The 48,980-nt window shown below is 57.4% G+C and carries 42 protein-coding genes, 4 tRNA genes and 1 pseudogene; 25 read left to right on the top strand and 22 right to left on the bottom strand.

Annotated elements, in window-relative coordinates:
* The 6 genes from H6B51_RS06480 to H6B51_RS06455 all read right to left on the bottom strand — a co-directional run.
* Positions 1-672: hypothetical protein (locus tag H6B51_RS06480; RefSeq protein WP_204882908.1), on the bottom strand; the 672-nt coding region annotated here is incomplete at its 3' end.
* Positions 673-676: 4 nt separating this feature from the next.
* Positions 677-1,414, bottom strand: a complete 738-nt coding sequence (locus H6B51_RS06475) for an ATP-binding cassette domain-containing protein (protein ID WP_204882907.1) — start codon at positions 1,412-1,414, stop codon at positions 677-679.
* Positions 1,408-1,911 carry a hypothetical protein gene (locus tag H6B51_RS06470; RefSeq protein ID WP_204882906.1) on the bottom strand — a complete coding sequence of 168 codons (504 nt, stop codon included), beginning with the start codon at positions 1,909-1,911 and terminating at the stop codon, positions 1,408-1,410. Before H6B51_RS06470 ends, H6B51_RS06475 begins: the two co-directional genes overlap by 7 nt.
* Positions 1,901-2,629 carry a hypothetical protein gene (locus H6B51_RS06465; protein WP_204882905.1) on the bottom strand — a complete coding sequence of 243 codons (729 nt, stop codon included), beginning with the start codon at positions 2,627-2,629 and terminating at the stop codon, positions 1,901-1,903. Before H6B51_RS06465 ends, H6B51_RS06470 begins: the two co-directional genes overlap by 11 nt.
* A complete protein-coding gene (locus tag H6B51_RS06460) occupies positions 2,626-3,018 on the bottom strand; it encodes a GntR family transcriptional regulator (RefSeq protein WP_204882904.1) in 393 nt (130 codons plus the stop codon). The genes H6B51_RS06465 and H6B51_RS06460 overlap by 4 nt, the downstream gene beginning before the upstream one ends.
* A 168-nt stretch (positions 3,019-3,186) precedes the next feature.
* A complete protein-coding gene (locus H6B51_RS06455) occupies positions 3,187-4,092 on the bottom strand; it encodes a LysR family transcriptional regulator (RefSeq protein ID WP_204882903.1) in 906 nt (301 codons plus the stop codon).
* Between the two features lie 150 nt (positions 4,093-4,242).
* Between H6B51_RS06455 and H6B51_RS06450 the strand changes: the two genes are divergently transcribed.
* The 6 genes from H6B51_RS06450 (at position 4,243) to H6B51_RS06425 (ending at position 12,198) form a co-directional block, all read left to right on the top strand.
* Entirely contained in the window at positions 4,243-5,187 is a 945-nt protein-coding gene (locus tag H6B51_RS06450; RefSeq protein WP_204882902.1) for a flavodoxin family protein, read from the top strand.
* 32 nt (positions 5,188-5,219) lie between these two features.
* Complete coding sequence (locus H6B51_RS06445; protein ID WP_204882901.1) at positions 5,220-7,211, top strand: oxidoreductase; 1,992 nt, start codon at positions 5,220-5,222, stop codon at positions 7,209-7,211.
* 96 nt (positions 7,212-7,307) lie between these two features.
* Complete coding sequence (locus H6B51_RS06440; protein WP_204882900.1) at positions 7,308-8,111, top strand: DAPG hydrolase family protein; 804 nt, start codon at positions 7,308-7,310, stop codon at positions 8,109-8,111.
* A 124-nt stretch (positions 8,112-8,235) separates the two neighbouring features.
* Entirely contained in the window at positions 8,236-10,017 is a 1,782-nt protein-coding gene (locus H6B51_RS06435; protein WP_204882899.1) for an ABC-F family ATP-binding cassette domain-containing protein, read from the top strand.
* A 31-nt stretch (positions 10,018-10,048) separates the two neighbouring features.
* Complete coding sequence (locus H6B51_RS06430) at positions 10,049-11,893, top strand: family 10 glycosylhydrolase (protein ID WP_204882898.1); 1,845 nt, start codon at positions 10,049-10,051, stop codon at positions 11,891-11,893.
* Positions 11,894-12,003: 110 nt separating this feature from the next.
* The gene (locus H6B51_RS06425; RefSeq protein WP_204882897.1) at positions 12,004-12,198 is read left to right on the top strand and encodes a hypothetical protein; all 195 of its coding nucleotides are present in this window, start codon (positions 12,004-12,006) and stop codon (positions 12,196-12,198) included.
* A 75-nt stretch (positions 12,199-12,273) separates the two neighbouring features.
* On the opposite strand, the gene clpB is transcribed toward H6B51_RS06425, so the two are convergent.
* Together clpB and H6B51_RS06415 are read right to left on the bottom strand one after the other, a co-directional pair.
* Positions 12,274-14,904, bottom strand: coding sequence for an ATP-dependent chaperone ClpB (gene clpB / locus H6B51_RS06420; protein ID WP_204882896.1), 2,631 nt, complete (start codon positions 14,902-14,904; stop codon positions 12,274-12,276).
* Between the two features lie 108 nt (positions 14,905-15,012).
* Positions 15,013-15,441, bottom strand: coding sequence for an Hsp20/alpha crystallin family protein (locus H6B51_RS06415; protein WP_204882895.1), 429 nt, complete (start codon positions 15,439-15,441; stop codon positions 15,013-15,015).
* A 297-nt stretch (positions 15,442-15,738) separates the two neighbouring features.
* Between H6B51_RS06415 and H6B51_RS06410 the strand changes: the two genes are divergently transcribed.
* From H6B51_RS06410 to H6B51_RS06385, 6 genes are all read left to right on the top strand, one after another.
* Complete coding sequence (locus tag H6B51_RS06410) at positions 15,739-17,100, top strand: MATE family efflux transporter (RefSeq protein ID WP_204882894.1); 1,362 nt, start codon at positions 15,739-15,741, stop codon at positions 17,098-17,100.
* A 104-nt stretch (positions 17,101-17,204) separates the two neighbouring features.
* Positions 17,205-17,292, top strand: a tRNA-Ser gene (locus H6B51_RS06405).
* Positions 17,293-17,324: 32 nt separating this feature from the next.
* Positions 17,325-17,415: transfer RNA gene (locus H6B51_RS06400), tRNA-Ser, on the top strand.
* Positions 17,416-17,721: 306 nt separating this feature from the next.
* The gene (locus H6B51_RS06395) at positions 17,722-18,147 is read left to right on the top strand and encodes a MarR family winged helix-turn-helix transcriptional regulator (RefSeq protein ID WP_204882893.1); all 426 of its coding nucleotides are present in this window, start codon (positions 17,722-17,724) and stop codon (positions 18,145-18,147) included.
* A gap of 172 nt (positions 18,148-18,319) precedes the next feature.
* Entirely contained in the window at positions 18,320-19,645 is a 1,326-nt protein-coding gene (locus H6B51_RS06390) for an MATE family efflux transporter (RefSeq protein ID WP_204882892.1), read from the top strand.
* 165 nt (positions 19,646-19,810) lie between these two features.
* Positions 19,811-20,842 (top strand): S1C family serine protease, encoded by a 1,032-nt coding sequence (locus H6B51_RS06385; RefSeq protein WP_204882891.1) that lies wholly within the window; start codon positions 19,811-19,813, stop codon positions 20,840-20,842.
* Between the two features lie 399 nt (positions 20,843-21,241).
* On the opposite strand, the gene H6B51_RS06380 is transcribed toward H6B51_RS06385, so the two are convergent.
* The gene (locus H6B51_RS06380) at positions 21,242-21,481 is read right to left on the bottom strand and encodes a hypothetical protein (RefSeq protein ID WP_204882890.1); all 240 of its coding nucleotides are present in this window, start codon (positions 21,479-21,481) and stop codon (positions 21,242-21,244) included.
* 512 nt (positions 21,482-21,993) lie between these two features.
* Here H6B51_RS06380 and H6B51_RS06375 point away from each other — a divergent pair.
* From H6B51_RS06375 to H6B51_RS06365, 3 genes are all read left to right on the top strand, one after another.
* A complete protein-coding gene (locus H6B51_RS06375) occupies positions 21,994-23,010 on the top strand; it encodes a hypothetical protein (RefSeq protein ID WP_204882889.1) in 1,017 nt (338 codons plus the stop codon).
* A gap of 257 nt (positions 23,011-23,267) precedes the next feature.
* Positions 23,268-23,498: a helix-turn-helix domain-containing protein gene (locus H6B51_RS06370; protein ID WP_204882888.1), complete on the top strand. Its 231-nt coding sequence runs from the start codon at positions 23,268-23,270 to the stop codon at positions 23,496-23,498.
* Between the two features lie 131 nt (positions 23,499-23,629).
* Positions 23,630-24,673 (top strand): tyrosine-type recombinase/integrase, encoded by a 1,044-nt coding sequence (locus tag H6B51_RS06365; RefSeq protein ID WP_204882887.1) that lies wholly within the window; start codon positions 23,630-23,632, stop codon positions 24,671-24,673.
* A gap of 494 nt (positions 24,674-25,167) precedes the next feature.
* On the opposite strand, the gene H6B51_RS06360 is transcribed toward H6B51_RS06365, so the two are convergent.
* The 4 genes from H6B51_RS06360 to H6B51_RS06345 are packed head-to-tail and all read right to left on the bottom strand — an operon-like array spanning position 25,168 to position 28,772.
* Entirely contained in the window at positions 25,168-26,061 is an 894-nt protein-coding gene (locus tag H6B51_RS06360) for a PhzF family phenazine biosynthesis protein (protein ID WP_204882886.1), read from the bottom strand.
* 1 nt (position 26,062) lies between these two features.
* Positions 26,063-27,061 (bottom strand): ornithine cyclodeaminase family protein, encoded by a 999-nt coding sequence (locus H6B51_RS06355; RefSeq protein ID WP_204882885.1) that lies wholly within the window; start codon positions 27,059-27,061, stop codon positions 26,063-26,065.
* A 17-nt stretch (positions 27,062-27,078) separates the two neighbouring features.
* Complete coding sequence (locus H6B51_RS06350; RefSeq protein ID WP_204882884.1) at positions 27,079-27,627, bottom strand: flavodoxin family protein; 549 nt, start codon at positions 27,625-27,627, stop codon at positions 27,079-27,081.
* A gap of 17 nt (positions 27,628-27,644) precedes the next feature.
* Positions 27,645-28,772 (bottom strand): aminotransferase class I/II-fold pyridoxal phosphate-dependent enzyme, encoded by a 1,128-nt coding sequence (locus H6B51_RS06345; protein WP_204882883.1) that lies wholly within the window; start codon positions 28,770-28,772, stop codon positions 27,645-27,647.
* A 275-nt stretch (positions 28,773-29,047) separates the two neighbouring features.
* On the opposite strand from H6B51_RS06345, the gene H6B51_RS06340 reads away from it, so the two are divergent.
* Positions 29,048-30,517, top strand: a complete 1,470-nt coding sequence (locus H6B51_RS06340; RefSeq protein ID WP_204882909.1) for an aminotransferase-like domain-containing protein — start codon at positions 29,048-29,050, stop codon at positions 30,515-30,517.
* Between the two features lie 726 nt (positions 30,518-31,243).
* Here H6B51_RS06340 and H6B51_RS06335 read toward each other — a convergent pair.
* The 6 genes from H6B51_RS06335 to H6B51_RS06310 form a co-directional block, all read right to left on the bottom strand.
* Positions 31,244-31,621: a hypothetical protein gene (locus tag H6B51_RS06335; RefSeq protein ID WP_204882882.1), complete on the bottom strand. Its 378-nt coding sequence runs from the start codon at positions 31,619-31,621 to the stop codon at positions 31,244-31,246.
* A complete protein-coding gene (locus H6B51_RS06330; RefSeq protein ID WP_204882881.1) occupies positions 31,618-32,229 on the bottom strand; it encodes a hypothetical protein in 612 nt (203 codons plus the stop codon). The genes H6B51_RS06335 and H6B51_RS06330 overlap by 4 nt, the downstream gene beginning before the upstream one ends.
* 15 nt (positions 32,230-32,244) lie before the next feature.
* Positions 32,245-32,841 carry a hypothetical protein gene (locus H6B51_RS06325; protein WP_204882880.1) on the bottom strand — a complete coding sequence of 199 codons (597 nt, stop codon included), beginning with the start codon at positions 32,839-32,841 and terminating at the stop codon, positions 32,245-32,247.
* Between the two features lie 241 nt (positions 32,842-33,082).
* Positions 33,083-35,320, bottom strand: coding sequence for a phage/plasmid primase, P4 family (locus H6B51_RS06320; protein WP_204882879.1), 2,238 nt, complete (start codon positions 35,318-35,320; stop codon positions 33,083-33,085).
* A gap of 130 nt (positions 35,321-35,450) precedes the next feature.
* Positions 35,451-35,852, bottom strand: a complete 402-nt coding sequence (locus H6B51_RS06315; RefSeq protein WP_204882878.1) for a hypothetical protein — start codon at positions 35,850-35,852, stop codon at positions 35,451-35,453.
* Entirely contained in the window at positions 35,845-36,048 is a 204-nt protein-coding gene (locus H6B51_RS06310) for a hypothetical protein (protein WP_204882877.1), read from the bottom strand. The genes H6B51_RS06315 and H6B51_RS06310 overlap by 8 nt, the downstream gene beginning before the upstream one ends.
* Before the next feature lie 124 nt (positions 36,049-36,172).
* On the opposite strand from H6B51_RS06310, the gene H6B51_RS06305 reads away from it, so the two are divergent.
* On the top strand, positions 36,173-36,922 hold the full coding sequence (locus tag H6B51_RS06305) for a helix-turn-helix transcriptional regulator (RefSeq protein ID WP_204882876.1): 750 nt from the start codon (positions 36,173-36,175) through the stop codon (positions 36,920-36,922).
* Complete coding sequence (locus H6B51_RS06300; RefSeq protein ID WP_204882875.1) at positions 36,922-38,109, top strand: tyrosine-type recombinase/integrase; 1,188 nt, start codon at positions 36,922-36,924, stop codon at positions 38,107-38,109. The genes H6B51_RS06305 and H6B51_RS06300 overlap by 1 nt, the downstream gene beginning before the upstream one ends.
* Positions 38,110-38,220: 111 nt before the next feature.
* On the opposite strand, the gene H6B51_RS06295 is transcribed toward H6B51_RS06300, so the two are convergent.
* Positions 38,221-38,297 (bottom strand) — tRNA-Met (locus tag H6B51_RS06295).
* A gap of 3 nt (positions 38,298-38,300) precedes the next feature.
* Positions 38,301-38,387, bottom strand: a tRNA-Leu gene (locus H6B51_RS06290).
* A gap of 215 nt (positions 38,388-38,602) precedes the next feature.
* Here H6B51_RS06290 and H6B51_RS06285 point away from each other — a divergent pair.
* Positions 38,603-40,948, top strand: a complete 2,346-nt coding sequence (locus tag H6B51_RS06285; protein WP_204882874.1) for a SpoIIE family protein phosphatase — start codon at positions 38,603-38,605, stop codon at positions 40,946-40,948.
* Between the two features lie 89 nt (positions 40,949-41,037).
* On the opposite strand, the gene H6B51_RS06280 is transcribed toward H6B51_RS06285, so the two are convergent.
* On the bottom strand, positions 41,038-42,099 hold the full coding sequence (locus H6B51_RS06280; protein WP_204882873.1) for a GntR family transcriptional regulator: 1,062 nt from the start codon (positions 42,097-42,099) through the stop codon (positions 41,038-41,040).
* 605 nt (positions 42,100-42,704) lie between these two features.
* Between H6B51_RS06280 and chvE the strand changes: the two genes are divergently transcribed.
* The 6 genes and pseudogenes from chvE to H6B51_RS06250 form a co-directional block, all read left to right on the top strand.
* Positions 42,705-43,856: a multiple monosaccharide ABC transporter substrate-binding protein gene (gene chvE / locus H6B51_RS06275; RefSeq protein ID WP_204882872.1), complete on the top strand. Its 1,152-nt coding sequence runs from the start codon at positions 42,705-42,707 to the stop codon at positions 43,854-43,856.
* Between the two features lie 171 nt (positions 43,857-44,027).
* The gene (gene mmsA / locus H6B51_RS06270) at positions 44,028-45,578 is read left to right on the top strand and encodes a multiple monosaccharide ABC transporter ATP-binding protein (protein WP_204882871.1); all 1,551 of its coding nucleotides are present in this window, start codon (positions 44,028-44,030) and stop codon (positions 45,576-45,578) included.
* Positions 45,578-46,777 carry an ABC transporter permease subunit gene (locus tag H6B51_RS06265; protein WP_204882870.1) on the top strand — a complete coding sequence of 400 codons (1,200 nt, stop codon included), beginning with the start codon at positions 45,578-45,580 and terminating at the stop codon, positions 46,775-46,777. Before mmsA ends, H6B51_RS06265 begins: the two co-directional genes overlap by 1 nt.
* Positions 46,778-46,805: 28 nt before the next feature.
* Positions 46,806-47,096 (top strand): hypothetical protein, encoded by a 291-nt coding sequence (locus tag H6B51_RS06260; RefSeq protein ID WP_204882869.1) that lies wholly within the window; start codon positions 46,806-46,808, stop codon positions 47,094-47,096.
* 2 nt (positions 47,097-47,098) lie between these two features.
* Positions 47,099-48,694 (top strand): xylulokinase, encoded by a 1,596-nt coding sequence (locus H6B51_RS06255; protein ID WP_243421166.1) that lies wholly within the window; start codon positions 47,099-47,101, stop codon positions 48,692-48,694.
* Between the two features lie 36 nt (positions 48,695-48,730).
* Positions 48,731-48,980: pseudogene (locus H6B51_RS06250) on the top strand (L-arabinose isomerase); the annotation flags it as partial.

The following is a 48,980-nucleotide window of genomic DNA, read 5'->3' as shown; positions in this document are numbered from 1 at the left end:
GATCAGGTGGTCGCCGGCGTCATAGGACAGGGCGCTCAGATTGATGATGTAGCGGGAGTCGTCCTCCAGGGAAAACTCGGTCACCATGCCGTTTTCGTCCTTGCCCGCTGTGACGGTAATGGTGTAGTCCTGGGGAATGGGGATGGGGAAATAGTCCACGGGACTCTGGTCCGGGGGGGTATACTGCCTGGTTCCATACATCTCAATGGGGAAATATTGGTACAGCTGGGCGGGACGGATCTGGAAGGTGCCGGACTGGCCCGGCTGGAGCTGATTGAAGGCGTACTCAATGGCCTCGCCCCAGGGGAACCGTTCCGACACCGCCGAGGATGCCCCGGCGCCGGAGTAGGACACCGAGCCGCTGTTCAGCTGGACGGTCAGGGGGGGATCGTCGTACAGATAGGAGGCCCATCGGGGCTCCAGGGCAAAGATAAAGGAGACGGTGCGGTCTTCCGGCCGGGGGGCGGGGAAGGAGATGTCCCACAGCAGCTGGCTGTTATAATCGGCGGGGAGGGAGACCTCCAGCCCCTCGGCGGCGGCGGGGTCCCCCGCCAGGGTCTCCGCCTGGACGGTGACCTGGTCACCCTGGCGGTGGATGACCACGTTGGCTCCGACCATCAGCCCTGCGGACAGCACGCCCAACGTGAGAATGAGGGCAACGGCAGCTTTCATGGGCTCACTCCTCCTCCTGGGTCAGCTGGTCCAGGGCCCGGCTCACCCGGTCGGCCTGGTAGCGGTAGGTCTCCTTCACATACTCCATCAAGGTGCGGCCCTCGTCCTCCAGCTGGGAGGTGGTGACGTCTCCCACCACCTTTCCCTTGTGGAGGAGCACCGCCCGGCCGATGAAGTGCTGCACCTCCTCCACCAGGTGGGTGGACAGCAAAATGGTCTCATGAGGCTCCAGGATGCCCAGCAGCACCTTGTAAAAGTCCTCCCGGTTGAAGATGTCGTTGCCAGCAAAGGGCTCGTCCATCAGGATATAGTCCGCTCCCTGGCTCAGGGCCAGGATCACCTCGAACTGGTTCTTCTGGCCGGTGGAGAAGCCCCGGATGGCCTTGCGCGTAGGCAGCTCAAAGAACTCCATCAGGGCGGCGAACCGCTTTTCCCGGAAGTTTGGGAACATGCTCCGGTAAAAGTCCCGGTGGGCGGCGGCGGAGAGGGCGGGGAAGTAGGAGTGCTCGCAGGTGGCGAAGGAGAGACGGGCGATGTTCTTGGGGGTGATGGGTTCCTCGTCCAGGGTGATGACGCCCGAGTACCGCAGCAGGCCCAGCACGCACTTCATCAGGGTGGTCTTGCCCGCCCCGTTCTCCCCGAACAGCCCCACGATCTCCCCGGGGCCAATGGACAGGTCCAGGGTATCCAGGGCCCGACTGCCGCCCAGGTAGGTCTTTTTCACTTGATACAGGCTCAGCATAGCAAACCTCCAATTCCGGCCCACACGTCCTCCGGCAGGTGGCCTGCCGGGGTGAAGAGCCAATACCACAAAAAGCAGAGCAGGAGCATCGCCAGGGCGCACAGAGCGGTGCACACCAGCTCCAGAGCGGGGCCCGCCAGGCACCGCCGCCCCAGCTCCCACCGCCGGGGCAGGCGGCGCATCAGGTAGATGCTGCGGCTGCCCTGGTAATGCCACCGGTAGTGGAAGATGGGCAGCAGGATGAGGCAGAGGGCCACCAGCACAAAGCCGGCGGCAGCGCCCTGGTAGAGGGTGGGGAAGGGGGGCACCACTGCGCCGGGTATGAGCACCCGCTTCTGGCCTTGGAGCTGGTAGAGCTGGTTGATGGCCTTCTGCATGGGAAAGACGAAGCGGAAAAAGGCGTACAGGGCGGCAAAGCCCAGAGCCAGGCCGGTGTACCGCAGCTCCCGCTGCCAGGGCCAGCCCAGGGGGTAGAGCCGGGAGAGATCAGGTTTCATCCACGTGCCACCTCCAGATACCGTAGAGTATGAGAAGCAGGGCGGCCAGCACGATGGCCAGCTGGAGCAGGGTGGGGATCAGGCTGTCCAGCGGTACCGGAAAGGCCAGGGCGGACGCCAGGGCCAGGGGCAGGGCGGAGAAGGCCTTCCGGCCGTGCCGCCAGTGGAGGGGGACAGCGGCGGCGGACATGCCCAGCATGGCGCACCCCAGCACATTGCGCACCAGCACCGGCCAGTCCGCCATGGGCAGCAGGCTATGAAGGAATTCGGTCTGGTAGCAGGCCAGCACCAGGGTTTGCCTGGTGACGGTGTCCGCCGGGGCGCTCTGGAGATACCAGCCCGCCAGGGCCAGGAACACGGCGATCTGGCTGGCCCAGTAGAACAGCAGCACCAGGGTGTTCTGCACTCCCCACAGGGTGGTGAGCACCCGTTCCTCCACCGGCAGGCGGCGGAGGGTGTAGCCGGTTTTGGCGCCCCGCTCGGTGCCGGGCAGGGCCAGCACCCCGCACAGCGCCACCAGCCCCGCGCCGAAGATCTGGTGAAAACCGGCGGTCTGTACCAGTTCTCTCAATCCGGAGCCGTCTCCCGCCTCGATCAGCTGGGGAAACGCCGCGGTAAAGCGCCAGGCGGACAGTCCGGCGACCGCCAGGGCGATGGCCAGGGCCTTCCACACCGTCAACCGGGCGGCGGGGGTGAGCGCGGTCAGATATGGTTTCATAGGGTTCCCTCCTCACTTTCCGTCCACAGCCGCCCAAAGAGGGCCAGGGCGGCCTCCTTGTCCAGCCCGGACTGCCGCAGGTTTTGCACCAGCACGGCCATCTCCTGTTCCAGCAGCTGGGCCCGGATGGCCTCCACCCCGCCGGGGGGGATGGACACCTCGCTCTTGGCCCCCGAGCGGGAGGTGATGAGCCCCTCCTCCTCCAGCAGCCGGTAGGCCTTCTGCACCGTGTTGGGGTTGACTCCCAGTTGGGCGGACAGTACCCGGCGGGAGGGGAGCTCGTCCCCCGCCGCTACCGTGCCGGCGGCGATGCCCCGCTTGATGTGTCGAATGATCTGTAAGTAGATGGGCAGCCCCTCCTGGGGGGAGAAGGAGTCAAAGGTCAGCATGGAGCACCTCCCTCCGAAGTGTATTACTTGACTAATACGGTTTTCTTAACTGTATTATATAAGTAATACGGTTATCTGTCAAGTATCTGTCAAGAGGAATCGTGACGGGAACAGCAAGGGTCTTTGGCGGAGATGCCGCCAAAGACCCTTGGAATTGACGCGCCAGATTCAAAACAGATCGGGCTGCTCCACCAGGTAGTGGTTGATCAGCTCCACCAGCCAGGTCAGGGCCGGGTTGCCTGACTCCCGGCGCCACACCATGCCCAGGTCAATTACTGGGTTATCCCCGTCCAAAGGGAGAAAGGCCAGATCGGTATGCATATACTCCCGGATATGATATGGGAGGATCGTTAGAGCTTGTCCGCACTCCACGGCGAAGATCACGTCCTCCATGGCGGCGTATTCCGCCAGAACCCGTGGGGTAAATCCCAGGTTTTTGCAAATCTGCCGGAACTGCTTGTACATAAAGCTTCCCGCTCTGGAGGACAGGCAGACAAAGGGCTCGGTGGCCAGCCGGTCATAGCGTACGACCATGTTTTCCAGACAGTGGTGGTCCTTGGGGCAAACCAGGCAGTAGAAATCTGAGCCCAGCTTGCGGCAGTGATATTGGCTCAGGTCCTGCAAATCAGTGAGCACCGAAAAGGCGGCGTCAAAGGCGGACTCCTCGCAGTCCCGCCGCAGACTGTCGGCGTCTCGGCGGAACAGCTCCACTCGTACCTGGGGATAGCGGGCCCGGTAGTCCAGCATGATCCTGGGCAGGAAATGGCGGCTGGGGCTGTTGAGGTAGCCCACTGCCAGAGTGAGATTGTCGTTGCGTTCCGCCTGAAGCAGCCGATCTCTGGCTCGCTCCTCCAGGTCCAGCATCCGCTTGGCGTCTTCTAAAAAGAGCTCTCCCGCCCGGGTCAGACTCACGCTGCGGGTGGTGCGGATGAGGAGCTTTGTGCCCAGATCCCGCTCCAGAGCGGAGATCTGGTGGGTGATGGCGGGCTGGGTCATATAGAATTCCTTGGCTGCCTCAGTAAAGCTCCGATGTACGGCCACCGACAGAAAATAACGCAGCTGTTCCATATTCATGGTTGTCCCTCCTCTTGGCAGACAGCTTGTCCTTATCATAATATATCGATAAAATAGTTTAATCAATACCTGAAAAAAGGCGAATTTCTCTTTTTCGCCCAAAGGTGCTACCATATATCTGAAAAAACTTGTGAAAAGGAACCAGAGCATATGGGTTTTCACGTGATGGGCGTCACTGCCGGTCGGAAAGACAGCAACTGCGAGATCCTGCTGAAGGAGGCCCTGTTGGCTTGCCGGGAGCAGGGTGCCGAAGTCCGGATGATTAATCTGAAGGATTACGAACTGCTGGACTGTGACGGCTGCACCCCCTGTACCATTGGTATGTCCATGGGGAAAAATGTGGGCTGTCCCCTGGACAAAAGAGACGACAAGAAAAAGATCATGAACGTGATGCTGGAGCAGGACGCCGTCATCTTCTCCGCCCCCACTTACGACCTCATGCCTTCCTCCCTCTTCCTGAAGTTCATGCACCGCAATCTGGCCTATGAGTCGGCCTTTCTTACCAAGATCGGGGCTATCGCGCCCCGGGACCGGGTGGGCGGACTGATTGCCGTGGGCGGCTCCACCCGCTCCTGGCAATCCATGGCCCTGGAGTGCATGCAGGCCACCACCTTCACCAACAGCTTTAAAATCGTGGACATGTACCTGGCCACCCAGGTGCCCGCCCCCGCTCAGGTGCTGCTCTATGAAGAGAAGCTGGCCCGGGCACGGGAGATGGGCGAAAACATCATGAAGGCCCTGAATACTCCTGCCTCTGAGCGCAAGTGGCTGGGGGACCCGGATTACGGCTGGTGTCCCAACTGCCACTCCAACGCCCTCTGCCTGGGGGAACCTCAGTGGAAGGGGCTGCACTATCCTATCGAGTGTGTGGTGTGTGGGGCCGACGGCACCCTGGAGCAGACGGAGGACGGTCGGTGGAAGTTTGTTATCGCCGAAAACGGTCTGGAGCGGGATCGCACTACTGAGGAGGGCCGGGGCGTCCACTGTGATGAGATTGCTGAGACCCAGGGCGGCTTCTTTATGGACCCAGCCAAGCGCCAGATCGTGGCCGAGCGGCTGCCCAAATATAAAAACATCCAGTTTCCTGGCATTTAAGTGCCAGCAATTCAGAAAGGAGCACACAGTAAATGAAATTTCCCCATCTATTTTCTCCCATGCAGGTCGGTAAGGTGACCTACCGCAATCGTGTTGTAAGCTCCCCTATGGCTTTCGGCCTCATCGTGCAGAATCCCGCCGCCCGGGATTTTACTTACCGCAAGCTGGAGAGCAGCGCCAAGGGCGGCAACGGCTGCGTTATTGTGGGCGAGACCGACATCAACTTTACCGATGCCGTACGCATCCCCGGCTTCCGTCCCTTCGACTTCGCCAAGCCCGAGGAGGACCCGGAGACTTTTGACGCTGTAGGCGAGTACGCCCGCCGCATCAAGCGCCACGGCGCTGTAGCCCTGGCTGAGCTGGTCCACTGCGGTAAGGAGAAGGTGCCCTTTGGCCCCGGTCAGGAGGCCATCGGTCCTATCGAGACCACCAACCTGGCTGGCATCAAGGTCCGTCCCATGAACGAGGACGATATGGTCCGGGTTGCCAAGGAGTTTGCCGTTGCTGCCACCTATATGCAGAAGGCCGGCTTTGACGGGGTGCTCATTCACGGCGGCCACGGCTTTATCTTCACTCAGTTCCTTTCCCCCCTAATGAACACCCGTACTGACAGCTACGGCGGCTCCCTGGAGAACCGGGCCCGTTTTCCCCTGATGATCCTGAAGGCCATCCGGGAAGCCGTGGGCCCTGACTTCCTGGTGGAGCTGCGCATTGACGGCACTGACCACCAGCCTGGCGGCATCACCCCTGAGGAGACCGGCGAGTTTATCGCCATGGCCGAGCCCTACATCACCTCCGTCCACGTGACCTGCGGTATCTATGAGGCCTCCGTCACCTCCGGCACCGAGAGCTCCATGTTCCACCCCCACGGTCTGAACATTGACAACGCTGCAATCATCAAGAAGTATACCAAGTTGCCTGTGGGCGCCGTGGGCGGTATCAACTCCCCCGAGATGTGCGACCAGGCCATTGCCGAGGGTAAGATCGACTTCGCCATTCTGGGACGCCAGATGCTGGCCGATCCCGAGTTCGCCAACAAGGCCCGAGAGGGCCGTGAGGACCAGATCCGCCGCTGCCTGCGCTGCTACAAGTGCTTCCCCGGTTCCCCCGAAGAGGGCTACGACGATTTGCCCTTCACCAGCGAGGAGCTGGCCCTCTACGTGGGCCACTGCACCATCAACCCCATGGCCCACCTTCCCTTCGACCCCGACACCCTGGCTCCCGCTTCCAAGTGTGAGACCGTCCTCATCGTGGGCGGCGGTGCCGCCGGCCTCCAGGCGGCCATCACCGCCGCCGACCGGGGCCAGAAGGTCATCCTGGCCGAGCGGGAGGGCTACCTGGGCGGCCTGCTGCGGTTTACCGATGTGGACACCGACAAACCCGACCTGATGAATTTCAAAAACCTGCTGGTACGGGAGGTAGAGCGCCGGGATGTGGACGTGCGGCTGAATACCACCGTCACCCCGGAGAACATCGGCTCCTTTGGCGCCGACGGCGTCATCTTCGCTACCGGATCCCTGCCCACCTGTCCTCCTGTGCCCGGCATCGAGCATGCCCATCAGGCTATGGATATGTATGACGGCAAGGTGAAGCCCGGCCACAAGATCGTCATGGTGGGTGGCGGCCTGGTTGGCTGTGAGGCGGGCCTCTTCCTTCAGAAGACCGGTCATGAGGTCACTGTGGTGGAGATGCTGGACCGGCTGGCCAACGAGGCCTTCGGTATGTACCGTGAGGCCCTCATTCTGGAGATGGAGAAGTGCGGCATGGGCATGATGCCCAAGACACGCTGCCTGGAGATCACTCCCACCAGCGTGAAGGTGGAGAACGCCGACGGCGTCCAGACCCTGGAGGCCGACACCGTTCTCTTTGCCCTGGGCATGAAGAGCGTGGACATTACCGCTCTGAAGGAGGCAGCCGAAGCCAAGGGCCTGAAGACCTGGGTCATCGGCGACGCCATCAAGCCCGGCAAGGTGGACCAGGCCACTCGCAGCGCCTACCTGGCTGCTATCGAGATCGGAAAGTAAGTCTGGAATGTGTCCGTTTTCCCTTGGAAGGCTTGGCTTCCAAGGGAAAACGTTTTATACTACAGTATATAAGAGAACAGAAAGGAAGGGATCATCATGCCTGAACGCGCCCCGCTGACCGCCGAGGAGCGGGCACTGCCCTATGCCAAATTTTACGATCTGCCCATCACCCCCATCCCCGAGGAGAAACTGGCTGTGCTGGCCGGCGGGCCTATGGACCCTGCCTTGGCCATGAAGATCGAGGACCGAAACGATCTGTTCCTTCCCGGTGATCTGCCCTGCGAGCTGGGCTACTGCGTCATGCCCAACGGTACCGGCTACCTGGCCAATCGCACCTTTATGCCCGGTGTGACCCCAGAGATGTTTGAGTGGTGGTTTGCCTGGCACAGCCTGGAGGATCTGCGCTATCGGATATGGGACCCGGAGGATCACTACTATGCCCGCCAGCAGAACCGGGGAAAGACCCTGGATCAGTCCCTGCCCATGCGGGAGCGGACCTGGGGCACCAGCCATGTGGTGCTGGAGGATGTGGGCGGTGGCGCCGACGATCTGATCCTGGAGTTTCGCTATCCCCACGAGCTGGGCTATGACGAGTCCAAGGTGGGCACTGAGGCCTGCGCCACCATGATGTGCGCCAACGGCCACGGTCCCATCCCCGGCCAGGGTGTGGCGGCTGTCATGACTCACTTTGTCCGGGAGGTGGAGGGAGGCATTGTGCTTCGCTCCCGATTCTGGATCGGCTACGGTCTGATTGACGGCCAACTGGTGAAGCTGGTGCCAGACGGGATTTCCGTGCCCCTGGAGGTTGTCCAGGGCCTGTTTGCCCACAACTTGAAGGAGTTCGGTCATCTGGCTGCTATTCTGCCCCAGGTCTACGCCGAAAACAAAGACAATTGGTAAAGCGAAACAACGCAAAACGGGCCCGCCGAGGCGGGCCCGTTTTGCGTTGTCCGGCGGAGCCCCCTTCCTTTTTCCCGCTAAGTCCGGTATACTATACTGGATATCGACAAAGCGAGGGAACGATATGCTGCTATCGGCGGAACAACTGACCAAGACCTATGGGACCCGGGCGCTGCTGGACGGGGTATCTTTTTACGTGGACCGGGGGGATAAGGTGGGGGTGATCGGCCTCAACGGTGCCGGCAAGTCCACTCTGCTCCGGATACTGGCGGGGACAGAGGAGCCCGACGGCGGCGCCGTCCGGCTGGACCCCAACGTGCGCCTGGAGTACCTGCCCCAGAACCCGGTATTTCCCGGGGAACACACCGTGTTGGAGCAGGTGCTGGCGGGGCTCAATGATAACGACCGGGCTCTGGCGGAGTACGAGGCAAGGACCATCCTCAACAAGCTGGGAGTGCCCCGGTTTGACCAGAAGGTGGGAGCGCTGTCCGGCGGGGAGCGCCGCCGGGTGGCTCTGGCGGCGGTGCTGGCCCGACCCAGCGACGTGCTCATTCTGGACGAGCCCACCAACCACCTGGACAACGACATGGTGAACTGGCTGGAGGAGGCTTTGAAAGCCTGGAAGGGGGCTTTGGTGATGGTGACCCACGACCGGTACTTTCTGGAGCGGATCGTCACTTCTATGGTGGAGGTTGAGGAGGGAAAGCTGTACGCCTACCCGGGTAATTACGACAAATACCTGGAGCGGAAGTCGGCCCGGCTGGAGAGTGAAAAAGCCAGCGAGCGCAAGCGCCAGGCCATTCTCCGCCGGGAGTATCAGTGGGTAATGCAGGGCCCCACCGCCCGGGGTACCAAGAGCCGGGAGCGGCTGGAGCGGTACGAGGCCCTGAAGGCCCAGACCGGCATGGAGGAAAAAAGTACCTTGGAACTGAACGCCCGGTCCAGCCGTCTAGGGAAAAAGACGGTGGAGCTGCAGGGCGTGACCAAGGCCTTTGGCGGCCGGACAGTAATCCGGGATTTCTCCTGTATGCTGTTGCGGGACGACCGCATTGGCATCGTGGGGGCAAACGGCAGCGGAAAATCCACTCTGCTCAACCTGTTTGCTGGAGACCTGGTCCCAGACGCAGGGGAGATCGAGGTGGGGGAGACCGTTCGGATGGGGTACTTCCGTCAGGAGGTGCCCAACATGGATGGAGATAACCGGGTCATCGACTACGTGAGGGAGATCGGCAACAACATCCGGACTGCTGAGGGGATGCTCACGGCCACCCAGCTGTTGGAGCAGTTTCTTTTCCCGACGGAGGTCCAGTGGAGCCCCATCAACAAGCTGTCCGGTGGGGAAAAGCGGCGGCTTTATCTGCTGGCGGTGCTGGCCGCCGCCCCCAACGTGCTGCTGCTGGACGAGCCCACCAACGATCTGGATATCCAGACCCTGTCCATTCTGGAGGATTACTTGGATTCCTTCCCCGGGGCGGTCATCGCCGTGTCCCACGACCGGTACTTCCTGGACCGGGTGGCTAAGCGCGTGTTCGCCGTGGAGTCCGATGGAGTGGTACGAGGCTATTCCGGTGGCTATACGGAATATCTCCAGGCCAGACGGCAGACGGAAAAGGCCAAGCCTCCCAAGCCGTCCCCGGTGGAGAAAAAGCCCCAGAAGCCGGCCCCCCAGAAGAAGGTAAAGTTTACCTACAAGGAGCAACGAGAGTTTGAGACCATTGACGATGACATTGCCGCTCTGGAAGGGGAGATCGCCAAGGTAAAGGCGGATCAGGCTGCCCAGGCTACCGACTATGTGGCCCTCCAGACTCTCCAGGCCAGACAGGAGGAGCTGGAGGCTGCGTTGGAGGAGAAGTTGGAACGGTGGGTCTACCTTAACGATCTGGCCGAGCGAATGGAGCGCGGCTGAGCTCCCGTCCATATCAAGCAAAAGGAGAACTATGGCAAAACTCTGGAAACCACTGGCGGCACTGGCACTGGTGTGCGTTCTGCTGCTGGCGGGTGTGATTTTATGGGCCAGGCCGGATGCCTCAGCTACCAAGCGGCCGGAGGATCAGTTCCGGGCGGTCTGGGTGTCCACCGTGTACCGGCTGGACTATCCCAGTCAGGCCAGCACCGACCCGGCGGTGCTGAAGGCGGACGCCGACGAGATCCTGTCCACCTGCGCTGAGCTGGGAATGACTGCCGTCATCCTCCAGGTGCGGCCCTGTGCCGACGCCCTCTACCCCTCGGATTACTTCCCCTGGAGCGCCGATCTCACCGGCCGACAGGGAACGGCGCCGGCAGATGGCTTTGACCCCCTGGCCTACTGGGTGGAGCAGGCCCACGCATTGGGACTGGAGCTCCACGCCTGGATCAACCCCTTCCGGGTGACCAAGAACGGGCAGAGCGAGCTGGAGGGTCTGGTGGATAGCCATCCGGCTAAGCTACACCCTGACTGGGTGGTTGAGTACGACGGCAACTATTACTTCGACCCTGGCTTGCCGGAGGTACGGCAGTACATCATCGAGAGCGCCCAGGAGCTGGCCCGGAATTATGACATTGACGGGCTCCACCTGGACGACTACTTTTATCCCGGCACCTCCTTTGCCGACGAGGATACCTATGCCCAATACGGAAAAGGTTTTTCCAATATCGGGGACTGGCGGCGGGACAACGTCAACCAGCTGGTGAAGGCCCTGGGGGAGGCAGTCCACGCCATTGATCCCGACCTGTCCTACGGCATCAGCCCCTCGGGGGTGTGGGCCGACAAGAGCAGCCAGTCTCAGGGCTCCAACACCACCGGCGGCTATGAGAGCTACTACGCCTCCTATGCTGACAGCCGCAAATGGGTGAAAGAGGGGTGGATCGACTACATCTGTCCTCAGGTCTACTGGTATATTGGCCATAAAACCATGGATTACGAGACCATTGTCCGGTGGTGGGCCGACGTGGTGAAGGGTACAGGGGTTTCACTTTACATCGGCATGGCGGACTATCAGGCGGGCAACGCCGATCCCGACAGCCCCTGGCACGGGATCACTGCGATTCAACAGATGCTGGAGCTTAACGAGTCTATTCAGGAGGTGGCGGGAGAGGTCCACTTTCGGTATCAGTTTTTAGCTCAAAACCCCAAGCTGCGGGCACTTTATGAGAAATTTTATCAAGTGGAGCCTGATGTAGCCCTGGATACCGCCAGCCACACCGCTTATTTCCAGGGCAATGGACAACGGTTCCAGCCAGAGGCCGGACTGACCCGTGCGGAGGCGGCTGCGGTGCTTGCCCGGCTGTCGGTGGACCGTGAAGGGAATAGGCTTTACACAGGAGAGGAGAGGGACAGCGGTTTCCCTGACGTGTCTCCCTCCGCGTGGTATGCGCCCTATGTGGCCTTTGCCAGGCAGTGGGGACTGGTGAACGGCTATCCCGACGGCACCTTCCGTCCAGAGGAACCGGTGGCCCGGGCGGAGCTGGTAAAGATGGTGGCTGCTTGCTTTGGGATCACCCGGGAGGTCAACCCTTTCCCTGATGTAGCCTCCAATCACTGGGCGGTGGAGTCCATCTCCTTTGCTGCCGCCAAGGGGTGGGTTGACGGCGGGGAGGATGGGACCTTTCAGCCTGAGCGGAGCGTGACCCGTGCGGAGGCCGCCAAGATTCTCAACCGAGCCACCGGGCGGATCGCCCAGGCGCGGCAGGCGGAGTTTCCCTACATCGACGTGGATGAGGGACATTGGGCCTACCATGAGATCATGGAGGCTTCGGTGTCCCACAACCATCGGTTTACTGCCGCCGGTGAGGATTGGATCTGAGATTTTACAGGAGCTTTCCCAAAACCTGATGGAAAACCCAATGGCAAACCTCGTATGATACTCCTGTGAGCCCGCCGCCCCCAGGGCGGGCCGGGAAAGGGGTTTTTGTCATGATGCCTTGTCAGAAGACCTGTGCCGATTATCAGCCGGGATGCCACAAGTCCTGCGCCCGCTGGACCGCCTTCCAGATGGAGAAGAGCCGGGAACGCCAGGCCAAAAAAGATTACTTAAAATACTACAATGAGCTGTGCGGGGCGGTGGCCCGTCAGTTTCGGGCCATTGGCGCGGTGCCGCTGATCCGATGAGCAAAAAAGCCCGTTGCGGGAGCTCCCTTCCGCAACGGGCTTTTGAGTTTATTTGGCTTTGGTATCGGCTGACACTCAGCCGTCCACGATCTCGCCGGTGAGCACGGCGTTGCTCTCCACTGACAGCTGGCCGTCCACGAGTTCTACGGTGAGGGTATCCCCGGGGGCTACCTGGTCGGCGATGATCTTCCGGCTGATGAGGGTCTCCACCCCGTGCTGTACGAAGCGGCGCAGGGGCCGGGCGCCAAAGGCAGGGTCGTAGGCACTGTCGATGATATACCGCTTGGCGTCCTCGGTGAGTACTACCCTCAACTGCTTTTCGCTGAGCCGCTGGTTGAGTTCGTTCACCAGCAGGTCGATGATGTGGGTGATGTTGTCACGGGTCAAAGGCTTGTAGAACACGATCTCGTCCAGACGGTTCAGGAACTCCGGCCGGAAGGATCGGCGGAGCAGCTCCTCCACTTGGCTTCTGGCCTCCTGGGTAATGTCGCCGCTGGCGTCAATGCCGTCCAGCAGGAACTGGGAGCCCAGATTGGAGGTGAGGATGATGATGGTGTTTTTAAAGTCCACGGTGCGGCCCTGGCTGTCGGTGATCCGGCCGTCGTCCAGCACCTGGAGCAGGATGTTGAACACGTCGGGGTGGGCCTTCTCCACCTCGTCGAAGAGGACCACCGAGTAAGGGTGGCGGCGGACAGCCTCGGTGAGCTGACCGCCCTCCTCATAGCCCACATATCCCGGAGGGGCGCCGATGAGCCGAGATACGGAGAACTTTTCCATATACTCGCTCATGTCGATGCGCACCATGTTCTTCTCGCTGTCGAACAGGGCCTCGGCCAGGGTCTTGGCCAGCTCGGTCTTGCCTACGCCGGTGGGACCCAGGAAGAGGAAGGAGCCGATGGGCCGGTCGGGATCTGCGATGCCCGCCCGACTTCTCAGGATGGCCTCAGATACCAGGCGCACAGCCTCGTCTTGGCCTACTACCCGCTGATGGAGGATGTCCTCCAGGTGGAGCAGCTTCTCCCGTTCCCCTTCCATCAGCTTGGCTACCGGGATCCCGGTCCACCGTTCAATGATACGTGCGATCTCTTCCTCGGTAACCTTGTCCCGCAGCAAGCTCCTGGCCTTGCCCTCGTTGGCGATAGCCTCCTCAGCCTCCAGTTGGCGGCGCAGCTCGGGAATGCGGCCGTACTGGAGCTCGGCGGCCTTGTTGAGATCGTATTCCCGCTGGGCCTTTTCCAGGGCGGCGTTGGCCGCCTCCAGATCCTCCCGCAGCTTCTGAACCTTGCCGATGGCGTTCTTTTCATTCTCCCACTGGGCCTTTTTGGCGTTGAACTCATCCCGCATTTCGGCCAGTTCCTTCTGGATCTCAGCCAGATGTTCTTGGGAAATGGCGTCGTCCTCCTTCTTGAGGGCGGCCTCCTCGATCTCATGCTGGATGATCTTCCGCTGGATCACATCCAACTCGGTGGGCATGGAGTCGATCTCGGTGCGGATCATAGCGCAGGCCTCGTCTACCAGGTCAATGGCTTTGTCGGGGAGGAAGCGGTCGGTGATATAGCGGTTAGACAGGGTGGCGGCGGCAATGATGGCGCCGTCCTGGATCTTCACCCCATGGAATACCTCATACCGTTCCTTTAGGCCACGGAGGATGGCGATGGTGTCCTCCACCGTGGGTTCGTTTACCATGACGGGCTGGAACCGCCGCTCCAGGGCAGCGTCCTTTTCAATATACTGCCGGTACTCGTTAAGGGTGGTGGCGCCGATACAGTGGAGCTCGCCCCGGGCCAGCATAGGTTTCAACAGGTTACCCGCGTCCATGGCGCCTTCGCTCTTGCCTGCCCCAACAATGGTGTGCAGCTCGTCAATGAAGAGGATGATGCGACCCTCAGACTTCTTCACCTCGTTGAGGACGGCCTTTAACCGTTCCTCAAACTCACCCCGGTACTTGGCGCCCGCGATGAGGGAGCCCATATCCAGGGCGAAAATGGTCTTGTCCTTCAGGGAACCGGGCACGTCTCCCTTGACAATCCGCTGGGCCAGCCCCTCGGCAATAGCTGTCTTGCCTACGCCGGGCTCGCCGATGAGCACTGGATTGTTCTTGCTTTTGCGGCTCAGAATGCGGATCACGTTCCGGATCTCGTCGTCCCGACCGATGACCGGGTCCAGCTTGTTCTGTCGGGCCCGCTCCACCAGGTCGGAGCCGTACTTCTTCAAGGCGTTGTAGGTTTCCTCCGGGTTATCAGAGGTGACCCGCTGGTTGCCCCGGACAGCGGTGAGGGCCTGGAGCACCCCCTCCTTGGTGATGTTGTAGGTGCGGAAGAGCTCCTTCAGGGCACTGTTGGCGGTATCGATAAGGGCCAGCAACAGGTGCTCCACGGAGACGTACTCGTCCTTCATGGAAGCGGCGATGGACTCGGCAGTGTTCAGACACTTGTCCACGTCCTGAGCCACATAGATCTTGCCCTGCTCCCGGCCGGAGCCGGACACCCTGGGCAGCTTTTCTACCTCCGCCCTGGTGGCGGCGGTGAAGGAGGGAACGGTGAGCCCCATGTTTCCCAGTAATTGGGGAATGAGACCGGTCTCGTCGGTCAGCAGGGCCAGTAGCAGGTGGGGCTGCTCGATCTGCTGGTTGCCGTACTCGGTTGCCAGACTCTGTGCGGACTGCACTGCCTCCAGGGATTTCTGGGTGTATTTCTGCGCGTTCATATCGCGTCACATCCTTTCTTGTGGGCACGCGGTGCGTGCCTTCATAAAACGGTGGAAAAACGGCGGGGAGCCGGTCAGCCTTGGCTGACCGGCTCCCGTGTTTCCAGGTCAATCAATGGCGATCCGACGGGTCTCGGGAACCACGGGGACGGCCTTGGGCAGATTCAGCTCCAGAATGCCGTTCTGGTAGGCGGCGGTGATGCCGCTCTCATCAATACCGGTAATATCGAAGGAACGGGTGAAGGAACCGTACCGCCGCTCCCGGCGGATGTAGGTGCCCTTCTCATCCTTCTGCTCCTGCTGCTCCTTGTGCTCAGCGGAGATGGTCAGGATGCCGTCCTTCAGGTCCAGCTTGATGTCCTCCTTGTTGAAGCCGGGCAGCTCCGCTTCTAAAATAAACTTGTCGCCGGCATCCCGGATATCAGTACGGAAGGCAGGCAGGTTGGCGTTGCTGTTCTGGAAGAAGCTGCGGGTAAAGTTATCAAAGGTGTCGAACAGGTTGTCATTATTGTGCTCAAAAGGAAGCATACCAAACATAAAGATCTCTCCTTAATCAGTCGTTATTGTGGATACATGGGTTAGCAGTCTTGTGATTTAATTGCTAAAACATCTGAGGTTCCATGGCGACCATCCTCTTTCTGCCCCGTTGATCCAGGGCTTATCTCGTTTTCTGATAGAGATTATAGAGCCGATCTGTGAACAAATATACAATAAAATGTGTCTAAATTGTAAATACTAGCACTCTACATGAGAGAGTGCTAAAATTGCGCGAGGGGTTGCCCAGGATGGAAAAACGGGGTATAATGCCCTGGGTCATGATAGAGGAGGATGTGTATGCGACGGACCAACGACCTGGGCAAGGACCCGGTATTTCCCCTGGTATGCCGCCTGGCTATCCCTACCATGCTGGCTCAGATGGTCAGCGTATTATATAGTATCGTGGACCGCATGTATATCGGGAATATTCCTGAGATCGGGGACCTGGCCCTGGCGGGAGTAGGTGTGTGCGGACCTATCGTTACTCTGCTGGGTTCTTTTGCCACCCTGGTGGGCCTGGGAGGCTCCCCCATCCTGGCCATGCGTATGGGGGAGGGAAACGAAAAAGAAGCCCGTAGGGTGCTGTCCAACAGCTTTCTCATGCTGCTGGTACTCTCCGGAGTACTGACCACCTTGTTCCTGCTGCTGAAGGGGCAACTGCTTATGTGGTTCGGTGCCAGCCCGGCTACCTTTGATTATGCCAATACCTATCTTACGATTTACACCGCCGGAACCTTCTTTGCCCTGATGGCCACGGGCATGAACAGCTTCCTGATCGCCCAGGGCTTTTCCGGTCTGGGTATGGCCACGGTAATGCTGGGCGCCGTGCTGAATATTGTGCTGGACCCGGTGTTTATTTTTCTGCTGGACCTGGGGGTGGCCGGCGCGGCTATCGCCACGGTGATCTCCCAGATGGCCTCCTGCGCCTTTGTGTTATGCGCCCTGCTGCGGAAAAGCATGCCGGTACCCCTGCGCTGGGGTGGTTTCGAGCGGCGGATCATGCTGCGCATCGTCACCTTCGGCCTGTCGCCCTTTCTCATCATCGCCACAGACAGTATTCTGCTCATTGTCCTCAACACCGTACTCCAACGGTACGGAGGAGCGGAGCTGGGCGATACCCTGGTGACCTGCGCCACCATCGTGCAGAGCTACCTGCTGCTCATTACCATGCCAATGGGCGGCTTGACCCTGGGCACCCAGCCGGTCATCAGCTTCAACTACGGTGCGGGGAACGGGAAGCGCATCAAGACCGCGTTAAAATCCATCGTGGGGCTGTGCCTTGCCTTCTGCGCCATTATGATGGTGGTTACCCACACCCTATCTCCTCTGTTCGTCCGCTTGTTTACCCAGAATGCTGAGGTGCTGGAGCGGTCGGTGGGGTATATCAAGGTATTTACCGCCATGATCCTTCCTCTGGCGGTGCAGTACCCTCTGGTGGACGAGACTACCGCTCTGGGCCAGGTGCGGCTGGCGCTGTTTTGTTCCCTGTTCCGCAAATCGGTGTTTCTGGCCTGTCTGCTGCTGCTGCCCGCCCTGGTATCCGCGGAAGCCACCTTCCTTTCCGAGCCCATAGCCGATGTGGTCGCAGCCACGATGACTACCTGCCTGTTCCTGCGGGCCTTTCCTCGGATCATGGCCAAACGGGCCTGCCGCCCCTGAGGGCGGTGGGTCCGGTGGGGGATTTTGAGAAAATCCGAAAAAATGATTGACAAAGCGGTTGGTGTACTGTATAATCGTTTTTGCATTTGACCTGGACAGGGCGTGGAGAGATGTCCGAGTGGTTGAAGGAACCGGTCTTGAAAACCGGCGATGTGGAAGCATCCGTGGGTTCGAATCCCACTCTCTCCGCCACATTTTAACTCGATACTTTTTTGAATCGGCATGCAGAAGTACCCAAGTGGCCGAAGGGGCTCCCCTGCTAAGGGAGTAGGGCGGGAAACCGTCGCGAGGGTTCAAATCCCTCCTTCTGCGCCAAAAAGAAAACCCTGTAGTCTTAACGGCTACAGGGTTTTTCTGCTCTTGCAATGGTTTGCGGTGTGCGTTAATGTGATAAAGGTATGTTATTGATGGGCGTGCCTTATCGGATATACTGGCTCCGTAGCAAAGCGTAGCAAAAGATCCTGTAGTCTCTATGGCTGCGGGGTCTTTTTGTGTCTGAAGCTGTTTGCTTGGTATGGTATTTGTGTTATGTCGTAACAGAAAAAATTTATTGACAATAGTATGGAATCAGACTATACTGCAAAAGTACGATATCGTACCATTAAAAGGAGCGAAGAGCATATGGGTGGTGCCATTAAGAGATTGAACCATTTGTTGGGGGAGATTGAGGGCTATTATCATGACATTTCCCTTGCGTTAGGCCTGTCAGACAGCGTTTCAAAGATACTGTATACCCTTTGCATTTATGAAGATCGCTGTCCGCTGCGGTTGTTGTCCCGCAGGAACGGATTGAGCAAGCAGACGGTCCATTCCGCTGTTCGGATGTTGGAGGCCCAAGGTCTCATTCGGCTGGAGCACATGGATGGAAAGAACAAGGAGGTGTTGCTGACGGAGGCGGGAAAAGCCTATGCGCGACAAACGGCTGCCCGGATCGTGGACTTGGAAAACCACATCTTCTCGGTATGGAAGCCGGAAGAGGTGGAGCAATATTTGGATCTGACAGAGAAATTCCTGCAAGCCTTGCAAGAACAGACAAAGCAGTTGTAACAGAGCGGAATGTGCGAAAGTTTGCCGTTGGCGGGATGCCCCAGCGTGAAGGCTGGAACAGGAGAGGCGATCCGTGTGGCGGCTCTCGTGTGACCAATGCCGCAGGCGGTAAGGATAAGGCTATGATCCCGACAATGGCGGCCTGTATCAGAATTGGGTGTGGAGAAGATATATGATCCGGTTATCCGATCACTTTAACTATCGAAGACTGCTGCGGTTTACCCTGCCGTCTATTATCATGCTGGTGTTCACTTCTATTTATGGCGTAGTGGATGGATTTTTTGTCTCTAACTATGTGGGAAAGACGCCCTTCGCGGCGCTGAATTTTATAATGCCGTTTCTGATGATCCTGGGCTGCGTGGGGTTTATGTTTGGGACCGGCGGCGGCGCCCTGATTGCCAAAACCATGGGTGAGGGCCGGCGGGAACAGGCCAATCAAATATTTTCCATGCTGGTGGCCGTATCCATCCTGTTTGGTGTGCTCCTGGCCCTGCTTGGCATGGTGCTGATCCGTCCAGCTGCCCAGCTTCTGGGCGCGGAGGGCCAGTTGCTGGAGGACAGCGTTTCCTATGGCGTCATTATCCTCATTGCGCTTCCCGCCTATGTTTTGCAGTATGAATTCCAATGTCTGTTTGCCACAGCAGAAAAGCCAAAACTGGGGCTTGGGGTAACGGTGGCGGCGGGGCTTACCAACATGGCGCTGGACGCTCTGTTTGTGGCGGTTTTTTCCTGGGGACTTGAGGGCGCTGCCGCAGCCACCGCGCTGAGTCAGTGCGTTGGGGGCTTTCTTCCGCTCATCTATTTTGCGCGTCCCAATAGGAGTCTGCTACGCTTTACTAAAGCCAAGTTTGACGGAAGGGTTTTGAGGAAAGCCTGTACCAACGGTTCTTCAGAGCTGATGTCGAATATTTCCATGTCAGTTGCCAGTATGCTTTATAATTTCCAACTGCTGCGCTATGCAGGCGAGAACGGGGTCGCCGCGTATGGTGTGCTGATGTACCTGAATCTGGTATTTCAGGCGGTGTTCCTGGGGTATTCGGTGGGGACGGCGCCGGTGATCAGCTACCATTATGGGGCTGGGCATAACTACGAGCTCAAAGGATTGCTGCGGAAAAGCCTTGTTATGATTTCGGGTTTTGCGCTGACCATGTTTTTCGGAGCGGAGGCCCTTGCGAAACCTCTTTCAGGTCTGTTTGTGGGCTATGATCAGGAATTGCTGGCAATTACGCTGAGAGCTTTGCTGATCTACTCCTGTTCCTTTTTGTTTTCGGGCTTCTCTATCTTTGGGTCCTCCTTTTTTACCGCATTGAACGACGGCTTGGTGTCCGCGCTGATCTCCTTCCTGCGGACCCTGGTATTTCAGGTATTGGCGGTACTGATATTCCCTGTTATCTGGAAGCTGGACGGGATCTGGATTTCCATCGTGGCGGCGGAGATCATGTCAGTGGCGGTGACGGCGTTTTTCCTGTTTGGAAATCGGGGGAAATACCATTATTGATTCGCTTCTGAGCGGTAGACCGTGAGGCGTGGACAGATGATATGGGGAGGGCTGTGTTGGCGGGCAAGAAGTTTTGATCTGATTTTTAACTTTATTTAGGGTTGATTTCTTACTATACAGGCAGAAAGTGAAAACTGAACTGCGGCATAGAAAGGAGTTTACCATATGTATATCAACAATCGAAAGGATCTGGATACCGGACGGGAGCCTTGCCGGGAAAAATACGCACAGGCTGGGAGTTTTGGCCGGCGGGTGTGTACCCTGGTGCTGAGTGCCGTCCTGTTCGGGTCGGTATCCGCCGGAGCTTTTTACAGCGTAAATCTGCTGCTGCCCCGGGCGGAGTCCGAGAGCATTTCCCTGAGCACCGACAATGCCGACGTGGTGGTCACATCCCTGGCCAGTACATCCTATTCCTCTGTCAGATATGGCATGGACGTATCAGATATTGCCGCCGCCGCGCTGCCCAGCGTGGTTTCTATCACCAATATTTCCGTAAAGGAGGTGCAGAGCTTTTACCGGCGATTTGGGCCAAATGGCGGCCAGAGCCAGGTGTCTGAGACCACAAGCTGCGGCTCGGGCATTATTATCTCCAATGACGGGGAATACCTCTATATGGTGACCAACGAGCATGTGGTGGCTGACGCCACCACCCTTTCAGTGAGCTTTGTGGACAATACGGTATGTGAGGCCCAGCTGTGTGGCACCGACGCTGATGTGGACCTGGCGGTGCTCAAGGTGGCGTTGTCCGACCTGTCCGCCGAGACCCTGGCCCAGATCGCCGTGGCGACGGTGGGCAACTCTGACGCGCTGGAGGTAGGGGAGCAGGTGGTAGCCATCGGCAACGCGCTGGGATATGGCCAGTCGGTGACCACCGGCATTGTCAGCGCTCTGGACCGCAGCCTGACCAATGAGAGCGGCACTACCGGCACCTATATCCAGACCGATGCGGCCATCAATCCCGGCAACAGCGGCGGTGCCCTGCTCAATCTGGACGGAGAGCTCATTGGTATCAATACCGCGAAACTGTCTGACACCGACGTGGAGGGCATGGGCTACGCCATTCCTATTTCCGACGTGACCGATTTGATTGCGGAGCTTATGACCGAGACGACAGAGACCAGCCAGACGAGTTCCGGAGCCAACTGGCAGTCTGGCTGGAATAACCCGGGCTGGTATTGGGGCAGACCTTCCGTATAAAGGCGGAGTAAACGTGTGCCTGGCATATGTAGTGTGGATAAACCATTGAAGTCTGAGGACGTGATCCGAATCAATGTGATTGCAAGTCTGCGGCATGATTGGCACTCAAAATAGAAAATAGGACCAAATATGTTTAAAAGGCTGCATGGCGAATTGGACAGCAATTCGCCATGCAGCCTTTTTTGAACAAACAACAGACCTTTTACTGGCTTGGCCGCTTGGTAAGCAAATGATGTAAATGATCCTGTGGTGGAAAACGCTCCGTTAGAGCCCTGCTGCCAGTTGACCTTCAAAGATGCCCATGGATTCTGAAACGGTAGGTAAAACGGGATGTCTACAATGGCAGTGGCCACATTGTCCTTGGGTTCCAGAACAAGAACAGGAGAAAAGGGTTGTTTGTCAGTCGTGGGCAGTACCTCCAAAGGGGAGCAGGAATCCGTTCTGGTCAAACTCCAAATGACGAGGTGGTTCCAGCAGGTCAATATCGTCGCGATCTTGCAGATCCTGGTACAGAGCCGGGGAGACCTGGATCTCGAATAGTTCCAGAGTATTCCGAATGCGGGCGATCTTTACTTGCGATGGGTTGATTCCAGTACAAGTACGGATGGCCAGCAGGATAGCATCCCGGTCGTTATTCATGTACAGAGGAATACTGCCGCCCCGGACGCGGCTGGAGGTGATGATATTATCTGAAGCCGCCTAATATCAAAGTTCCTTACCTGGAAAATCCAGTTTACCAATCTGAAGGAAACTTTAGAGCTAAGACTGGATACGGACATGAAGAAACTTATTATTTCAGCAGCGTTAAGACGCTGTTAGAATATAGGGAACAGTTAGACATTCTCTGCTGGCAATATTCTGGCAGAAAGGGCCAAGCACAATTTAATGGTTTTAATCATGGTACCATTGCAAATTACAATCCATCGCTGAGGAAGTATTTTAGTGATAAATATAGCCAATACGAATACAAATTTACTGAAGCAATAAAAACATTTGACTATTACTACATTGCTCCCGATTTCTCACAGATCAATCCGATATACTTTTCGGATAATGACGAACTCCTCACCACAATTAAAAACACTCCTCCAGATGAAAAGTGGCTCATTTTTGTCGAATCCGAAAATGATGGGAAAACATTAAAGGAAGCATTGGTATCTGCTGGTTATAAAGATACTGTCTTCATAACCAGCAAGACAAAGACAGCCAACCTCGAATTGGCGGAAAGAAAAACCTTAGAGCAAATTGTAAAATATGAGTGCTTTTCACAAAAAGTTGTACTGGCTACGAAGGTTTTGGATAATGGCATTAACTTATGTGACAAGTCTCTAAAGCATATAGTTGTACAGTCCATTGAGCAAACTGAGTTCTTACAGATGCTGGGGCGGAAACGCTTTATAGATTCTTCCGATAATGTAAACCTATATATAAAAAATTTGCCAGAGGGGACGCTCCGAAAGGAATTCCAGCGACGGATTCAAAATGTTATGCTGTTTTGGCATCAATTGTATGCAATTAAAGCAAGAAAACGGATTTTGCCTTCCTTTAGGTTTTCAATTGACGGTTTTTTATCCCGTTATACAGAAGGAGGGCATTATATTCCTCAATATCGCCCTTTTATCATCCCGGATGATGTTGAATATTCTCGCATTGGAAACGCAGCCATAAAAGATGATCCAGGAATACTAATAGATCTTTATGTGCCGCCGCGATATACGCAAGATAAATTGATATACGATTATTATAAAATGCTTGCAATGTTTGAAACCGCTCAGGACGAGCGAGAAGAACGGATGTGTTATGAACAGTTTCAGGATGAAACTGAGTATCAGGAATTTAATAGTGCACTTCAACAGTCGCAATACATCTGGTTGAGAGAGCAGCTCTCCTGGATTGGATTCAATGTTGGAAACCCTTTCAATCAAAATGACAATACATTATACCCAGCCAACGGAGCGCACTGGATCAATATACAGAATGGCCTTTTTCCGGCTGCCAAAAAAGAGCTATTAGATTTTTTGCATTCTCATAGCGGAATTCTAACTGAAGATCAAGAGAAAGAGCTGAAACAGCTTTACCGTAAATTTATTTTCCTTGACTTTCCTCCACGGAAAAATACAAAGCTAAAAGGCAGTATTAAAAAAATTCAAGAACTATTTGATCTTTAGAATTTTCCGTACAAAATTGAAAGCAAGAAGATGACATATAATAGAAAGCAGCGGCAGTGGTTGATTTTAGAACATAAATGAGTCCCGTAAGTAAAGTCGGCTTTAGGCACATATTATCCTCTTGATGCAGGGAAGCCCCGGCGTACCGGAATGGTACGCCGGGGTCTTTTTCAGCCCGGCTGTAAAAAAAGAAAACGGGTTTAACAGACGATTAGAGCTTGAAAAAGCCAATTCAGCATCGAGAAAGGTGATTTAGTATGAAGCAGCAAGAAGAAATCAAAATGTTTTCCAATTATCCCGATGTTCTCGGGATCAAAGACCTGCGGCAGGCCTTGGGGGTTGGCCGGGCAGGGGCGTATAAGCTTCTGGAGTCCGGGAAGATCCAGAGCTTCAAGATCGGAAACACCTATAAAATCCCCAAAAGTGCTCTGATCGACTATGTCAATCAGCAGTGCCCCGCCGGGGACAAGGAAGGTGAGCAGGAATGACCGGCAGCCTCCAGATCAAAAACGGGAAGTATTTTGCTGTCCTCAATTTCAGGGATCAGAGTGGGAAACGGGTACAGAAATGGTTCTCCCTTGGCCTAGAAGTGAAGGGGAATAAGCGCAGAGCAGAAACCATGCTCAACGAGCTTCTGGTACAGTATCAGGGCATCGAGAACATCGAGCCCATGAATACGCTGTTGAGCCGGCATATCGCCTCCTGGATTGAGATGGACAGGCCAAACATTTCCGTCACGACGTATAATCAGTATGTCAACATTCTGAATCTGCACATCGCCCCCTATTTTGATCCCCGTAAAATCACCGTCAGCAGCGTGACCGCCGGAGATTTGGAGGACTACTACACCTTCAAGATCTCCAATGGCCTCAACCCAAACACGGTGATCAAACACCATGCCATCATCCGCTCCGCCCTACAATGGGCGGTGAAGCACAGGTACATCCGGGAGAACGTGGCCGACTTCGCCAACCGGCCCGAACGGGTCAAGTACCATGGGCCCCAGCCCTACAGCGTTGAGGAGGTGGCCCAGTTGCTCCAGGCCACCCAGCATGAGCCCATTGCGGTGCCTATCTTCCTGGCCTGCTTCTATGGCCTGCGCCGCTCCGAGCTCCTGGGCCTGCGCTGGTCGGCAATCGACTTTGAGACCGGAAGCATCTCTATTTCCACAACTGTGGTCAAAGAGAAAATCGACAACCAGATTAAAACGGTTGTCAGGGACGGGATCACGAAAACGGAGAGCAGCCAGCGCACCCTCCCGCTGTGCGCCTACACCTATCAGTATTTTGTGAACCTCTACCACGCCCAGCAGTATCAAAGGAACCTGTGCGGGGCTTCCTACAATCCATCCTATCTGGATTTCATCTGCGTGGACGGTATGGGGAATCTGCTGCAACCGGATTTTGTGTCACAGAAGTTCCAAAAGCTCTTGAAGCAATACAATCTGCGCCCCATCCGGTTTCATGATCTTCGCCATAGCTGTGCCATCATTATGCTGTACCTGGGCTATTCCCTGAAGGATATTCAGACCTGGCTCGGGCACAGCAACTACAACTTTACGGCGGATACCTATCTGCACACAGCGCCGACGGCACACCTCCAAATGGCGAACACCTACTCGGAAAAGTTGGAGGAACTGCTGCCGCCACAGGCCATTTCTTAGGACGGTGTGTTAGAAAAGTGTTAGAAACGCAAAAAACAAGCGGCCGAAAAAGTGAAAAAAAGTACCGCATTCCGTTGGAATGCGGTACTTTTATGGTTGCGGGGGAAGGATTTGAACCTTCGACCTCCGGGTTATGAGCTGCTGCCAGCGGCTCAATCCGTTGATTTCAGGCGCTTTTTGGCCTTTTTTGTTCTGAAAATCTGCCAAATACAGGAGATCATATGCTCTCCGCTCCGCCAGGATTTTTCCTGTTCTGGGTCAGGTTGTGGGTCAGGGCGGCGGCCCCCCAAAGCTGCGCCAGAAAAGCCTGGATCTGTGCCGCGCCCGAAGCAGCTCGCCCGAAGGCTGGAGGAGGAAGCAGAGCGCCTGGTTTGCCGCATTTATGGGCGTGACCCGCACCCGCTTTCGGATAAAAGCTGGTCAACACGCTCAAGCACGGAAGGGGCAGCTGCCGCGCAGACCAACGCGGCGCGGCAGCTTTATCCCCGCTGTGTTTATAAGCTGATCTCTCCCCGCGCAAGGGTGACGGCAGGTCCGCCCACCTTGACAAAGGGGGCTCCGCCTTTTAGCACCAGCTGTGTGGAGATCTGAGAGGGACGCTTCATTTTTTCACCCTGGATGATCGTATGAACCGTATTGGGTGCGCCAAGGCCATAGTCGTACAGGTAACAGGTCAGCGCGCCGTTGGAGGTGCCGGTGGCAGCCTCCTCGTCGATGTCATAGAGCGGAGCGAAATTTCTGGCATGAATCCGGCCGTCCGCCGCATTGACAGTAAACGCATGCACGCCTACGACGGAGTACCGCCGTGAGAGCTCTTTGAGGGCCGGGAAATCCGGCTGGATCTCCTCCAGAGCCTGCTCGTTTTTCACGGGCATCATAATGTCGATAAGACCGGTGGATACCTTCCTGGGCAGCAGGGAGAGCCCGGGCTTTCCCAGGACGACACCCTGTCCCGCGGCCGGCAGGCCCATGATCCGATACAATTCGTCCAGCTCCGCCGCGCCCTCTATGGACTCGAACAGCCGGGGCTCGGCCATGTCCATCAGGACGGTATCTTCCCCCACCGCGACCTCCAGCAGGCCGGAAAGGGTCTCGTTGAGGCAGGTGCTGCCTGCTTTCACAAGCCCCATGGAGCGCAGCGCGTGGAACGCGCCGATGGTGGCATGGCCGCAGAGCTCCACCTCCGCCGCCGGCGTGAAGTAGCGGGTCTGAAAGCGGTTGGCGTCCAGCTGTTTTACAAACGCAGTCTCGGAATAGCGCAGTTCCGCGGCAGTTTTCCGCATGATCTCATCCTCCGGGAAGTCTGCCCCGTCTGGCAGCAGGACGATCCCGGCCGGATTCCCGCCAAACAGCTGGTCGGTAAAGGCATCTACGATCTGAAATTGCATGTCAGCCCTCTCCCTTCAGAAATTCAAACCATGTGCCAAGGCCCCGCTCTCGGGCCAATTCATAGACCTTGACCGCGGTCATGTTGTCCTGAATGGCCATGCCCGTGGTGTCAAAAATCGTGATTTCCTCGTCGCTGGTGCGGCCCGGCTTCCCGCCGGCCACCAGTTCGCCGATCTCGGCATAGATATCGCCCTCGGTGATGACGCCGGCAAGCAGGGCATTTCGCGTCTCCCCGCGGCTGACGCACTGGGCGATGCTGTCGTTGACGATTTTCGCGCCCCAGAACACCTTCGGATCCCACTCGTTCTTCCCGGCCATGTCCGCTCCCACCGCGATAATGTGAGTGCCCTTGGAGATAAGCTTTGCCGGCACGAGATAGTGTTTGGCCGGCGTGGTGGATACCACGATGTCGGCGCCCTCCAGCGCCGCCTCCAGCGTGTCACAGATCTGGACGGGCACGCCGGCCGTCCGCTCCACCTCCTCCCGATAAGCGGGCAGTTCCGCCGGATAAGGGCTGAACACCTGGACTTTTTCGATGGGCCTGACCTCGCAAAGGCCATAGACCTGCATCCTTGCCTGGCCGCCGCCGCCGATGACACAAACGGTCTTGGCATCCTTCCTCGCCAGATACTCCGCCGAGACGGCGCCCGCTGCGCCGGTGCGGATGCCGGTGATCAGGCTTCCGTCCATGACGCACAGGAGGGCGCCTGTTTCCCCGTCAAAGAGCTGGATCATGCCGATCATGGTGGGCATGGTGTTGGTTTTCCCGTTGTTGTAAAACCCGGAGGCGATTTTTACAGAAATACGGCGGTTGAGCCCGTTGTAGCAGGATTTGATATCCGTTTCCCCGTTGCACTCCGGCACCTCCAGGGAGACGATGTCAGGCTGCTGGACCTTCCCCTGCGTAAAGGCGAGATATCCCTCCTTTACCGCATCGATGACTGACCGCATGGACAGTACCTGCTGAACATCTTCCATACTCAGCAATAGCGTTTTCATGGCACTCCTTTCCCGGCTCAAGCCATTCCCATACGCCGCCCCACTTCGTAGGCGTCCTGTGGGAAATCCGTTTTTCGGACATCCTCGGCGCTGTTGCATCCGTACGCGGCCACAATATCCGTATCCGCCAATGTCCAGCCAAAGAAACCGAGCATGGCGCGAAAATTGTAGAGGACCCCTTTTACCGCGTCTGAAGAATCATCCCCGAATGCCAACAGGAGGGCGGCCCGTTTGGGCGTTTTCAGTTCTTGTTCCTTGGCATAGAACCGATCGATCACCGTTTTCAGCTGGCCGCAGATATCGTTGTAGTAAATGGGCGAGGCAAGGACCACTGCGCCGGCCTCCAAAAGGCTTTGGTGCAGCGCATCCATATCGTCGCGCTGGACGCATACCCCGCCATTCTGCTGGCAGGCATGACACGCCTGGCAGGGCTGGATTCTGTGGAAGGCGGCGTCAAACCGGGTCACCTGGTGCCCGGACTCCAGCACGCCCCGGATCAGCGCATCCACCAGGACAGCGGAAGTGCCGGATCGGTGCGGGCTCCCGCTGATGACGACAATCTTCATATATATTCTCTGCACCCTTAGCGGGTAAAGCCGTTTTCGATAAGGAACTCCTCAAACTTCTCCAGGGCTTCGGGTACGCCCTTCCGGCCGTAACCCATTCGGAAATACTGACCGTCCATATCGTAGATGTCTGCCGGCAGCAGCAGCACGCCCTTTTTGTCCACCGCCATCTGGCAGAACTCCTTCACCGGCATGTCGATGAGCAGTTTGTGGAAGGCCACCGGGCCGCAGGAGATAGGCTTCTTCTCAAAGAGGTAGTCGTACTTCTCAAAGAATTTGTCCGCGATTTTAATGTTTTCCCGGATGAGGTCTGTGTTCCGCTTCAGCAGCGCGTCCCCGTGCTTCAGAGCTACCTTGGACAGATACTCCGACGGGGCGGAGCAGCAGATGCTCATGTAGTGTTTGAATTTGACGACCTTGTCCAGGAGCGCCGTATCCCTGGACACCAGCCAGCCTACCCGCAGGCCGGCCAGGCCATAGGCCTTCGACATGACGCCCAGGGATACGCACTTGTCGTAGTGGTCAGCCATCCAGTCCCTCTTTTCGCCGTCCATCTCCAGGCCCTTGTACACCTCGTCAGAGAAGAGGTAGATGTCGTGCCTGCGGCAGATCTCGCACAGCTTTTCGATCTCGGCGTTGGTGAAGGTGTAGCCCGTGGGGTTGTTGGGGGAGTTGACCGCCAGCAGCTTGGTGTTGGGGCGGATCAGGGACTCCAGCTCGTCAAAGTCCACCACCCACTTTTCCCCGTCGTCCCGGACGTACCACTTGGACAACTCACAGCCCGGCACGGAGTTGGCCACTTCGTAGGCCGACTGGTAGTTGGGGTACATGGCGATCATGTGATCTCCGGGGTCCAGCATCACGTTCATGTAGCCGAAGATGGCCTCCTGGGCGCCGTGGAATACCAGCACGTTCTCGGCCGACATGCTCTGATACAGGCCCGCGATGGCCCGGCGCAGGTCGGGATCGCCCCAAGTCTCCGTGTAGCCCAGCCACTGCTTCAGATAGCCCTCCTGGGCGCCCGGCTCCATAGCCAGCAGCTCCTCGGTGCGCATGGATTCGCAGTCCGACTGGGTCAGCAGATACGGCGCGGTGAACTCATACAGTCCAAAGTAACACTCCAGCTTGAAATCCTTGATCTTCATGTTGTATGCTCCTTTCCGTTTGTACAATGACAGGCACATCCATTTAGAAGGCCTCGCTTGAGATGCTCCCTTGATCGCCATGGATCCCTCAGGTCCGCACCAGCCAAACCGCCCGTGGCCTTTGGAGCGGCAGGAGGTTGCAAAATGAAGGATAAGTGGTATGATGAAAAAGAGCATCTGTACCTGTCCCCCATTATATCGGAGCCCCTTTGTTTGTAACCGGCCAAATCCAAAAAACTGAAACCAGCCAAAAGGAAGTGGATGCGTTGAAACGGATGGCACCTGTCCAGATCGACTGGATCCCTGATAAAACAAGCCCTGTCCCGGTATATCGGCAGATCGTACAATTCGTCTGCAACAAGGTAGCCAGCGGAGCGTGGTCCATTGGGACCCGCCTTCCCTCCCAGCGGGCTCTCGCAGAATACTTTGGGGTCAATCGGAGCACGGTGACCACTGCCATTGACGAACTGATTTCCTACGGGATCGTGGAGGGCTGCCACGGGGCGGGCACACAGGTCATCAGCAATACCTGGTCCCTGCTGCTTCCCCCCGCCCTGGACTGGGGGAAATTCATCTCTTCCGGTTTCTTTCGGGCAAACATCAACACAATCCAGGCGATCAACCGTCTGGAGTTTGTCCCGAATATGACTCGCCTGGGTACCGGGGAGCTGGATCCCCGCCTTTTTCCTGTTGAGATGTGGAAAACGGCCCTGCACAAAATAAGCGGCCAGGTGACCCATCTGGGGTACCTGGAGCCGCTGGGGCTGTTGGAACTGCGCCGGGCTATTTCGCGGCACGTGAAGAGCCTTGGCATAGATGCTCCGCCGTCCTGCATCCTGATTACCTCCGGCTCCCTGCAGGCCCTGCAGCTCATCTCTGCCTGCCTGCTCCAAAGCGGTTCGACCGTTTTTACGGAGGCCCCCTCCTACCTGAAATCCCTTCAGGTGTTTCAATCTGCCGGCATGAGGCTGGCCGGCATTCCCATGGACCGTGAGGGACTGCAGTACCAGAAGCTTGCGCCTGCGCTGAAAGCAGATCGGGCTTCGCATGCTTCCATTCTGTATACCATCCCAACAAATCAAAATCCGACAGGGATCACCATGTCGGGACGCAGACGCACAGAGCTTATGAGGTTCTGTGTGGAAAACAGGCTGCCTATTATGGAGGATGGTGCTTATCAGGAACTGTGCTATGAGGGAGATGCTCCGCCGCCCCTGAAGTCGCTTGATAAAACAGGGACTGTCATCTATTTGGGCAGCGCGTCCAAATCTCTGGCCCCAGGGCTGCGCATTGGCTGGGTCATCGCGCCGGAGCCCATCGTGCAGCGGCTGGGTGATGTGAAAATGCAGATGGATTATGGGGCCAGCTCAGTCTCTCAGTGGATCTTTGCGGAATTTTTGGACAGCGGCATGTATCAGGAATACCTGAACGTGCTCAGAGGAGAACTGCGCCGCCGGCGGGACCACGCCCTCTCCGTCCTGGAGCGGCACTACAAAGAGATAGCGGCCTGGAACATTCCAAAAGGGGGATTTTATATCTGGCTTACGTTCCGAAGGCCGGTTATCGCAGAGCGCCTGTTTGAAAATGCCGCAGCGGAGGGGATCCTCCTGAATCCGGGAGACATGTACGACTTTGAACGCAATAACTCTCTGCGTCTGTCCTATGCATATACAACAAGTGAAGAATTTGAAATGGCCGCTTTGAAACTGGCGCGGATCGTGGAAAGATCCTTTTTTGAAAAATAAGGGCTGGAAGAGCAAGGGAAAATCAATGTCGATTTGATGTAATGCCGGCATTTGCTGCGGGCGTGGTCCGCACCCACATTGCGCCATGAGCATTCGGCGTGCTCAAACGCGAGGCGGACAGGCGGGGGAAAACCGCCGTTGCGGCCAGTGTCGCCCCTGTGTGCCGGCTTCGGAGCGGAGCTGGGGAGTGGCCCCCGGAACTGGGATTTCGGCGGCGTTGGGCCGCGTGTGGGGCGGCAGCTATCCAGAGCAGTTATGACGTGGTAATCCTGACCATCTAGGCCATTCAATTTCAGAGGAAGAACGCCCCCAGGAGCCCCGTTTCGGGCCCTTTGGGGGCGTTCGATTTTAGTACTAGGATAAAGCCCGGTATCAGAAAATTGCCGCTGTCGCAGACTATTTCACAGAACGGTGTGTTAGAAATGTGTTAGAAACGCAAAAAACAAGCAGCCGAAAAAGTGAAGAAAAGTACCGCATTCCAACGGAATGCGGTACTTTTATGGTTGCGGGGGAAGGATTTGAACCTTCGACCTCCGGGTTATGAGTTCAAAATCAAGCGTTTTTTATTGTTTTATAAAATCCTGCAAAGTGTTGTGGCACAATGGTTTCGCCGGTTTTAGTGTTTTGTGTCGTTTTGTAAAATAGTTGAACTTTTCATAGTGGAGTTGAATTTTTGTTGAACTCAAAAAGATACCCCCGGCCCGGTGAAGGGTCGGGGGATTTGTGTCAGGGGTCGATATAATAGGTCTGGCTTCCTGCCAGGTCATGCACCACGATCAGCGCCCCGGCCAGCTCGATTTTCAGTGTGTCAGTATTGACGGAAGTTCGGGCAATGCAGCGGCTTTGCAGCTGCTCCAGGATGGGCGGTGTGGTGCTGAGTTTCCGGGTGGTGGTAAAACTGTACTGTTCGCCGGTGGTCTTGTCCTCCACGGTGGTTTCTGCGCCGTCCAGCGTGATTTTACAAGTGGCAGTCTCAAACAGTACCACGGCCTCCGGCGTGGCCTGTGCGCTTGCTGTGGGGCTGTTGGTGGGCTTCTCTGCGGTGCTGCATCCAGCAAGCATGACGGCGAACACAAGGCAGAAAAGGACAATCAACTTTTTCATACCGCCGCCCCCTCTCCGGTCACGCTTGCGGCCACGGTCTCCAGGTCTGCAAGGTTGGGGTTTGCCTCAATCTTTGCCTGCAAGAGTTTGTCGGCATCCTTTACGCTGTAAAATCCGCTGTCCAGCCCGGCCCGGATGGCTCCGGCGATGGTGTCATAGAACAGGGTAAACGCTTCTTTGCGCTCCGCTGCGGTGGGCGGGAAGGCCAGGACAAGGCCCCGCCGGTCTGCCGCCTCCCGTGCCGCTCGCAGGGCGGTGGAGTTATAGCGGTTTTCGTCCACAAACTGCTGCATTTCCTCCGGGGTCAGCGTGACGGGACTGTTACCGGCCAGAAAAGCGGCATTAGCGGGCAGCTTGGTAGCGTCCAGCGTGTCCCAGCGGTCAAGCATGGTGAAAGCCTCCGCTTTTACGACCTCCGCTGCCTCCAGGGTGGTTCCCCGGCAATATTCCAGGGCTTCAGCCTGGCGCTCCAGCTCGTATTTCCGGCAAGCGTCCGTTGTCCATCCGTCCGCAAAGTCCTTTTCAATCTTCGCCCGCTTGTTGGCATCCTCATCCAGGGCGGCGCGGTACTTCTCTTTCAGTTCAAAAAGTCGGTCAAAATAAATCACGGTTTTATCTCCTTATCATTTGAATTTCCCGGTGATCCGGGTTAGGTCTTGTATTAGTCGCTGTGTGTGTCTGTCTCGGTAGCGGAAGAACCGCTTCAAATGGCGATAGTATGTCCTGTACCACATTCCCGGCGGTTTCTCCGGCACATACTCCACAAAGGAAAAGCCGTCCGGCACATACTCTGGAAATTTCAAGCGCCGGTTTACAAAGGCCATTCCGGCCTCGTAGTGGGTCATGCTGCCCTCGGTTCGCTGCTGGCTGCGGTAGTTCAGGCGGGCGCACTTGCGGCAAAGGAAACGATCTTCTTTCAGGTACAGGTACCTCACCCTCTCCCCACACTGGGGGCAGAGAAAGAAAGTCTGCTGTCCGCCGTATCCATTGGGCTTGTGTGACAGCTTCACCGTTGCGCATTTCCGCCAGCCGGTCAGGTAAAGGTGGGCCGTGTTGCCCTCTGCGTCCACCTCTACCGGCTTGTCTCCACGGTCAGGGCATCCGCAATACATGATCTCCCACGGCTTGCCTAGTGGCAGCTCAAAGCTATCTAGCCGGGGTGTCCGCTCTATCTGCCCGTGGCTGCGGTTCCAGCCTCCGGCGTTACATCGGTAGTACATGGGTTTTTCCTCGTTTTATGCCTAAATAGATTGAAAACCGGGGATGTACCTCCACCGGGTGGAGGTGGGGTGGAGGTGCCTCCACCGGCTCTATCCTTACTCCCACAAGGGATTGCGGGTTTTGGTGGAGGTGGTGGAGCTATTTCCCCCAAAGTCCCTATAAGGGTTTCATTTTTCCTGATTTTTTTAAACAATAGGAAAGTAGCTCCACCTCCACCCAGTAGCTCCACCTTTTGGGGTGTTACTGCATCCCAACTCCCTGCCATACATTGCAGGTTTTTGTCCTTTTTTTGGCCAGTCCTCGGTTTTCCAGGGCGGTGTTAAAGTCAGGCAGTCGGCGCACATAGTCTCCCGCTCCCTCTGCCCATTCACGGTATCGGCGGTACAGATTAGAGGCCGGTATCCATGCCCCAGGCTCCAGGGTGCAGCACTCCGAAAGGAAGTTGCCCACCCAGTCCTCCTGCCCTCGGTATGCCTCGGTGACTTCCTCCACCACATCCGGGGTCTGGAGCTGGTAGCCGTTGCGTGCAAAGTTCACGGCTCCCTCGATGGCCCAGGCCAGAATAGATGGCCCGGCCTCTTGCACCAGAATGTCACCATAGTTTGACCGGCTCCCCTGTGTGGGGATGGTGGCCCGGAAGGGTACTACAATCAACCGCCGCCAGGTGCCGGGGTCAGTGCTGCCCACACGGGGCAGGTGGTTGGTGAACAGGCACAAGGTATGGGAAGGGGTAATAGTCTCCGGGGCCTTGTACTTTTCTTCAATAGTGATCCGGTCGGTGGAGCATACCTTTTTCACCGTGGCAACGGATAGCCGCCGCCCTTCCTCCAGCTCTCCAGCAATCACAAGGCGCTTGCCTCGCAGAGTTGCCAGGGCTGCGCCTCTGTTCTGCCGGTCGGTGGTAAAGGTGTCGATGTCTATACTTCCGGCATAGTCACCCAGGACAGCGGCCAGGGCATTAAAGAAGGTGCTTTTGCCGTTCCGGCCTGCTCCGTGGGCCAAAAGTAAACCTTCATGGTAGACTTTTCCGTGGAGGGCCATACCGGCCACAAGCTGGAGAAAACCCCGCAAGCTGCCGTCCCCCTGGGTAATGGTGTCCAGGAAGGTGTCCCACATCTGCGCCCCCTGTTCTCCGGGGAAGGTGGTGGTGATCTGGCTGCATCGTGCCGCCCGGTCATGGGGTCGCAACTCCCCGGTATTCAGGTCAATGATACCGGCGGGGGTGTTCAGGTCTGCCGGGTTTGCGTCCAGGGTGTCAGCCTTGACCACAAAGGCGGGCTTTGCCAGCTCCAGCATATTTTTTAGCCGTCCGGCGCTGCGGGTCTGCTTGGCGTGGGTGAGGTATGCCTTTGCACTTGCGGCCCGGCTGGTGGCCCGCTCCATATCCTCCGGCTTGCCGGTGCCCTCTGCCTCCGCCGCCTTTGCCTCTGCCATACCCACAAGAGCGGCCCGGTATTCCTGCTGAGCATCGGCCAGCATTTCCCCGGATAGCTTGGTTGCCAGAGTGAGGGCGCGGTGGTCGCTGCGTTCCCAGTGTGTCCCGCTCCACGCCAGCCAGCCCAGGGCATCAGAGAATAACAGGTCCTCCTGGTATCTTTGGGTAAATACCTCCGCATTGCCAGCGTCCGAAAAGTCCGGCGGTCTGACTTGCTCTGGCGGATTTTTTATGTGTTCTGTTGGTGGCCTGTGTGTGTCCTGTTGGTGTTCTATTGGTGCTGAATAAGTACGGGTACAGGTGTGGATAGCTTCTGCAATGGTTAAGGCTCCATAGGTGCTGCCGCTCTGCGAGCGATCCCATTTTTCACGCATCAGGCCGGACGATCTGAAAAGCCTGTCCATCTGTCCGGCGTTGCATCCTGTCCAAAAGGCCAGCATATTACAAAGGCCCATGTCTGCCTCCGAGTGGCTACCATAGGCGGAAGTGTCCCCATTCCACAAGGCGGCGAATGCGGCCCCGTTACGGGCGCTGTGCGCTTTTGAAATAATCTCAGCGTCTGACAGGTCAAGGGGTGCCTGGGGCGCTTTGGTGGCATCTGGAGCGGTTCGAGCGGGTCGAACCATATACTTGTTAAGGATGGTCTGCAATGCCTCCGCCCGCTCGCAGATAGGGAATGGCCCCGCCCAGGGTTCGGAGTTGCCGGTGACGGTCAGAAATTTAGAAGTAGCGCCGGAAACATAGATTTCCAGCCCCTGCTTTGCGTTCATGGTGTAGTAGTGGGCCTTGTCGTAGTTAAAGCCAGAGGCCCGGAAGAAGATCCGTACCCCCTGCCCGCTGGGGCTGGTTTCGGTGTAGCTCTCCATTGTGGAAACAATGTCCACAGCCAGCGGGGAAGGGATGCCGTCCTCCGCTATACAGTGGTCAATGTCAATGGCACAAAGGCCGTCAAACACGCCCACGCCCAGGCCGTCAAAACCGCCGCGCCATAGTGCGGCTGCGGCCTCCTGGAAGGTGCTGAATGTGCTGGGGTTATTGGACATAGCCCCGCCCCCGGTTCGGGGGTTGTACGGGCATTTGGTAGGCTTGTCTCGGCCCGCTCGCTGTTCATATCTCCACACGCACCAGCGTCCGATGCCTTTCAGCTCCTGGGGAAGTCCATCTGGGTAAAACTCAGTCAATCAATCGCCCCCTCAGTCGCACGGTGTTGGCAACGCGGGCGATCTCATGCGCCCGGTGGAGCATACTGCGGACGAAGTTGTCCACATCGGATTGACTGTTGGGCAAAAAATAGCCGTTCTGGTTGTCGGCCAGGATCTGAGCGCCCCGCAAGCGTTCCAGCTGAATCATTTTGCGGACTTGGCGGGCGGGGAGCTCGGTTAGGGTCACCAGGTGCTGGAGCGGGACGGCGTTCTCTGCGCCGTGGGATAAAAGCCGCTCGATTTTTCCCGGTTGTCTGCCGGTTTGCTGCGTGTTATTATAGCTGGTGGAAGTGGTGGCTCCGCTAAAAGTCCCCGTTTCCGTCTGCCGCTCCCAGTGTGCCAGCACTGGGGCGGCGTTTTTTCTTTTAGACATTAGCCGCTGCGCCTCCTTCCGGTGTTGCACTGTTCAGTTGCTCCACCAACTTGTCAAAGTTGATGAGGCATTTTTTCCCCGTATATACACAGGGGAGTTGCTTCTGCTTCTCCATCAAGCGCAAGGCATACTCTGATAATAGGCCGGTTCTTGCCACTTCACGGATGGACATAAAGCGGGGAATTGTTTTTTCCATGTTTTATCGTCCTTTCTTTTGGCTTGGGGTTGCGTTGCGTCCCCTTCTGTGGTATAGTATAACTGTAAATGTTAATAAAGTCAAAAGTCAAATAACTTTTATGATTGTTTAAGGGGCGGGTGAAATGGCGCGAAAAAAGAGTGAAGTTAACAAAATTCGGGGGGAAAACTTGCGCAAGCTGCTTTCCTACTATGGCATGGATCAGAAAGACCTTGCTCAAAAGATTGGATATACCAAAGAGCATATCTCCTATATTGTAAATGGTCGCAGGAATTTGACGTTGGATGCAGCAGAAAACATTGTAAAGATATTTCCTGGTGTCCACTTAGACTGGCTCATGGGACATGGGGGGTTCATGAATGACGAAGAAGAAAACGCCAGCAGGGCGGAGAGAAATACTCTTTTGAAAGATAGCGTAAATGGTATCTGGCAGACAAACAGAGGTAAGGCATCAGGTGAAGTAGGTGTTGTAGTTGGCGGAAATATCAAACGATATCGTGCAAAACGCAATATGACAGCTGAACGTCTCTCTGAGGCAACAGGGATTCCGCTAGAAATAATATGCGCCTATGAAGAAAATGCGGGAACGGCATCAACAAAAGATCTGGATAAGATTTCAAAAGCCCTTAAAATAGAAATAGCTACATTGTATGGACAATTACCGGCTCCGGCGGATATCACCCAATGGACGGTCAAATTCTCAAATGGTGATTCTATTATGGGACACATCAGTATTGTGGTGGCTCAGATAATGGAGAAATTAAACAGTGATGGTCATGAGGCTGCGCTATGTATGCTACACGGATTGGTGGAGAATCCGCGATATCAGAATAAAGGAGAAACTTCAAACGAGCAGAAAGAAGGTGACCAATAGTGGCTAACATTCAAGAGCGCCGCGACAAGTCCGGCAAGCTGGTTTCCTACTCTATCCGCGTCCATCGTGGCCGGGGGATGGACGGCAAGCAGCTCAAGCCCTGGACGGCTACGTTTGAGGTATCGCCCACATGGACGGAAAAGAGCGCAAGAAAAAAGGCCGAGGCTTTCGCCGCGACCTTTGAGAAAGAGTGCAAAGAGGGCATGACTTCTGACAGCCGCCAGAAGTTTGCCGCCTACTGCGATTATGTAATTGGTCTGAAAGAGCAACGGGGGGTGAAGCACTCAACCATTGTGAGATACAAGGAGCTGACAGGCCGGATTTACCCACAGATAGGCCACATCAAGCTGCGGGAGCTGCGGGCCGACCACCTGAACGATCTATACACCTTGCTGGGACAGGACGGACAGAACAAGCGGGGCGGTAAGCTGTCCGCAAAGACGATCCTGGAACACCACAGGCTCATTTCCACGGTGCTGGAGCAGGCGGTGAAGGAGGGCCTTGTCCCGTTCAATGTCGCCAGCCGTGCCACACTGCCAAAAGCAGAACACAAGGAAGTGAACTACTTCCAGCCGGAACAGGTGGCGGCGATCCGGGACGCACTGGAGCTGGAACCTATGAAGTGGAAAATGCTTGTCCACCTGCTGCTTATCACCGGCGCACGGCGTGGGGAAGTGCTGGGGCTGAAATGGGACAAGGTGGACTTTGAGGGGAACCGGATCTATATTTGCAATAGCATCCTTTATTCCCCGGATATCGGCATCTATGAGAGTACGCCCAAAACGGAACGATCCCGGCGGTACATCACACTACCTGTTGAGACAATGCAGCTACTCCGGCGGTATCGGGCATGGCAGGCGGAGGAACGGCTGCGACTGGGGGAGTACTACCAGAATCAGGACTTCGTATTCTCTCAGGACAACGGCAAGCCCATGCACCCGGACAGCGTGACCGACTATCTCAAGAAGTTCAGCAAGCGCCACGGACTCCCACACATTAACGCCCATGCCTTCCGGCACACAATGGCCTCCATGCTGTACTTCAATGGGGTGGACAGTGTGAGCATTTCCAAACGGCTGGGACACGCCCAGGTCAGCACCACGGCCAATATTTACGCCCATGTAATGGAGGAGGCCGACCAGCGCAATGCAGATATCTTGTCGGATATCTTTTTGAAAAAGGCTTGAATTTGAGAGGCGAGTTGAATTAAAGTTGAATTTCTCGACACGCCTCATTTTTAAAAATGGCAGAAAAGTAATAAAAAACACCTGATTCTCGTGGAATCAGGTGTTTTTTTCTGGTTGCGGGGGAAGGATTTGAACCTTCGACCTCCGGGTTATGAGCCCGACGAGCTACCAAACTGCTCTACCCCGCGATATGGTGCCGGAGACCGGGATCGAACCGGCACAGGATCACTCCTACGGGATTTTAAATCCCGGGCGTCTGCCAATTCCGCCACTCCGGCATGGAGGGCTTCCGATCTCGCTCACTGAGTGCCTAAATAGAATAACACAGGGTAGGCTATCTGTCAAGGGTGAATTGCAAAAAAATATAAAATGGGATTCTTCAGGGGAGGAATAGGGAAGAGCAGCGGTTCCGACTAAATTTTTCCAAAATGTGGTATACACTGATCATACTACTGGCCGGCTGGACAGGCCCGGCGGCAAAGGAGACAATACCATGGCGACAAAGGAAAAGCTGAAAACCAGGGCGGCCCGCCTGCGGGAGGAGGCCCGGGAAACGGGAAAGGTGGTGCTGCGGGCGCCCGTGCTGGTGCGTCTGGCAGAATGTATGATCCGCTTCTTGCTGGGGGCGCTGTTGGCGGGAGCGGAGATCTTTGGGGGATATGCGCCCTTTGGTATCGGGCTGGTAGGTGCCTCCGGTTCCGGATTGGATGGGTTCTGTGCCCTGCTTGGGGTCTGTTTTGGGTATCTGGCCATGGAGGGGCTGGCGGAAGGGCTGCGCTACGTGGCGGCGGCCATTCTGGTATTTTCAGTAGCATTTGCTTTTTTTGACGTGGGGCTCTATCGCAAGAGTTGGTTCATGCCTCTGGCGGCAGCGGCGATTGACGGCGCCACGGGCTTTATCTGCTTGTCCGAGCAGGGATGGACGCCCCAGAGTTTAATCTATTTTGGCACCGAGCTGCTGCTGTGCGGAGGAGCGGTATATTTCTATCGTATTGCTTTTACACCTTGGACGGAGAAGCGGGAGGAGGAGAGCCTGACCGCCCGGCAGATCATCAGCTTGCTGTTGGTGCTGGGCTCTCTGCTACTTACGCTGTCCAAGCTCACTTTGCTGGGAGAACTGTCGGTGGGACGGTTTGCCGGGGCTGCGGCGGTGATGGCTGTGGCATACAAGGGAGGCGTCAGGGCGGGCGCCACCGCTGGAGTGGCAGTAGGCTTAGGCATGGACCTGTCCGCGGGCGGTATGCCCTTTTACGCCATGGCCTACGCTCTGTCCGGGGTGATGGCTGGGGTCTTCCATCGTCAGGGAAAGCTGGCCGCAGCCCTGGCCTATGTGCTGTCCAATGCCCTGGCGGTGCTGTGGACATGGAAGGACGGCATGCACATCCCATTGCTTTATGAGGTCTTTGCGGCGTCTGTGGTCTTTCTGCTGCTACCAGAGGGGCTGCTGCGGCAGGTAGGGGCCCTGGTGGACGACGCCCCCCAGCAGGCGGCTCAAGAGCGAGCCATGCACTATGTGAAAGGCCGAATGGAGGATACAGCTGCTGCCTTCAAAAGCTTGTATGAGTCTATGCGGACCACGCTGCGCCCCATCCGGCCCAACGACGGCGATACAGCCAGCGTGTTTGATCGGACGGCGGACCGGGTCTGCAAGAAATGTGCCTTGCAAAATGCCTGTTGGCAGCGGGATTACGTATCCACCTATAATGCCCTCAACGACGCCTTGCCCGCTATGCTGGAGCGGGGAAGGGGGGATGGCGGGGATTTCCCTGCCTATTTTGCCAACCGCTGCGTCAGGTTCAACGAATTTGTGTCGGCGGCCAACGAGGAGCTGGCGGCCCTGTTGTATCGCCGGCAGTATCAGAGCCGTCTGCGGGAAAACCGGGCGGCGGTCTGCCGACAGTATGGGGAGTTGGCCCAGGTTCTGGGAGAGGCGGCCGCTGAGCTGGGGGCAGAGTTAATTCCGGACAAAGTGCGGGAGAGGCGGCTGCGGCAGTATTTGACGGCCCAGGGACTGGAGTGTCAGATTGCGGCTTATTATGACGAGGCGGGGCACCTGCGCATCGAATTGGAGGGGGCGGGATTATCCAGACTACGTCAAAAGGAGAGCCTGGAAAAGCTGTCCAGGCTGATGAACTTTCCTCTGCGCATGGGGGAGGAGACCCGGCGGGACAAATTGGTGCTGGTACAGGGCGAGCCCCTGATGGCGGTGGCCGGAGTGGCTGCACGGCAGAAGGATGGCCAGACCGTGTCCGGGGACACGGGGGCTTGGTTCAAGCACGACGACGGTTCCCTGTATGTACTTCTGTGCGACGGTATGGGAGTTGGGCGGCTGGCCCAGCGGGAGAGCGCCCTGGCGGTACGACTGCTGGAGCAGTTCCTCCGGGCGGGGGTACGACCGGAAAACGCCCTTCGTACCCTCAGCGCGGCTCTGGCCCTCCGAGGGGAGGAGGAGATCGGCTTTTCCACCATCGACCTGCTGCGGATCGACCTCTTTACCGGTGAGGGGGATATCTACAAATATGGCGCGGCGCCCAGCTATGTGAAAAAGGGGAGCAGCGTCAGCCGTATTACCGGATGCGCCCTGCCCGCCGGGCTGTCGGGCGGCGACGGAGGGAGCCCTGATCAGACCCACCTGAAGCTGGAGGCGGGGGACTGTGTGCTGCTGGTCACGGACGGCGTCACGTCGGGGAAAGGGGACCAGTGGATCCGGGACAGGCTGGCAGCCTTTGAGGGGGCCAGTCCTCGGGAATTGGCCCAGGCCATCCTGGATCAGAGTGCGGAGCAGGGTGGTGGCGGGGACGACCGCACCGCTCTGGTGCTCAGGCTGACCAGACGATAGGCCATTTGGCAAAATGACAGCCCCCGGGGCTCCGGACACGCCGGAACCCCGGGGGCTGTCGTTGAAGGATGGATTAAGTGCAAGGTTGCTCAGCTGCTGTCCCGTTCGATGAGGAACCAGGGAGCCACCTCGGAGGTACACTCCTCTCCCCGCAGCCGACGCACCAGTAATTCAGCGGCCATCTGCCCCACATTGTAGTCCCCGTGGGACAGAGAGGTGATACCGATGGGAGACAACTCGCTGTACTGGCTGTTGTCAAAGCTGACCACGGCGATGTCTTTGGGAATACGGATATCCTTTTTCAGCAGGTAGGTCACCAGGCGGGACGCAATCTCATCGTTGTAGCACACCACGGCGGTACAGCCCTTGATAACCCGGTCTACCGCTGTCCAGGAATCATCGGTGCCCAGTAAGTCCATTTTGCTCTCAGTGTTGTACCAGTAGACCTGCTTGTCCTCCAAAGGCAGGCCCAGATCCCGCAGGGCGTCAGCATAGCCGGAATACCGCTGGAGTCCCTGCATATCGTCGTTTTTGAAAATACCGGCAATGGATCTGTGCCCCTTTCGGTGGAGATATTCCACTAACTGGCGCCCTCCGCCGTAGTTGTCGTCCAGCACCGACAGGGAGCCTGGCAGACGGCGGTAATCCCCGTGCATGAACACTAGGGGAATGCCTTCGTCAATAAGGGCACGGTACAGATCCAGGTTGGGGTTGGGCAGGCCGGTCTTGCTGCCCTCCACCAGAATACCGTCGGGGTGAGTGCCCTCCAACAGGGATTGAAGGATACGCCGCTCTGTAGATATCTGATTCTGAGTAGAGAACAAGGTGGGGGCGGCGTTGTTGGCGGCAAGCACATTTTCGATCTCCCGCAGGATGGAGGGGAAGATATAATTATTAATATAGGTAATGACCACCGCCACCGTGCGGCGCCGGGGGGTGCCCTGATCCAAAATATGAGAGCCGCTACCCTGCCGGCGTTCGATCAGACCTTCGGCGGCCAGGAGAGACAGGGCCTGGCGGACGGTCTGGCGGCTGACCTGGAACTGCTGGCAAAGAGCCTGTTCCGTGGGCAGCAGCATGGTATCCTCGTAGAGCCCGCTTTGAATTGCGGCGCGCAATGTGTCTGCCACTGTCTGGTATTTATGTTGCATCAGTTACACCTCGCCATACGCATAGAATGGAGCCACTTGAGGGACAGGGGCGCCGTACACATTCCATGGGCGGCGGAGCCTTTCCGGGGCATAAGACAACTGAGGCAAAGAACCAATTGTGTAGAATAAGCATAACATATTTGTATGGAAGGCGCAAGAACAAAGTGAAATTGTATTGAACTATTTGTGGACAAGGTAAAATGATGATGGCGTGTGCCATGAAGTAAATATATGCAAATTATATTAAAAATGAGGCGCAATACGGGGGTTATGCAGCATAAATCATAATATATCAAAAAACCAATAAGTTGCTAAACGACGGGTGTGCAAAATAACCAAATACATTTTTTTGAAAAATGATTGAAAAAAGTTGCAATATATCTGAGATTTTATTTAATTTTAAAACATTATTGCAATATCAATAGATTGGGTAGAGTTTTTTGCGGTAAATTGGATTGAATTGTCTTGTTATATATTGAGAAAGTGTGAATTGTTCGTACATTTTATTGACTTTTTGCACATGGGGTATATACTTAGGAACAGGGAACCCAAGGGTTCACAAACGCGGTCCTGAGGGACCAAAACAGAAAATGGAGGAATTTGGCATGAAGAAGAAACTGATCGCTCTGCTCCTCGCTCTTGCCATGGGCGCTTCCCTGGCGGCCTGCGGCGGCGGCGGCGGCACCACCCAGTCTCCCGCCGGCGGCACCGAGACCACTCCCGCTGGCACTGAGACCGGCTCCGGCGGCGAGCAGACCGGCGCCGGCAAGACCGTCGGCATCGCCATGCCCACCCAGTCTTCCGAGCGCTGGATCAACGACGGCGCCAACATGAAGGCTCAGCTGGAGGCCCTGGGCTACGAGGTGGTCCTGCAGTACGCCGAGGACGACGTGCAGATGCAGGTCTCCCAGATCGAGAACATGGTTGCCCAGCAGGTGGACTGCCTGGTCATCGCCGCTGTTGACTCCGGCGCTCTGACCACCGTTGAGGCTCAGGCCAAGACCGCCGGCATCCCCATCATCGCCTATGACCGTCTGCTGATGGACACCGACGCTGTTTCCTACTACGCTTCCTTCGATAACAAGGGCGTGGGCACCGCCATCGCCGAGTACATCGTGGAGCACAAGGACCTGGAGGCCGCCAAGGCCGCTGGCGAGAGCTATACCATCGAGTTCTTCATGGGTTCTCCCGACGACAACAACGCCGTGCTGCTCTATCAGGGCATCATGGAAGTCCTCCAGCCCTACCTGGATGACGGCACCCTGGTCTGCAAGACCGGCCGTACCTCCTTCGACGACACCTGTATCCTCCGCTGGAGCCAGGAGGAGGCCCAGAAGATGTGCGAGAACTACCTCTCCGGCTTCTATGCTGACGAGGATCTGGACATCATCTGCTCCGCTTTCGACGGCTTCGCCTATGGCTGCCGCTCCGCTCTGGAGGCTGCCGGCTACACCGAGGCCAACTGGCCCATGATCACCGGTCAGGACGCCGAGCTCATGGCCACCAAGAACATCATCTCTGGCAAGCAGACCATGTCCATCTACAAGGACACCCGCCTGCTGGCTGAGAAGTGCGTGACCATGGTCAACGCTGTGATCAACGGCACCGAGCCCGAGATCAACGACACCGAGACCTACGACAACGGCGTCATGGTGGTTCCCTCCTACCTGTGCACTCCCCTGGCCGTTGACAAGGACAACTACCAGGAGCTGCTGGTTGACAGCGGTTACTACACCGCCGAGCAGCTGGCTGAGTAATCGTCAAACACAGTTCAACATCAGTCGAGCAAGGGGCGGCGGCAGTCTGCCGCCGCCCCTTCCTTTTCTCTGCGCGGGGCGTATCTGAATGGCGTGCGGCGGTCTCCGCCGGCCTTTCAGATGTGCCCCGGCGAGGACATCGATCGGTGTTTGTGAAAAGGAGTTGAGAAAATGTCGGAATACATCCTGGAAATGAACCACATCGTCAAGGAATTCTCCGGTGTGCGGGCCTTGAATGACGTTAATCTCAAGGTCAAGCCGGGAGAGATCATGGCCATCTGCGGTGAGAACGGCGCCGGCAAGTCCACCCTGATGAACGTGCTCTCCGGCGTGTACCCTTACGGCGAGTACACCGGCGATATCGTCTATAAGGGCGAGGTCTGCAAATTCCACAGCATCAAGGACAGTGAACGCAAGGGCATCGTCATCATCCATCAGGAGCTGGCCCTCTCTCCCTTCCTCTCCATCGCTGAGAACGTGTTCATCGGCAACGAGCGGAAGAAGGGAGGCATGATCGACTGGACCGCCACTCGCCGGGAGGCCCAGGAGCTGCTGGCCCGGGTGGGCCTGGAGCACGAGAATGTCAACGTCCCGGTCAACTCCCTGGGCGTGGGCAAGCAGCAGCTCATCGAGATCGCCAAGGCGCTGGGCAAGAAGGCCGACCTGCTCATTCTGGACGAGCCCACCGCCGCCCTGAATGATAAGGAATCCGCCCAGCTGCTGGAGCTGATGCTCCAGCTGAAGGCCCAGGGCATGACCTGTATCATCATCTCTCATAAGCTCAACGAGATCAGCTACGTGGCTGACTCCATTACCATCATCCGTGATGGCCAGACCATCGAGACGCTGGATAAAAAGACCGATGACTTCTCCGAGGACCGTATCATCAAGGGCATGGTTGGCCGTGAGCTCACCAACCGTTATCCCAAGCGGGAAAACTGCCCCATCGGTGATGTGATCTTTGAGGTGAAGGACTGGAACGTCTATCATCCCGATGACTCCACCCGGCACATTCTGAAGGATATCAATATCCAGGTCCGGGCGGGAGAAGTGGTGGGCCTGGCAGGCCTGATGGGCGCCGGGCGTACCGAGTTGGCCATGAGCCTGTTTGGCCACTCCTATGGTCAAAAGATCACCGGAGAGATCAAGATCAACGGTAAGCACGTGGATCTGAAAAACGTGCGGCAGGCCATCAACAACAAGCTGGCCTATGTGTCTGAGGACCGTAAGACCTACGGCCTGGTGCTCATCGACAGCATCAAGTTCAACATGACCCTGTCCGCCCTGCGCAACTTCTTCTCCCGCAAGGGTATCGTGGATCAGCAAAGCGAGGCTGTCAAGGCCGAGGAGTACCGCCAGCGCATCAATGTGAAGACCACCTCGGTGGAGCAGGCCGTGGGTGCTCTGTCCGGCGGTAACCAGCAGAAGGTGGTCCTGGCCAAATGGATGCTTACCCAGCCCGACGTGCTCATCCTGGACGAGCCCACCCGCGGCATCGATGTGGGCGCCAAGTACGAGATCTACTGCGTCATCAATGAGCTGGCCAAGTCCGGCAAGGCCGTGGTTATCATTTCCTCGGAAATGCCCGAGATCATCGGTACCTGTGACCGTACTTACGTCCTCAACGAGGGCGAGATCGCCGGCGAGCTGTCCGGCGACGAGATCACCCAGGAGGCTATCATGGGCTGCATCATGGCGCACAACAGAAAGGGAGATGCATAATGGAAAAGACTGCTGTCAAGACCGCTACCGCCAGCAAGAAAGTCAACCTGAGCATGAAGCAATACGGCATGGTGCTGGCCCTCATCGTCGTATACCTGATCTTCGCCGGCATCACCGGCGGCAAGAACCTGACCGCCATCAACGTTAACAACCTGATCATGCAGAACGGCTACGTTATCATCCTGGCCGTCGGCATGCTGCTCTGCGTCCTGACCGGTAACGTGGACCTGGGCGTCGGCTCCGTGGTCGCCTCCTGCGGCGCCGTGGCCGGCACCCTGATCGTGGACTTCGGCGCCAGCACCCCCGTGGCTATGCTGGCCTCCCTGGCAGTGGGCATCGTGTTCGGCGCCTTCGTCGGCTTCTTCGTGTCCAAGCTGGCCATCCCCCCCTTCATCGTCACCCTGGCCACCATGCTGATGGGCCGCGGCATCTGCTACGTCATTCTGCAGGCCCAGACCAAGGGCCCCCTGCCCGCTGACTACACCTGGATCTCCACCGGCTTCCTGCCCACCATCAAGGTCGGCGCCGTGGACGGTGCCGGCGGTGTGGACCTGGTAAGCATTGTCATTGCTATCGTCATCGCTGTTCTCATCATCCTGGGCGAGCTGAAGAGCATCGCCACCTCCAAGAAGCACGGTCTGCCTCTGGCTCCCGCCTGGCAGCTCATCATCAAGGACGCCGTCATTATCTTCATCGAGTTCTTCTTCTTCTATAAGCTGGGCTGCTTCAGCGGCGTGCCCGTGCTCCTCATCCTGCTGGCCGTTGTGGTTGGCATCTACCACTTCATTACCACCCAGACCGTGGCCGGCCGTCAGATCTATGCCATGGGCGGCAATGCCAAGGCTGCCCGCCTGAGCGGCATCAACACTGAGAAGGTGTTCTTCTGGGTGTACGCCAACATGGGCCTGCTGTGCGGCCTGGCCGGCATCGTCCTTTCCGCCCGTAACGCTTCCGCCACCCCCAAGGCCGGCGACCAGTTCGAGATGGACGCCATCGCCTCCTGCTACATCGGCGGCGCCGCCACCTCCGGCGGTATTGGTACCATCATCGGCGCTGTGGTCGGCGCTCTGATCATGGGCGTGCTGAACAACGGTATGTCCCTGGCCGGCTTCGACACCAACGTGCAGAAGATCGTCAAGGGCGCCGTGCTGCTGGGTGCTGTGACCGTGGACCTGCTGAGCAAGCGCAAGAAGGGCTAATCAACCTGAGTTTCTAAGGAGGAAGCACATGGAACGTACCCCCACCAACAAACGTTATCCACCTCAGTTCAGCCTAATCCTGCGCATTTTGTGCGGAGGCTACCTGATCTACCTGGCCTGGGGCCTTCGAGGCTCTTTTTTCCAGGGAGAAAACGGCACGCTGTTTGGACTGGCTGTGATTTTGTTTGTGGTGGTGGGGGCGCTCCTGTGCTTCTTCTCCATTCGTGCCCTGATCCGGGGGGAGTACCGTTTGCCTTATGAGTCGGACGACGACGACAAGGATGACGGCACCCACGGAACGGGTGAAAGGGGAAATTGAACATGGATCAGACCAAGATCAAGGAACAGATCACTTCCGGTCAGACCTATCTGGGCATCGAAATGGGCTCCACCCGCATCAAGGCGGTGCTCATCGGCGCGGATCACGCCCCCATCGCTTCCGGCGACCACGGCTGGGAAAACCGGCTGGAGGACGGGGTATGGACCTATCACATGGAGGATGTGTGGGCCGGCCTCCAGGACGCCTACGGCAAGCTGAAGGCCGACGTATCTGCCAAATACGGCGTGGAGCTGACGGCGGTGGCCGCCATGGGCTTCTCCGCCATGATGCACGGCTATGTGGCCCTGGACAAGGACGACCAGCTGCTGGTGCCTTTCCGCACCTGGCGCAACACCATTACCGGACAGGCCGCTGAGGCTCTCACCCAGCGGTTCCAATTTAATATTCCCCAGAGATGGTCCATTGCCCACCTCTATCAGGCCATGCTCAACGGGGAGCCCCACGTCAAGTACATCTCCTACCTGACCACCCTGGCGGGCTATGTCCACTATAAGCTCACCGGCAAAAAGGTGCTGGGCGTGGGCGAGGCCAGCGGAATGTTCCCCATCGACAGCGCCAAGTGCGACTACGACGAGACCATGCTGGCCTCTTTTGACGCTCTGGCCGCCGAGGGCGGCTATCCCTGGAAGCTGCGAGACATCATGCCCGCCGTGCTGTCCGCCGGCGAGGACGCCGGTACCCTTACCGCTGAAGGCGCCAGGCTGCTGGATCCCACCGGGGCCATCCAGGCCGGTATCCCCTTGTGTCCCCCCGAGGGCGACGCGGGCACCGGCATGACCGCCACCAACGCCGTGGCCGTGCGCACCGGCAACGTGTCCGCCGGCACCAGCGTGTTTGCCATGATCGTGCTGGAGAAGGCCCTGTCCAAGGTCTACCCCGAGATCGACATGGTGACCACTCCCACCGGCAAGCCGGTGGCCATGGTCCACTGCAACAACTGTACCAATGAGATCAACGCCTGGGCCAATGTGTTCAAGGGCCTGCTCACCGCCCTGGGCCAGACCCCCGATATGAACGCCCTGTACACCGCCATGTTCCAGTCGGCGGCCCAGGGGGCCGACGACGCCGGTGGCCTGGTGCTGTACAACTATCTGTCCGGCGAGCCCATCACTGGCATGGAGGAAGGCCGGCCCCTGCTGGCCCGCGCTCCCGAGGCCGTCCTGGACTTCCCCAACTTCATGCGGGCCCAGCTCTACTCCGCTCTGGCTACCCTGAAGCTGGGCATGGACATCCTGGCCGGGGAGCAGGTGGCGGTGGATCGCCTGCTGGGCCACGGCGGCTTCTTCAAGACCCCGGTGGTGGGGCAGCGGATCATGGCCGCCGCCGCCGGTGCGCCGGTGAGCGTCATGGAGACTGCCGGCGAGGGTGGCCCCTGGGGTATGGCTCTGCTGGCCGCCTATCGGGTGTGCAAGGCGGAGGGTCAGACCCTGGAGGATTATCTGGCGAACCAGGTGTTCGCCGGTCAGGCTGTGACCACCCTGGCTTCCGAGGCTGCCGATGTGGAGGGCTTCAACGCATTCATCCGCCGCTACAGCGAGGGCCTGGCCGTGGAGCGGGCTGCTGTGGAGCACATTTGAGTTCTGCGTATCTTGAATAATGTGAGGTAGATTTACATGAACAACAAGGAATTTTGGTTCGTGGTAGGCAGTCAGTTCCTGTATGGCCCCGAGGTGCTGGAGACGGTGGCCGCCCGTGCCGCCGAGATGGCGGACAAGATGAACGCCTCCGGCAACCTGCCCTGCAAGCTGGTGTATAAGGTGACCGCCAAGACCAACAAGGAGATCGCCGACGTGGTCAAGGAGGCCAACTACGACGACAACTGTCTGGGCGTCATCACCTGGTGCCACACCTTCTCCCCCTCCA

Origin of the sequence: Pseudoflavonifractor phocaeensis (assembly GCF_016901955.1) — a bacterium.
In the GTDB taxonomy this organism is placed as follows: Bacteria; Bacillota; Clostridia; order Oscillospirales; family Oscillospiraceae; genus Flavonifractor; species Flavonifractor phocaeensis_A.
The sequence above is the reverse complement of the archived record's forward strand: the minus strand, read 5'-3'. Positions and strand labels throughout refer to the sequence as shown.

Excerpts from the sequence above, each read along its gene's own strand:
- H6B51_RS06265 (WP_204882870.1), top strand. The coding sequence starts at position 45,578 with ATGGAAAAGACTGCTGTCAAGACCGCTACCGCCAGCAAGAAAGTCAAC.
- H6B51_RS06465 (WP_204882905.1), bottom strand. The coding sequence starts at position 2,629 with ATGAAACCATATCTGACCGCGCTCACCCCCGCCGCCCGGTTGACGGTG.
- H6B51_RS06310 (WP_204882877.1), bottom strand. The coding sequence starts at position 36,048 with ATGGAAAAAACAATTCCCCGCTTTATGTCCATCCGTGAAGTGGCAAGA.
- H6B51_RS06370 (WP_204882888.1), top strand. The coding sequence starts at position 23,268 with ATGAAGCAGCAAGAAGAAATCAAAATGTTTTCCAATTATCCCGATGTT.
- H6B51_RS06475 (WP_204882907.1), bottom strand. The coding sequence starts at position 1,414 with ATGCTGAGCCTGTATCAAGTGAAAAAGACCTACCTGGGCGGCAGTCGG.
- H6B51_RS06345 (WP_204882883.1), bottom strand. The coding sequence starts at position 28,772 with ATGAAGATCAAGGATTTCAAGCTGGAGTGTTACTTTGGACTGTATGAG.
- H6B51_RS06355 (WP_204882885.1), bottom strand. The coding sequence starts at position 27,061 with ATGAAAACGCTATTGCTGAGTATGGAAGATGTTCAGCAGGTACTGTCC.
- H6B51_RS06280 (WP_204882873.1), bottom strand. The coding sequence starts at position 42,099 with ATGCAACATAAATACCAGACAGTGGCAGACACATTGCGCGCCGCAATT.
- clpB (WP_204882896.1), bottom strand. The coding sequence starts at position 14,904 with ATGAACGCGCAGAAATACACCCAGAAATCCCTGGAGGCAGTGCAGTCC.
- H6B51_RS06440 (WP_204882900.1), top strand. The coding sequence starts at position 7,308 with ATGCCTGAACGCGCCCCGCTGACCGCCGAGGAGCGGGCACTGCCCTAT.
- H6B51_RS06335 (WP_204882882.1), bottom strand. The coding sequence starts at position 31,621 with ATGAAAAAGTTGATTGTCCTTTTCTGCCTTGTGTTCGCCGTCATGCTT.
- H6B51_RS06390 (WP_204882892.1), top strand. The coding sequence starts at position 18,320 with ATGATCCGGTTATCCGATCACTTTAACTATCGAAGACTGCTGCGGTTT.
- H6B51_RS06445 (WP_204882901.1), top strand. The coding sequence starts at position 5,220 with ATGAAATTTCCCCATCTATTTTCTCCCATGCAGGTCGGTAAGGTGACC.
- H6B51_RS06315 (WP_204882878.1), bottom strand. The coding sequence starts at position 35,852 with ATGTCTAAAAGAAAAAACGCCGCCCCAGTGCTGGCACACTGGGAGCGG.
- H6B51_RS06425 (WP_204882897.1), top strand. The coding sequence starts at position 12,004 with ATGATGCCTTGTCAGAAGACCTGTGCCGATTATCAGCCGGGATGCCAC.
- H6B51_RS06360 (WP_204882886.1), bottom strand. The coding sequence starts at position 26,061 with ATGCAATTTCAGATCGTAGATGCCTTTACCGACCAGCTGTTTGGCGGG.
- H6B51_RS06305 (WP_204882876.1), top strand. The coding sequence starts at position 36,173 with ATGGCGCGAAAAAAGAGTGAAGTTAACAAAATTCGGGGGGAAAACTTG.
- H6B51_RS06470 (WP_204882906.1), bottom strand. The coding sequence starts at position 1,911 with ATGAAACCTGATCTCTCCCGGCTCTACCCCCTGGGCTGGCCCTGGCAG.
- H6B51_RS06395 (WP_204882893.1), top strand. The coding sequence starts at position 17,722 with ATGGGTGGTGCCATTAAGAGATTGAACCATTTGTTGGGGGAGATTGAG.
- H6B51_RS06340 (WP_204882909.1), top strand. The coding sequence starts at position 29,048 with ATGGCACCTGTCCAGATCGACTGGATCCCTGATAAAACAAGCCCTGTC.
- H6B51_RS06320 (WP_204882879.1), bottom strand. The coding sequence starts at position 35,320 with ATGTCCAATAACCCCAGCACATTCAGCACCTTCCAGGAGGCCGCAGCC.
- mmsA (WP_204882871.1), top strand. The coding sequence starts at position 44,028 with ATGTCGGAATACATCCTGGAAATGAACCACATCGTCAAGGAATTCTCC.
- H6B51_RS06285 (WP_204882874.1), top strand. The coding sequence starts at position 38,603 with ATGGCGACAAAGGAAAAGCTGAAAACCAGGGCGGCCCGCCTGCGGGAG.
- H6B51_RS06260 (WP_204882869.1), top strand. The coding sequence starts at position 46,806 with ATGGAACGTACCCCCACCAACAAACGTTATCCACCTCAGTTCAGCCTA.
- H6B51_RS06325 (WP_204882880.1), bottom strand. The coding sequence starts at position 32,841 with ATGTACTACCGATGTAACGCCGGAGGCTGGAACCGCAGCCACGGGCAG.
- H6B51_RS06435 (WP_204882899.1), top strand. The coding sequence starts at position 8,236 with ATGCTGCTATCGGCGGAACAACTGACCAAGACCTATGGGACCCGGGCG.
- H6B51_RS06450 (WP_204882902.1), top strand. The coding sequence starts at position 4,243 with ATGGGTTTTCACGTGATGGGCGTCACTGCCGGTCGGAAAGACAGCAAC.
- H6B51_RS06460 (WP_204882904.1), bottom strand. The coding sequence starts at position 3,018 with ATGCTGACCTTTGACTCCTTCTCCCCCCAGGAGGGGCTGCCCATCTAC.
- H6B51_RS06455 (WP_204882903.1), bottom strand. The coding sequence starts at position 4,092 with ATGAATATGGAACAGCTGCGTTATTTTCTGTCGGTGGCCGTACATCGG.
- H6B51_RS06415 (WP_204882895.1), bottom strand. The coding sequence starts at position 15,441 with ATGTTTGGTATGCTTCCTTTTGAGCACAATAATGACAACCTGTTCGAC.
- H6B51_RS06410 (WP_204882894.1), top strand. The coding sequence starts at position 15,739 with ATGCGACGGACCAACGACCTGGGCAAGGACCCGGTATTTCCCCTGGTA.
- H6B51_RS06385 (WP_204882891.1), top strand. The coding sequence starts at position 19,811 with ATGTATATCAACAATCGAAAGGATCTGGATACCGGACGGGAGCCTTGC.
- H6B51_RS06350 (WP_204882884.1), bottom strand. The coding sequence starts at position 27,627 with ATGAAGATTGTCGTCATCAGCGGGAGCCCGCACCGATCCGGCACTTCC.
- H6B51_RS06430 (WP_204882898.1), top strand. The coding sequence starts at position 10,049 with ATGGCAAAACTCTGGAAACCACTGGCGGCACTGGCACTGGTGTGCGTT.
- H6B51_RS06255 (WP_243421166.1), top strand. The coding sequence starts at position 47,099 with ATGGATCAGACCAAGATCAAGGAACAGATCACTTCCGGTCAGACCTAT.
- H6B51_RS06380 (WP_204882890.1), bottom strand. The coding sequence starts at position 21,481 with ATGAATAACGACCGGGATGCTATCCTGCTGGCCATCCGTACTTGTACT.
- H6B51_RS06365 (WP_204882887.1), top strand. The coding sequence starts at position 23,630 with ATGCTCAACGAGCTTCTGGTACAGTATCAGGGCATCGAGAACATCGAG.
- chvE (WP_204882872.1), top strand. The coding sequence starts at position 42,705 with ATGAAGAAGAAACTGATCGCTCTGCTCCTCGCTCTTGCCATGGGCGCT.